Raw genomic sequence first — 57,196 nt, 5'->3', positions numbered from 1 at the left:
GAGCGCCTTTTGCATGAACGCGAGCGAGAACTGTTGGTACAGACCGTCGGCCAGCGCCCCGCCCCAGGTGTCGAACACCATGATGGCTTGCGCGCCCGCTTCGATCTGGGCGTTCAGGTAGGCCGCGACGGCGCGCGCGTTGGTCTCGAGGATGTGCGTCATCAGGTCGGGACGCTCATACATCATCGTCTTGACGGTACGGAAGTCCGCCGACCCAGCCCCTTCGACCATGTAGCACGCGAGCGTCCACGGGCTGCCGGAGAAGCCGATGAGCGGCACACGCCCGTTCAGCGCGCGGCGGATCTCGGCAACGGCGTCGAAGACGTAACGCAGGCTGTCGAGGTCCGGCGCCTGCAGGCGGTGCACGTCGTCTTCGGTGCGCAGCGGGTGGGCGAAACGTGGCCCTTCACCCGCCTCGAACGACAGGCCGAGGCCCATGGCGTCGGGAATGGTGAGGATGTCCGAGAACAGGATGGCGGCATCGAGCGGGAAGCGCTCGAGCGGCTGCAGCGTGACCTCGGTGGCGTAGGCGGGGTTCTTGGCGAGCGCCAGGAAGCTGCCGGCCTTCGCGCGCGTGGCATTGTATTCGGGCAGGTACCGGCCCGCCTGGCGCATCAGCCAGATCGGCGTGTACTCGGTCGGCTGGCGCAGCAGGGCGCGCAGGAAAGTATCGTTTTGCAGAGCTTGGGACACGTCGCGGCGGTGGGTTGGAGGGTTGGGGCAAGCGGCCATTTTACTCGCGTATCCTCGGCCTGGACGCACGGCGGGCTGTTATGCCGCACATCAGTCACTGGCGGCGAGTCGGCGTGGCGCGCACGGCACACTGCCGTCATACCGATTGGCGTTGGCCCGGAGTGTCTTTACTATTAAGCCCCACGCGCTGCATCAGACAGTACGGGAGCGCAGTGCGCCACTACGTCAAACCTCAGGAGACAAGCATGAAAGTCATGTTGACGGCCGCCCGCGCGGCCCTCATGGCGGGGGCGGCGCTTGCCGTTTCCGCAGCCTACGCGCAATCGGCCGCCGTCGTGAGTCCTTCCGCGCCCCCCGCCATTCACTCCCGACTGGACGACATCATCAAATCGGGCGCGCTGCGCGCCTGCGCGACGGGCGACTACAAGCCTTACTCGTTTCGGCGTCCCGACGGTCAGTTCGAGGGCATTGACGTGGATCTGGTCGCGTCGCTGGCGAAGTCGCTGGGCGTGAAGCCCGTGATCGTCCCGACCACCTGGAAAGGGCTGATGGACGATTTCACCGCCGGCAAGTGCGATATCGCGGTCGGTGGCGTGTCCGTCACGCTCGATCGCGCGGCGCGCGCCTACTACAGCAGTGTGGTCATGGTCGACGGCAAGTCGCCGATCGTGCGCTGTGCCGACGTGGCGAAGTACCAGACGCTTGCCGATCTGAACCGGCCCAGCACGCGTGCCATCGCCAACCCGGGCGGCACGAACGAACGGTTTGCCCGCCAGTACCTGCCGAACGCCACACTCACGATCTACCCGGACAACGTCACGATCTTCAAGCAAATCGTCGACGGCAAAGCCGACGTGATGGTCACCGACGCCTCAGAAACTCTGCTGCAGCACAAGCTGAATCCGACACTGTGCCCGGTCAACCCCGACAAGCCGCTGCAGTTCGGCGAGAAGGCCTACCTGCTGCCGCGTGGCGACGACATCTTCAAGCAATACGTCGACCAGTGGCTGAACCTCGCGCAGAAGACCGGGGAATATCAGAAGGTCGTCGACAAGTGGCTGAAGTGACGGCCTGGGTCCCGGTGTTATCCAAGCCAGTCGCGCAGGCGCTGTGCCGCGTCGTGCATGACCAGCCGCGCCTGCGGGACGAACGGTTGTAGCCTCGCGAAACTGTGTGTCAGGCCGGGCGCCTCGATGATCTCCGCCCGGCCCCCCCAACTCGCCACGAACTGTGCGTACGATACCGCTTCGTCGTGCAACGGATCGTATTCGGCCGCGATGACCAATGCGTGCGGCAAGGCATGGCGCGGCGCCTGCGCGGTCAGATTGACTCGCACGTCGTCGGACGACGGTTCCACGTCGCCCAGGAATGTCTGCCAGTACCAGCGCATCTCGTCGCGCGTCAGGCCGACACCGTCCGCCAGGCGCTCGTAACTGGGGGTGTCGAAGCGGTACTGCACGACCGGATAGATCAACAATTGCGCACCAACGATCCCGGGATGCCGATCGTTGAACCACGCCGCCGCCTGCGCCGCCAGGTGGCCCCCGGCACTGTCGCCCGCCACGGCCAGGCGGTCGACCCGCACGCCCAGTTGCGCGCGCTGCTCCGCCGCCCATGCCAAGGCGTCACGCGCGTCGTCGACGGGTGCCGGGAACGGATGCTCGGGCGCCAACCGGTAATCGACGCTCAACACCGCCACGTCGCCGTCCTGCGCCAGGAAGGCGGCCATCGTTCCATGCGTGTCGACGTCTCCCACGACCCAGCCGCCCCCATGGAAGAACACGACGAGCGGCACTTCGCGGCCCATCGGGCGATATAGCCGCGCTCGCAGGGTGCGGCCGGGCAGCGGAATGTCGATAGTCTCGCTGCGCACGCCGGCCGGCAACGGGCGCAGGGCCTCGCCGGCGATGGTGGCGAACCGGGTGCGCACGTCCTGCGCGCTCGGCGTGCCGTCGTCGGCACTAACGGGGTACTTGCGCGCCATTTGGTCGTAGTAGGCGAGTAGATCGGCGTCGATGGTCATATCAGCAGGCGATTGGCAGAGTCGGAAGTCGGCGGTTCAGCGTTTCGGAAGGGGCGCTCTCAGCGGCGGTGCGTCGACGCTGGCGCGGGGATGGCCCCCTTGCATCTGCCAGCGCTGGTGCTCGATCTTGACGCAACGGTCCATCACGACGTCCAGCCCTGCCGCCAGCGCGACGGCCGCGGCGTCGTCGTTTTCAATGCCCAACTGCATCCACAGGCTGTTGGCCCCAATGGCGACGGCCTCGTCCGCAATGGGCGGAATATCGCCGCTGCGACGGAAGCAGTCCACCATCTGGATCCGCAGGCCCTCGGTGCGCAAGGCGTCGGCCGCCTCGGTCAGGCTCGCGTAGACGGGCTCGCCCAGGATCGTCGCGCCGGCGTCGGCCGCCTCCGGGTTGATCGGCACGATCCGGTACCCGTGCTGCTGCATGTAACGCGATGTGGTGTGGCTCGGCCGGTCCGGCCGCGGCGACAGGCCCACCACCCCGATCACGCGGTCGCGTGCCAGTATCTGCCCCAAACGTTCCATGGTGTCCATGCGAATGCGGCCCGACAGGGCCGGTGCTGTCGTTGACGGAATCATTGTGCTCGTGGTGCTGCCGATCCGCGGCGATGGTGCGCCCGCGGATCGCGCACGCCCACTTTGCTGCCACGCACAAGGAATGAACTTAGCACATTGACGCACCGAACGTGAAACGCGTTCGCGGCACACTGACGCGATGGGTTGGCGCGCGAGCGTCGCCGTCATGGATGCTTTGGCGGACAAGTTACTCAGGATCACGAACCAAATTGTGCTTCGGCCGACGCGCCTGAAAGGCACGCCAGGAAAGGCGCGAAGGTCATCCGGGAAAGCGCGTCGACGGCGCAGGTGTTACAACCTGAAACACTTTGTTACCCCTCCCCCCAGACGTTTCCACCAAAATGCTTCTCAACGCTGACGTGCTTATCCCCCGGTAACACGGCAGCGCGACTGTATCGGTGGAATGCGTCCCCCGGCGCGATCTGCAAGGTAGTTCGATGCAGTGCTCTGAATCTGGTCTCCTCGCGCTAACCCCGTAGCGTGTGGTTTTGGCGGGTCCGCGTGTCCCGCCATTTTTTTCCCCTCCACAGACCTACATCTTTCCTACGCCTTTGGTCGTCATCCCGAAGACTGGTTCGCCCTCCGATTCACTTTTCGGAAATCGATTCACCCGTGCGTAAATGAATATCCGCATTGCCGGTGTCGCGATTCGGCGCCTTATCGGGTGGCCCTGAGCCACGGTTTGAGCCAGCCGAGCCCCTCGCGCGTTGCGCCCTGCGGACGATACTCACACCCCACCCATCCGGCATAACCCAGTTCGTCGAGCAGACGGAACAGGAACGGATAGTTGACTTCGCCGGTGTCGGGTTCGTGACGCGCGGGGACGCCAGCGACCTGCACATGCCCGATATTGGCAATGTGCTGACGCAATTTGACGGCCAGGTCGCCCTCGACGATCTGGCAGTGATAGATGTCGAACTGCACCTTGAGATGGCTGGCGCCAACCTCGTGGCGAATGGCCTGGGCCTGATCCTGGCGCGTGAGGAAATAGCGGGGGAAGTCGCGCGGATTGATCGGTTCGATCAGGATCGTGATGCCATGCGCGGCAGCCTGTGCGGCCGCATAGGCGAGATTGTCGAGATAGACGGCCCGGCAGCGCTCGAGCGATGCCGAGGCGTCGGGGCATCCCGCCATCACATGAAGTTGGCGACAGCCCAGCGTATCGGCATAGTCGAGCGCGCGTTCGAGGCCGTCCCGAAACTGCGCCTCGCGTCCCGGTAGCGCAGCCAGCCCGCGCTCGCCGCTGGCCCAGTCGCCGGCGGGTGTATTGAACAGCACCTGCGTGAGCCCCGCGTCGTCCAGACGCGCCCGCACCGCTTGCGCCGGATGATCATACGGGAACAGGCACTCCACGCCTCGGAAACCATCGCTCGCGGCTTCGCGGAAACGGTCCAGGAACGGCACTTCCTGATAAAGCAGGGTCAGGTTCGCAGCAAATCGCGGCATGCGCATCTCCGTCGCCCGACACGCGCCGGGCAGGGTGGATCGATGCCCGTCACGATATCACTGCCCGTCGATCTGAGGTGCCGCCACGCTGCGCAACTGGAAGCGCCCATCGTCGTTGAAGAGCCAGGTTTCGACGGCGCGCACGCGTCCGCTGCTGTCGACCAGCGCCCGGCTCGGCATCGGTAACGGACTGGCCCGTCGCAAGCTAGTGACGGCGATGCGTTCCGCCTCATGGTCGCCATTGCTGCGATAGAGCGCCACTCTCGTGACGTTACCGCCGCGGTCGACCCAATATTCGAGCGATACCACTGAGCGCAACATCGGCTGGGGATTGCCAGGGGTGATCTCGCGGGCGTTGACTGCGGTCACGCGTTGCGCCGCTGCGATCTTGTACTGATCGAGCGCTGTGAGTGGCACCTGGGCCGGCGTCAGGTTGAGAACGAGTGGCTTCTTGGGCTCGAAATCCGGATTGGCGCAGCCCCATACGGCCAGGGCGCATGCGATGACGGAGACGCTTGTGGCGGCCTTCGCCGCCCGCCGCCACTGATAAGGTTGCGTATCCATACGTCGTTTCCCCCAACATCCGCGACACTTCTCTTCCTTTTCACCTACCGGAGGGAGCGGTTTCACGGATCGCGAACGGGTACGTCCGAAGCGATTCCCGTTGCGATGCGGTGTGGCAGTGCGGCCCGCTGGTGCGACGCGCAACCCTCCTTGCCTATGTTAGGTGGCGCATGCGCGATGCGCAGCGCGGTAAACACGTAGAGGGCTTCGCGGCGGCCTACCCATTGCCGGATGCGCGGCGTCAGGCCGGTAAATCGGGGGAATCGGCGGGGGGAGCGCCGCGGGAGATGACGGGGAGGAGGTGCGTCAGTGGCGGCATGCGGCGATACGATGCATACTCGCGGCGCGCGTGCGAAGCGTGAACGACGACGTCGCGCCGGACGCATTTTCAACGTATTGGAGCGACCATGATTACCGTGTATCACAACCCGCGCTGCTCGAAGTCGCGCGAAGCGCTGGCCCTGGTGGAGGGGGCGCCGGCAGTGGGCGGCAGCGATCTGCAGATCATCGAATACCTGAAGACGCCGCCGACGCTGGCCGACCTCAAGCGCTTGCACAAGCTGCTGGGCGTGCCCGTGCGCGAGATGATCCGGAGCAACGAAAGCGAGTACGCCGAGCTGGGATTGGCCGACACGGCGATGACCGACGACGCCCTGCTCGCTGCGGTGGCGGCGCATCCGAAGCTGTTGCAGCGCCCCATCGTGGTCAACGGCGACAGGGCCGTGATTGCGCGTCCGCCGGCGTTGGCGAACGACGTGCTGTAGTCGGCAGGGGGGGGCGCCGCACTTCGCATCGGACCGTTCCCGCCAGGCTGTAATGGCGTCGCGCTGCCCCTGGCCTTCGCTCAGCCGTGGGCCGCGCTGTCCTTGCCGGGGCCGGTATCTGGCGATTCGGCCGCCGCTGCTGCGGCAGCCGCTTGCGCCGCGGCCGATCCGAACACCGGGGCGTCGGCGTTCGCCGTGAGTCCGGCGCCGCGCCAGCCGGGAAGTTCAGTCAGCGTCTTCTGCTGCTCGCGCAGCTCGGCGAGCATGTTGCAGAAGAGCGCGCCTTGTTCGAGCGCGTCGTCTAGCGCCACGTGCGTATGGGGCAGCGGGTCGAGCCAGACTTGCGGCAGACGCGGCTTGATGCACTTGCGATAGGGCATGCCGGTCATGGCGTACGCGAGCGTCTTGATGTCGAGGGCCGACCATGAGAACGGACAACGGCCGACGAAACGCATCATGTACCAGAACATGAACGTGAAATCGAACCCCGCCGGATAGGCAACGAACACCGGCTTGCCCGGCAACTTCTCCACCCACTTCACATACGCCTTGAGTGCCTTCGCCGGATCTTCCGGGTCGACGCGGCAGGCGGCCCATGCGTCCGGCTCGGTTTTCCACCACTTCATCGTCAGTGGGTGCCCCTTCGCGTCGGGCAGGCATTCGAGGTTGGCGCTGAACGTGCCGATCAGCTCCTTGTCGGCCGTGTAGGCCGCCGAGGCGAAACTCAGCATCGAATGCGGGCCGGGAATCGGGCCGTCGGCCTCGACATCGGTACTGACGAAAATTTCCTCGTCGGCGGGAATGATGCGCGAGGGGATACGCGAGACGGCCTCACTCATACGGCGCTCCGGGCGAGCACGGCGTCGGCCACGTACGGGTTGGTCTGACGTTCCTGACCGAATGTTGAGACAGGGCCGTGCCCGGGAATGAAGGTCACGTCGTTGCCGAGCGGCCAGAGTTTGTCGCGGATCGACGCGATCAGGTCGGCATGGTTGCCGCGCGGAAAATCGGTGCGGCCGATCGAGCCGGCGAAGAGAACGTCGCCCACGCTGGCCAGACGCTCGTCCGCCGAGAAGAACACGACATGCCCCGGCGTATGCCCCGGGCAATGCAGCACATCGAGGGCGACTTCGCCGAACGTGACCGTGTCGCCGTCGCCGAGCCAGCGGTCCGGCGTGAAGGCTTGCGGCTCGGGAAAACCGAAGCGCGCGCTCTGCGTCTGGAGCTGGTCGATCCAGAAGGCGTCGTCCGGATGCGGGCCTTCGATCGGCACGCCGTACTTCTCGGCCAGCGCGCCTGCGCCGCCGCAGTGGTCCAGATGACCGTGCGTCAGGAAGATTTTCTCGAGCGTCACGCCCTGGCGTTCGATCTCGCCCGCGATCCGGTCGATGTCGCCGCCGGGGTCGACCACGGCGGCGCGCTTCGTCGCATCGCAAACGAGCAGGGTGCAGTTTTGCTGGAAAGGCGTGACAGGAATCAGAGTGACGTTCATGGGATATCGGGGACACAGTTTCCGCTATTGTAATTCGGGCTGGCCGACGCTCGCCGGGCGCGTCGCAGCCGACGGCCCGCTCGACCACCGCACGCCAGGCAGGCCCGGACGCTCGAACGGGATCGATTCGAGGTCACCGATCAATTCAGCACAATGACGATTCAGCCGGTCTCGGCGCGTAAGTGAACGCTCGCTGATGGGTTGCATTTGGCGTCGTGTTAAACTTGCGCGCTATGCGAACACGCGAGATCCTCACACGGTTCGCGGTCGGCTGCGCCATCGCCCTGACGTTGACAGCCTGCACAACGCCGCTCGAACCCCTCAGCCACACGGCTGCCGCCGCTTCGGCGACAGACGCGCGCGCCCGCGCGCGCGAAGCCAACGCGCCGGTCGGGTCGAGCTTCGATCTGCAGTGGCCCGGCAAGGCGTATCGCACCGAAGGCCTCAGTCCCAGCGAACCCGATGCGCAGGAACGTGACGGCGAAGCGCACTTGCGCGCTGACGCCGGCACGTTTTACCAGACCGGCATGGCGTCCTGGTACGGCAAGCGGTTTCACGGGCGTCGCACGGCCACCGGTGAATCGTTCGACATGAACGAGCCGACCGCTGCGCATCCGACGTTGCCGTTAGGCAGCTTCGCGCTCGTGCGCAACGTCGCCAATAACAAGACCGTCGTCGTCAAAATCAACGATCGCGGTCCCTACGCACGCAATCGCATCATTGATCTCTCCTACGCCGCGGCCAAGCAGCTCAACTTCATTCGCGCCGGGCATGCCAAGGTGGAAATCCGCCGCCTCTCCCGCACCGAAGTCGCCGCCCTCGGCTTGGACGACAGCAAGAACGCCCCCTGACCCGATCCGACGCGTGGTGCGTTGCGGTGCGTGGTTCCCCCAAAAGCCAATTCTGAAATCACGTGGACGCCTTCCTGCATGGCAGGAATCGGTTTGCGCGGTTGTTGTGCAAAAGAGCACATGCCTTCAGAAATTTGGCGCATTATTCCGATTTTCGATGAATTGAACTGGCTGAAGACGGCGCATTAATATGCGCACATTGGATTCCAAGCGAACAGATCGACTATTTTTTTTCCGATCGACGCATCAATCTGCCAGTTTTTCCGCGCACTTCGATATTCCACGGGCCTTCCGGGCGGTTGCGTTGGCAACCGTTGTTCGCTGCGGGGGATGTGGGTAGACTGTGCCCCACGCGCCGGTGCACGATTTGTGTGCATCCGAGTGAGGCCCGGCGAGACACGGGCTCAGCGCACCTATCAAAGAAAGAGCATTCCTGGAGGAGTTTTAATGTCGACGATGGGCAAATTCGCCAAGCGCACCGTGTTGTGCGCAGTGGCCGCAACGTTGTTGGGCGCGACCGGCGCGGCATTCGCGCAGGGGACGAAATCGGTGGCAGTGTTGGCAATCGTGGAGCACCCGGCGCTGGACGCCATCCGCGATGGCGCACGCGACGAACTCAAGGCGGAAGGCTACGAGGTCGGCAAGAACCTCAAGTGGGAATATCAGAGCGCACAGGGCAATGTCGGTACGGCCGCGCAGATCGCGCGCAAGTTCGTGGGCGACCAGCCGGACGTGATCATCGGCATTGCCACGCCGACCGCGCAGGCCGTGGCGGCTGCGACCAAGTCCGTGCCGCTGGTCTACTCGGCCGTGACCGATCCGGTTGCGGCGCAACTGGTCAAGAACTGGGCGCCCTCGGGCACCAACGTGACCGGCGTGTCCGACAAGCTGCCGCTGGACAAGCAGATCGCGCTGATCAAGCGTGTCGTACCGCACGCCAAGCGCGTCGGCATGGTGTACAACCCGGGTGAAGCGAACTCGGTCGTGGTCGTCAACGAATTGAAGAAGTTGCTGCCGGCGGCCGGACTGACGCTGGTCGAAGCCGCTGCGCCGCGCACCGTCGACATCAGCTCGGCGGCCAGCAGCCTGGTCGGCAAGGTCGATGTGATCTACACGAACACGGACAACAACGTCGTGTCGGCTTACGAATCGCTGGTGAAGGTGGCCAACGACCGCAAGATCCCGCTGGTGGCGTCGGATACCGATAGCGTGAAGCGCGGCGCCATCGCGGCACTGGGTGTGAATTACTACGACCTGGGCCGTCAGACCGGCAAGGTGGTCGGTCGCATCCTGAAGGGCGAGAAGCCGGGGGCGATTGCCTCGCAGACCAGCTCGAACCTGGAACTGTTCGTCAACACGGCGGCGGCGGCCAAGCAAGGCGTGACCCTGTCGGACGATCTGGTGAAGGAAGCCAAGACGGTCATCAAGCAGTAAAGCGTGCGCAAGCGCGATGAGACGGGGTGATACCCGCCGCATCGCGGCGCGACAGGGCGGCGCCCGGACACGATCTGTCCCCGCCGCTCTTTTCCTATCGAATGGGCGGGACGGCTCCCCCCGACGGCGGTCGCGCAACGACCGGCGATGCCGCGAACCGGCCGACATCGGCCGTGTGAGCGCTGATGCCGAGACCCGGCATGGGCCGTCTTGCGCAGTGGAATGACGATAATGTCTCTTTTTTCTATGATGGGCGCCCTGGAGATCGGTCTGATCTTCAGCCTCGTGGCGCTCGGGGTGCTGATTTCCTTCCGCATCCTCAATTTCCCCGATCTGACCGTCGACGGCAGCTTCGCTCTGGGTGGCGCGGTGGCCGCGACGCTGATCGCCGGCGGCACCAATCCGTTCGCCGCGACTTTGGCGGCGATGGCGGCGGGTGCGCTGGCGGGCTTCATCACCGGCTGGCTCAATGTGCGTCTGAAGATCATGGATCTGCTCGCCAGTATCCTGATGATGATCGCGCTCTACTCCGTGAACCTTCGTGTGATGGGAGCACCGAACGTGCCGCTGATCACGTCGCCGACCGTCTTCACAATGCTCCTGCCGGAAAACGTGTCCTGGTTGCCGGACTACGTGACGCGCCCGTTGCTGCTGTTGGCCGTGGTCGCCGTGGTGAAGCTCGGGCTGGACTACTTCTTCCTGTCGCAGCAGGGTCTCGCGATGCGCTCGACGGGCGCGAATTCGCGCATGGCACGGGCGCAGGGCGTGAACACGGGCCACGAGATCCTGGCGGGCATGGCGCTCTCGAATGCGCTGGTGGCGCTTGCGGGCGCGTTGTTCGCGCAGTCGCAGGGCGGCGCGGACATCTCGATGGGGATCGGTACCATCGTGATCGGCCTGGCGGCGGTCATCATTGGCGAGACGATCCTGCCGGCACGACGTCTTGTTCTCACGACGCTGGCGGTGGTTGTCGGTGCGGTGCTTTACCGCTTCTTCATCGCACTGGCGCTCAACAGCGATTTCATCGGTCTGAAGGCGCAGGATCTGAACTTGGTGACGGCCGTGCTCGTGGCGGTGGCGTTGGTACTGCCGGCAACGCGCCGCAAGCTGTTCCCCCGCAAGAACGGAGGTGCCTGATCATGTTGAGCGCAAAAGATCTCAAGATCACTTTCAACCCGGGCACGCCGATCGAGAATCGCGCGCTGCGCGGCATGTCGCTGGACATCCCGACGGGCCAGTTCGTCACGGTGATCGGTTCGAACGGTGCGGGCAAATCCACGTTTCTGAATGCCATCAGCGGTGACCTGCCGGTCGATTCGGGGACGATTTCCATCGACGGCAACAACGTCACGAAGAAGACGGCATGGCAGCGCGCGAGTCAGGTGGCGCGGGTGTTCCAGGATCCGATGGCCGGCACATGCGAGGCGTTGACGATCGAGGAAAACATGGCGTTGGCGGTCAAGCGCGGCGAGCGGCGGGGCTTCCGGTTTGCGCTGAATCGTGGGCTGCGCGAGCGGTTCCGCGAGAAGCTGAGCCTGCTCAACCTTGGGCTGGAAAACCGGCTCGCGGACCGTATCGGGCTGCTCTCCGGGGGTCAGCGTCAGGCGGTGAGTCTGTTGATGGCGTCGTTGCAGCCGTCGCGGATCTTGCTGCTCGACGAGCATACGGCGGCGCTCGATCCGAAGACGGCGGCGTTTGTGCTGGAGCTGACGGCCCGTATCGTGCAAGAGAGCAAGCTGACGGCGATGATGGTCACGCACAGCATGCGTCAGGCACTGGACTACGGCGATCGCACGGTGATGCTGCACCAGGGCAAGGTCGTGCTGGACGTGTCGGGCGACGAACGCAAGGGCCTGGACGTTCCTGATCTGCTGCAGATGTTCGAGCGCACCCGCGGCGAACAGCTCGACGATGATGCGCTGCTGTTGAGCTGACCGGTTGGGATGCAAGAAAACAAGCCCGCTTCGGCGGGCTTGTTTTTTGATCTGCGCTTGGGCGAAAGGAACCACCGTTGTCAGACACGTCCGATTTCCGACACGCCCCAATCACGCTTGCCGCACGAGGCGATCAAGCGTTCTTGAGGGCCAGCGCCCGCTCGTAAAGTGCATTCTTGGGCGCGCCGGTAATCGCCGCGGCGAGCTTCGCGGCACTTTTCGTGGGCAGTTCGGCCACCAGCAATGCGAGGATGCGCTGTGCTTCGGCGTCGACGCCGTCGTCGCTTGTGCTCGCTTCTGCGCCCGACACCGCCAGCACGAATTCGCCGCGCTGACGGTTCGCGTCCGCCTTCAGCCAGGCAACGCCCTCGCTCAGCGCACATTCGTGGATGTCCTCGAAGCGCTTGGTCAACTCGCGTCCGATCAACAGTCGGCGTGCGCCGCCCAACCCTTCGGCCAGCGCCGCGACCGTCTCCACGATCCGATGTGGCGCCTCGTAGAACACCTGCGCCGACGTCGAGCCCGCGAGCGCGGCAATCGCCTGGGCGCGTTGCTGCGCCTTCGACGGCAGGAAACCCACGAACGTGAACGCCTCCACCCAGGCCCCAGCCACCGAGAGCAGCGTAATCACTGCGCTCGCTCCTGGGATCGGCACCACGCCGAGTCCCGCCGCTCGCACCGCATCGACCAGCCGCGCGCCAGGATCCGAGATGCCCGGGGTGCCCGCGTCCGAAATATAGGCAATGCGCTCGCCGCCCCGCAGACGCTCGACCAGGCGCGTCGCCGCTTCGTTTTCGTTGTGCTGGTGGGCCGCAATCAACGGCTTGTCGATGCCATACCGCTGCAGCAACTGCGCGCTGTTGCGCGTATCTTCACAGGCGATGGCGTCGACCATGCCAAGGATATGAAGCGCCCGCACCGTGATATCGGCGGTGTTGCCCAACGGCGTGGCAACAATGTAAAGCGTGCCCGCCGGGTAATGCTGGCCCTCGGCCAGCGACATCAGGCGCTCATCCATGGCAACGGACTCCCGCAAATGACATCGTCGCCTTGCAGGTCGCACAGGCGTTGGCAACACCGGCAGCGCCGGCAACGGTAAACATCGGAACAACCATGTCGAATCAGTTAGGAGAATCGTTCGAGGGCCACGCCCAGACGCTGCTGGAGCGGCGCGGCTGGCGGCTCGTCGCGCGCAATTATCGGTGCCGCGGCGGCGAAATCGACCTCATTATGCGGGATTGCGTCGGCGTGCTGGTATTCGTCGAGGTGCGCGCCCGCGCACGCAGCGACTTCGGCGGGGCCGCCGAAAGCATTACGCGCGCCAAGCGACGCCGCCTGGCCCTGGCCGCGCGACACTATCTGCTGCGGCGTCCGGCGGGGCGCTGTCGCTTCGACGTGGTGACGTTCGACGGGCGTCCGCCCGTGGCACGCTGGCTGCCCGATGCCTTCCGTGCCGATGATCTCTGACGGAACCCGCGCCCGCCGGCCCTGTTACACTTGCGAACGCGCCGTTTTCAAGACTGACGGCCTTTGAACGCCGGCCAATGCAGGTGAGTGCCCTCGTGGCGCCGATGCAAGGCCGGCCGCTTTTGCGACACCCTGGCAAACGACCATGTCGATCGAACGAATTCAGCAACACTTCACGGATAGCGTCGAGACCAAGCTGGCCGCGCGCGACACCCTGCCCGAATATATCGCCGCCGCCGCGGACGTCATGTTCGAAGCGCTGTCCAACGGCAACAAGATCCTCGCTTGCGGCAACGGTGGCTCGGCCGCCGACTGCCAGCACTTCGCCGCCGAGCTCGTCGGCCGCTTCGAGCGCGAGCGCCCTGAATTGCCGGCTATCGCGCTGACCACGGACTCGTCGATCCTGACGGCCGTCGGCAACGACTACAACTTCGACGCCATCTTCTCGAAACAGGTGCGTGCGCTCGGGCACGAGGGCGATGTCCTGCTCGCCATTACCACGTCCGGCAATTCCAGCAACGTGCTCACCGCCATCGAAGCGGCGCACGAGCGCGGCATGCACGTGATCGCGCTCACCGGCAAGGGAGGCGGCAAGGTCAATGCGGCGCTGGGTGAGCTGGACGTGCATATCTGCGTGCCGGCCGATCGCACCGCGCGCATTCAGGAAGTTCACCTGCTCACGATTCACTGCCTGTGCGACCTGGTCGACGCGATGCTGTTCGGCGAAGCGTGAACCTATTGGCGTCATCAGGCGTCAAGAGCATGACGGGCACTGTGTCGCGGGGGCGGGCGGTGCCGGCTGGGCGCGGCGGGGGCCGTCCCGTTCGATCATCCAACAAGGAGAATGCCCGATGAATTTCCAACGCGTGGTCAAGCCGCTCGCCGCGGCAGCGTTGATCGTTGCAACCCTGGCCGGTTGCGCCCCCATCATTCTCGGCGGCGCCGCGACCGGCGCACTTGTCGCCACCGACCGCCGTTCCGTCGGCGCGCAGACGGAAGACCGTGAAATCCAGGTCAAGTCCGAAGCCAACATCGCGAATAACCTGCCGGACGCCGCGCACGTCAACGTGACGGTCTTCAACCGTCGCGTGTTGCTCACCGGGGAAGTCCCCAACGACGCCAGCAAGCAGCGCGCCGTCGAGATCGTCAAGCAGATCAGCAACGTGCGCGGCATTGTCGACGAACTCGCCATCGGACCGGCCAGCTCCTTCGGCTCGCGCTCGAACGACGCGTGGATTACCAGCAAGGTCAAGGCCAACCTGATCAACACGAAGGAAATCTCGGCCAACGTCTTCAAGGTCGTCACCGAGCGTGGCGACGTGTATCTGCTAGGCCTCGTCTCCGAAGAGGAAGGGCGCATCGCGGCCAACGTGACCAGCCGTATCGACGGCGTGCAGAAGGTCATCAAGCTATACGAATACATCAAGCCAGACGAGGCACAGCGCCTGTCGACGGAAGCTGCGAAGAACCCGGCCCCGGTGACAGACGAGTCGAGCGCCGCGACCGTCACGACCACGCCGATCGACGCGGACACGGTCACGGCCAAGCCGCTGTCCTCGCCCGCGCCGATCAGCGACGCACCGATCAAGCCCGGTCCGTCGAATCGCACGGGTAACTAATGGCGAGACGATCCCATCGAGCGCTACGGCTGGCAATGAGCAACGGATAACGGACTGGGTTTTCCCAGGCTTTTGCGTATTTCGCCGCGCAAGCGGCAGTGTGATCAACGCGAAGGGCGTTCGACGCTCTGTTGCTCGTTGCCCGTCATTTGGACTCATGCGGGGGCAAAGGCGGCTATCATAGAGTCTTTCAACATTGTGGTTTCGCAAACGAAGTGAAAGGGTCTCACATGGTTTCGGCCATTCGTTGCGGCGATCAATGCGTAAATCCGAACAATTAGAAAATGATAGTCAGCTTTCTGGTGATCGGCGCAAGCGGGGGGGTGATCGACTGGCGTTCGTGCGTTTTGTCAAAGTAGACGGCGAACGCACACGCTATGTTGGGAATCGGTTCGCCACAGTCCACGATGGCGTGCGGGCGATGGTCGCTGCCTGATGCAATTCACAAGGTTGAGATAACGCGACGGCCGATGGCCCGACTATCGACCACGCAATTATTATTTGAGAACTTCGCTCCTTATCGTCCCCCGAACGTAATCAAGGATAAGCAGAAGTCCTAGAACTCTATGAAACGCGCATTCGATTTTTTCGTGGCACTGCTCGCTGGACTGGTCCTTCTGGTGCCTATCGCCATCGTCGCCGTAATGGTGCGCGCAACTTCACGCGGGCCAGCGCTCTACTGGTCAGATCGTGTTGGGCGAGACAATCGGATCTTCCGCATGCCAAAATTCAGATCGATGCGAGTCGATACGCCAGCCGTGGCGACCCATTTGTTGGCGGACCCGGCGTCGTGTCTTACTCCCATTGGCGGCATGCTACGCCGAACCAGCCTCGACGAACTGCCGCAGATCTGGAGCATTGTATGCGGTGACATGAGCTTGGTTGGGCCGCGCCCGGCCCTTTTCAATCAAGACGATCTAATTGAATTGCGCACGCGGTATGGTGTGCATGAACTTCGCCCGGGGCTAACGGGATGGGCACAGATCAACGGGAGAGATGAGCTTCCAATACCAGTGAAGGTCGAGTTCGACGTGCAATATCTGAAGCGCCGCAGCTTTCTGTTTGATATCAAAATTCTGGTCGCGACGTTCGTCAAAGTTCTGTGCCGGGATGGCGTGTCCCATTAATTCGCGGTGGAGGTGCCAGGAAGTGCTGAAATTTGTCACTAATTTGCCGCGGACTGCCAAAAGTTTGGTCCTGGTGTGCATGGATGCATTGCTGCTCCCGTTCGCCCTTTGGGCTGCAATCGGATTACGCCTGGATGTCTGGCGTTTCCCGCAGATCTACTCTTGGTGGGTTTATCCGATTGTTTCGATCGTTGCTATTCCGATCTTCGTCCGCCTTGGTCTCTATCGGGCAGTGATTCGATATATTGAAGCGCGGGCGATGACGATGGTGGTGGTCGCTGTCACGGTCGCAGTCTGCCTGTTCGCCGCAGTCCTCGTGTTTCTCACGCTGCCCCCGGTGCCGCGTGGCGCGATGTTGATCTATTGGATGATGGCGACGTTATTCATCGGCGGTAGCCGCTTCCTTGCGCGTGCCGTGTTGCAAAAGACGGCGTCGTCGAACCTGAAGCACGATCGCCAGTCCGTCGTCATTTACGGCGCCGGAAGTTCAGGGCGCCAATTGGCCGTCGCGTTGCGCGCAGGTCGCGATTTTCAGCCCGTCGCTTTCGTCGATGACTCGACGGCCCTCCAAGGGATGCAAATCGTGGGCTTGAAAACATATGCGCCAGACGATTTGCCGCGCCTGGTGGAGCGTTTTGCAATCCGACAAGTTCTGCTCGCGATTCCATCTGCCGGCCGTTCACGCCGTTTGCAGATTATCAATCAACTCGAACCGTTAAAGGTCGAGGTGCGCGTCATACCGGGAATGTCGGATCTGGTCGACGGCGTTGTGAAGGCAGAAGACATCCGGGAAGTCGAAATTGATGACTTGCTCGGACGCGAAATCGTCCCGCCCCAGCAGGATTTGCTGAAAGCCAACATCTTAGGCAAACATGTCATGGTGACGGGGGCCGGTGGTTCCATCGGTTCCGAGTTGTGCCGTCAAATCGTGTTGGGACGTCCCGCCACGCTGGTTCTCTATGAGCAATCCGAGTTCGCGCTGTATTCGATCGAGCAGGAACTGGAGGCGATCATTACCAATAAGCGCCTCGGTGTGCGCCTTATGTCCGTGCTGGGATCGGTTCGCGACGAGGCGCGCCTGTGCGACGTAATGATGTCTTGTGGGATTCAGACGGTGTATCACGCAGCAGCCTACAAACACGTGCCCATCGTCGAGTTCAACATGACCGAAGGCATTCTGAACAATGTCTTCGGCACGCTGGCCACGGCGCGTGCGGCTATCGCGTCGGAAGTCGAAATCATGGTGCTTATCTCGACGGACAAGGCGGTCCGGCCCACGAATATCATGGGGGCAAGCAAACGTTTCGCGGAGTTGGTACTGCAAGCCTATGCCAATGACCCCGCGGTGCAGACGCGTTTTTGCATGGTGCGTTTCGGGAACGTGCTGGGATCGTCGGGTTCGGTTGTGCCGCTGTTTCGCAAGCAGATTCTTGGTGGCGGACCAGTAACAGTGACTCATCCCGATATCACTCGATATTTCATGACGATCCCCGAAGCTTCCCAACTCGTTATCCAGGCGGGCGCGATGAGTCAAGGCGGGGAGGTGTTCGTGCTAAACATGGGTGAGCCCGTAAAGATTTCTGATCTCGCCCGGCGCATGATTCACCTGAGCGGTTTTTCAGTGAAAGACGATGTGTCGCCTGATGGCGATATCGAAATCCGATTCTCGGGTCTCCGTCCTGGAGAAAAACTTTACGAAGAACTGCTGATTGGGGACGATGTTGCCGGAACGCGTCATCCGAAGATCATGATGGCGACGGAGCACTTTTTTGCGCGCGACAAGCTCTCGCTGATCATTACGCGACTGTTCGAGGCTTGCGAGAAGAACAACCATGACGAGATTGTGCTGATCCTTCACGAGTGCGTTTCTGGATTTCGAATGGTCAACGAAATTCGGGATCACCTCTACGGCTTGAATGCCTCGCAACTTCGGAGCGCAGGCGGGGCCGCAACCATCCACTAATTTGCATTGCGTGGCGCCGATGTCTCGATGACATCGCGCCCACCTTTGCCTTCGCAGGGGATGTCCACACGATGATGCGCCGTCGCGATGTTTTGCTCGGTGCCTTGGCCGCGACTTCGTGCCTTGGCGCGGGCGGGGCGATTGCCGGAACTAACGCCTTACGCAAAGCGCACGTGGTTGTCGTTGGCGGAGGATTCGGCGGGGCGACAGCGGCGAAGTATCTACGCATGTTGTCGAGCAATAGACTGCGAGTTACGCTCGTTGAACCGCGTCAGTCGTTCGTTAGCCTGCCGCTTTCGAATTTGGTGGTGGGGGGCAATCGCCGAGTCGCCGATCTGACAGTTGCTTATGAAGCGCTGACACGCCGGCATGGCGTGGAATGGCGTCGCAGTCGCGTGCAATCGTTCGATGCCGCGCGCCGCTCTGTTCACTTGGACGACGGCACGGCGCTGACCTATGACCGGCTGGTAATGTCGCCGGGCATCTCGCTCGACCGCGGGGCGATCGCCGGACTGGGTACGAAGGATTTGCGCGACAGCTTGCCGGTCGGATGGACTGACGCGACGGAGGCCGCAAAGATTCACGCCGCGCTGGCCGCGATGCCGGACGGCGGCGTATTCGCCATGACGATTCCAGAGGCGCCACTTCGATGTCCGCCAGCACCATACGAACGGGCCACGCAGGCGGCCCATTGGCTCCGCGTTCACAATCCTCGCGCCAAAGTGCTCGTCTTTGACGCAAACGCTGACATTCTTTCTGAGGCGAATCAATTCAGAAGCCTTTGGGCGTCGCGCTTCGGCGATTCGCTTGAGTACCACCCGCAATTCAATTGCACGGAAGTCGTTCGCAACGCAGGGAAGTATGAGGCCCGCTTCGAGCTGGGTGAGACGGTGACAGCCGATGTACTCAACGTCATTCCCCCGATGTCCGCGGCTGATATTGTGGTGCGGGGAGGGCTCGCCACGGCGAATGGCCGGTGGTGCGATGTCGATTTCCTGACGTTCGCCTCGAAAGTCGTACCACGCGTTCACGTGTTGGGCGACGCCATTCAGATCGCGCCGCAGATGCCGAAGTCGGGGCAAATGGCCAATCAGCACGCCAAAGTTTGCGCAGCGGCGATAGTGGCGGACCTGGCCGGCCGCCCGGTCAATCCAGAGCCGGTGTGCTTCAATCTGTGCTTCAGTTTCGTCTCGAATGACGAGGCAATGCATATCGCGGGTGAACATCGCTACGACCCGGTGCAACGAACCATGCTGCCAGTGTTGGCGAAGTCGGATGTCTCGATTCGGCCGACTCGAGACGATTTCGCACGCGGAATGGCATGGGCGCAAGGTATCTGGGCCGACATGCTGGCGTGACGCGGATTTCGGCGGCATTCGCGCGCGTCGAAGCGCGTTTGGAGGAGAGTCTCTAAGCGGCGCAACGACCGTGCCGCCGTCGCGCGTGATCGCGTTGTTGTGTGGCCGCCGCATCTCTGCAGATTCCCCCGTTGACGGGGCCTCACGCCTCTCGGTTACACTGGCCGCACGAAAAAATAAGCATTCAAGGGGCATAGGGATGGCGCATCGCCAGGGAGGAGCCCGTCTTGCGCCACGCATCGCGCGTGGGAATTCCGTCAAGTCGACTCAAAGCCGCAGGGCCGTACAAGTCATCACTTTATCGTTTTGCACCATCGGTCTGCTAAGCATGCAGGACGCCTGGGCCGACGGCAGCCCGGTGCGGGGCGATCCGTTGCAAAGCATTCCGAAGATCGAGGTGCCCAAGGCGCCGGCCGCCACCTTTCGCATTCAACCACCGACGCAGGAAGACGCGCTCAAGTCGCTGCTCGCGCGCAAGATCACCCCGAAGCGTTTCGGTATCGAAGGCGTCAAGTCGCTGCCGTTCGCCGACGTGGCCGGGGTCTTCGCACCGTTGGCCGGCAAGGAAGTGACCATTGGCGATCTGGTCGAGAAGGCCAATCAGGTCACGAAGATGTACCAGGATGCGGGCTACCTCCTGTCCTTCGCCTTTGTTCCGGCGCAGGATTTCAACGACGGCTTCGTGCGCGTGACGGTCGTCGAAGGCTATATCTCGAGCACGAAAATCACTGGCAAGCCCGGTCCGTCGGAACAGCGGTTGCGCGACATCGCCGCGCACATCGAGGCAGAGCGCCCGCTCAAGCGCGCCACCTTCGAGCGTTACCTGAACCTGCTCACGCTCGCGCCCGGCATGAAGATCAAGGCCGACGTGCAGCCGCCCACGCAGACCGACGGCGCGACCGAACTCTCGCTCGACGTCACGCGTCAGCCCGTGGCGCTGGGCACGTCGCTCACCTATAACAATCCGGGTATTCGCGGCGTGTTCACGGTGACGAGCAACGCGCTCACCCCGCTCGGCGAACAAATCCAGCTCACGGCCATCGCCCCGAAGGGCCATAACGACGAAGAGTTCTATGCGGCGTCGTACATCCAGCCGCTGGGCTCGAAGGGTCTGCAGGCGCGCGTGGATGCGTCCCACTATCGCGGGCAGCCGGACGATCAGGCCCTCGCCGGCCTGACGCGACACCTCGATACCAAGCGTGTCGCCGTGAGCGTGTCATACCCGATCCTGCTGAACAACCAGCGCAACCTGACAGTCAGCGGCGGCATGTACGGCGTGAATTCGCGCGACCGCTACGAAGTGCCGAATTCGCCGAACCACATCAATTCGCAGACGAATGTGCGCGCCGCGCAGGTGCAGCTCTCGTACAACGAGGTCACCGATAAGCAGACCCGCAGTGCCACGCTGGGGGTGTTCAAGGGCTTTTCCGGCATGGGCGCGAGCCAGTCGTACACGACGCAGCCGGCGGGCGTCGCGCAAGTGCTGGGTCCCTACGACCTCGGCTTCTGGCGCTTCACGTTCGATGGCAAGCAGGGGCTCGTGCTGCCATGGGAATTCGGTGTCGTGGTCTCCGCGGGCGCGCAGTACAGCGGCAACACGCTGCCGACGTCCGAACAGGCGACATTCGGCGGCCAGCGCTTCGGTCTCGGTTATCCGGCAGGCGAAATCGCCGGGGACAAAGGCTGGGGGGCGTCGATCGAGCTGAATCGGATGTTCCGCACCGACTTCCGTTTCCTCAAGACCATCCAGCCGTACCTGATGCTCGATACGGCGCGCGTCTATCTGAGCTCGGGGCAGTTGTTCCACAATCAGCTCGCCTCCGTGGGCCTGGGCGTACGGATATCCGACAGCAAGTACTACTCGCTCGACCTCTCGGTCGCCAAGCCGATGGCCGACGCCCCGACCAACTCGCCAAGCCGTCCGCTGCGGTTCAACGCGAACTGGTCGTATCAATTCGAGTGAGACGGGATGGCGATTCGTCGCCGCCCGCTCACCGCCAAGGGACGCAATCCGCAAAATGTGGTTCTCTCGCGTGACGTCCCCGGCCACTTTCTTATCGGGTTTTTCCCTGATGCGGCAACCCACCGGGTCGTCACGCGTGCCGCCGCGCCTGACGGCGAGCACGGCGTGGCGCGTCGCGCAATCGCATATGGAGTGGTGCGCTATATTCGCGTGTATACACGGCAACGGATCTGATCGTCGCGAAATGCGCGCCCTCCGCGACGATGCATCGGCCTCCGGCGTGTTGCAGTGCAGCTTGCTTCCGCCGCCCATTGTTTTGATTATCTGTATATGCGTCATTGGGCATATACGAATCTCCCTGTGCCAGCGCACGAACTCAAAGACTGACCGTCATGGAAGAACTCGATCGCGTATTCGAAAAGGTGTCGCATTACTTCAGCCTGCTCTCCGAGCCGACCCGGTTGCGGATTCTGCATGCGCTGTGCGGCGGCGAACGTTCGGTGAGCGAGGTGGTGACGCAGGTGGGGTCGTCGCAGACAAACGTATCGCGGCATCTCGGGGCGATGTATCAGGCGGGCGTGTTGGCGCGCCGTCGCGACGGGAACCAGGTGTATTACGCGATCGCGGATTCCGGGGTGGTCGAGATTTGCCGCGCGGTGTGCGTGCAGGTCGCCGGCCGAATCGAGGAAGAGGCCCTGCCGGAGCGTGCCGTCGATGGCTTCATGCCACGCGTCAACTGACACACGCCGCAGGCCGTGGCAACACCGTAGCACCGCAGCAGGGCAATACCCGTAGGTCAGTGCGGCAACCAGACCGCACATATCGATTCGAACGCAAGCGGTAAGCCGTCCGTGTCCTCGTGACGCTGGCGGACGCCACAAAACGCGAGGAGACAGGGTGAGCAAGACCAGCGATAGCGCATCGCGAGCCGGCCGTTTGCGCCAGGCTCCGGAGAACTTCGTCGACAGCACGCTCGCCGACGACATTGCCCGTGATGGGTTGAGTCCCACCCGACGCAGCTTCCTGCAGCGCAGCTTCCTGGCCGCCGGCGCCGCGCTCGCGGGCGGTGCGGCTTTTGCCGCCGACGCGCCCAAGGCTGCCGGGGATCCGATGATTCTCGAGCCGCGTCCGTGGGCTACGTCGCTCGGCCAGCCGGTGGCGGCGCGTCCGTACGGCATGCCGTCGAAATTCGAAGCGAACCTGCAACGGCGCCAGTCGCCGGGACTGACGCAGACGGCACAGGCATCCGTCGCCTTCACCCCGTTGCAGGGCCTGTTCGGCATCATCACGCCCAGCGGCCTGCACTTCGAGCGCCATCACCAGGGCTGGCAGGAGATCGATCCGACGCAGCACCGCCTGATGGTGCACGGTCTCGTGCACGAAGCGAAGGTGTACACGATGGACGACATCATGCGCCTGCCGTCCGTGTCGCGCATGCATTTCATCGAATGCGGGGCGAACACCGGCATGGAATGGGGCAATGCGGCCGTGCCGACCGTCCAGTACACGCATGGCATGCTGTCGTGCTGCGAGTTCACGGGGGTGCCGCTGTCAGTGTTGCTCGACGACGTGGGTGCCGACACCAAGCGCGGCCAGTACGTGCTCGCCGAGGGCGGCGACGGCTCCGGCATGACCCGCACGATCTCGATGGAGGCGGCGCTCTCCGATGTGCTGGTCGCCTGGGGCATGAACGGCGAAATGCTGCGTCCCGAGAATGGTTATCCGCTGCGACTGGTCGTGCCCGGCGTACAGGGCGTGTCGTGGGTGAAATGGCTGCGCCGCATCAAGGTCGGCGACGCGCCATGGAACACGAAGGACGAAACGAGCCATTACGTCGACTTGATGCCGGACGGCCAGCATCGCCAGTACACGTCGATCCAGGAGTGCAAGTCGGTCATCACGTCGCCCTCTGGCGGACAGGCGTTGCTCGATCGCGGTTATTTCAACGTGACCGGCCTTGCGTGGTCGGGCCGGGGCCGTATCAAACGGGTCGACGTGTCGGCCGATGGCGGTAAAACGTGGCGCGCGGCGCGACTCGAATCGCCCGTGCTGCCGAAGTGCCTCACGCGCTTCAACTTCGACTGGCAATGGGACGGCTCGCCGGCACTGCTGCAAAGCCGGGCCGTGGACGAGACGGGTTTCGTGCAGCCGCGTTATCGGCAGTTGCGCGCAGTGCGCGGCACGAAGTCGATCTATCACAACAACGCGATCCAGACGTGGCAAGTGGCGACGAACGGGGAGGTGACCAATGTCCACGTCGATTGAACGCAAGTTGCAGTCCCCCATGCGCCGACGTGTCCAATCGGCGGTGATTGCCGGACTCTGGGCGGCGGCACTGGCGCTCGCGGGCCTGACCGTCGCGGCTTGGCTCTCGGCCCCGGCGCAGGCAGCACCGGCCAATGCGTCCGGCAGCGCAAAGGCGGCGTCGCCAGCACGGATCCAGACACCCATCAAGGCGCCGCCCGGCATCGGACGCGACGCCACGCCGGCCGAACTGAGCGCGTGGGACATCGATGTGCGTCCGGACTTCAAGGGGTTGCCCAAGGGGCAGGGGTCCGTCGCCGACGGCCAGAAGGTGTACGACGCACGCTGCGCGTCGTGTCACGGCACGTTCGGCGAGAGCAACGAGGTGTTCAATCCGCTGGTGGGCGGCACCACGGCAGACGACATCAAGACGGGGCACGTGGCATCGCTGCGCGCAAACAATCAGCCGGTGCGCGCCACACTCATGAAGGTCGACACGATCTCGACGATCTGGGATTACATCCGTCGCGCGATGCCGTGGAACGCGCCCCGTTCGCTGAAGCCCGACGAGGTATACGCGGTCACCGCCTATATCCTGAATCTCGGGGAGATCGTGCCGTCGGACTTCGTCCTGTCCGACAAGAACATCGGCGACGTGCAGAAACTGATGCCCAATCGCAACGGGATGACGCGTGCGCATGGCATGTGGCGCGTGGGCGACACACCGGATACTCATAACAAGGCGTGTATGCAGGATTGTCCTGAGGCTGGTATCGTGACGTCCGCACTCCCTGCGTACGCCCGCGACGCACATGGAGATCTGGCCGCGCAGAACCGGATCATCGGTCCGGTGCGCGGTGTCGATACGAAGCTGCCGCCGCTGTCGGGCACTGCTGCGCAAAACGCGTCGGTGCGCAAGACGGCGGCCCTCGCCACGCTCGGCATGGCGAGTCTGGACGCGCCGGCCCAACCCGCCGCCGCGACGTCATCGGCAGCAACGCTTGCGGACAAGAACGGTTGTCTGGCCTGTCACGGTGTGACCGACAAAAAGATCGGGCCCGCCTTCTCGGAGGTCGCCGCCAAGTATCATGGGCAGCCGGATGCGGCTGAAAAACTGGTGGCGAAGATACGTGCCGGAGGCGCCGGCAACTGGGGCAGCATGCCGATGCCGCCGCAGTCGCAGGTCGCCGAGACCGATGTCCGTACGATGGTCGACTGGATTCTCCGTGGTGCACATTGAGCGGGCAGGGTGTCCGACGGACGCGCCGAGGGTCTCGAGCCGCCGCAGGATCCCCGTCCCCTACACAAATCGAAGGAGATACGATGAAGAAGATGCTGATCGCCGCGGCCATGCTGGCCGGCACCTCGCTGGCGCATGCCGGTGTCGATGTCGCAGCGGCGACCAAGCTCGCGGGTGCCAATGCCTGTATGGGTTGCCACGCCGTCGACAAGAAGCTGGTGGGCCCGGCTTATCAGGAAGTGGCTGCCAAGTACAAGGGTGACAAGGACGCGGTCGCCAAGCTGGTCAAGAAAGTGAAGGGTGGCGGTTCGGGCGTCTGGGGTCCGATCCCGATGCCGGCGCACCCGAACCTGTCGGATGCCGACGCCAAGATCCTCGTTGAGTGGGTTCTGGCCGGCGCCCCGGCGAAGTAACACCCGGGGCAGGGGGCTCGCCGGCAGGGCGCCGTCAGTAAAGGTGGCCGGTCAGGCGAGCGAACGGCGGCCGGTGCGTGGGGTGCATTCGCACACTTCGTACCGGCGGCCCTCAGAGAAGGAAACACATAGAGATGAACCAACAGCGACGCGACATGCTGCGGTTTTCCGCGGTAATGGGACTGGCGGTAGCCGCCGGGCTGATCAAGCCCGAAGAGGCGCGCGCGGCAGAGGCGCATTGGAACAAGGCGGCGTTCTCGACCCGAAGCGTGGCCGACACGGTCAAGGCCCTGGGCGGCACGGGCACCAGTCCGAGCGATCTGGTCGTGCTGACCGCGCCTGACATCGCCGAGAACGGCGCGGTCGTGCCGGTGGCGGTGGCGAGCAAGGCGCCGAATACGCAGATGATCGCGATTCTGATCGAGAAGAATCCGAACACGCTTGCGGCGTCGTTCCAGATTCCCGACGGTACCGAACCGGCGGTGACCACGCGCGTGAAGATGGGCCAGACCTCGAAGGTCTACGCGCTCGTCAAGGCGGACAACAAGTACCTCGTGGCCGAGAAGGAAATCAAGGTCACGCTGGGCGGCTGCGGCGGTTAAGCGACGCATCGTAGAACAGAGGAGCCACAACATGGGTAATCCGATGCGCATTCGCGCAACCGAGGCCGGCGGTGTCGTCGAGGTCAAGGTGCTGATGAGTCACATCATGGAAACCGGCCAGCGCAAGGACGCTTCCGGTAATATCGTCCCGGCACACTTCATCCAGAACGTCACGGTGACTTGCAACGGGAAGACGGTCCTGTCGGCCGAGTGGGGCCCGGCGGTCTCGAAGGATCCGTTCATGTCATTCAAGTTCAAGGGCGCCAAGAAGGGCGACAAGGTCACGGTGATGTGGGTCGACAACAAGGGCGATTCACGGACCGACGAGGCGACCATCGCCTGACGGGCGAATGCCGGCAGACGTGGGGCGGCGGGTCATCGACGCTGCCGCGCGAATCCGGCCGGGTGGGACGGCGTGATGTTGCATCCGCGCCGCGCAGTGTGCCAACACGAGCGCTCCCGGGGAATTCCCCGTTGCGCGGACCAACCCCACGAAGAGGAGATCGAGATGAACGAGGCGCAACATAGCGCACGGGCAAGCCAACGAATGAGCACGGCAGGACACGCGGCGTGGCTGCGGCGGACCGTGCTCGGCGGCATGCTCGTCATCGCGGGCGTCAGTGCCCCCGCATTCGCTGCGGAAAGCTCGACGGCGGACGCCATCGCGCAATACCGCCAGATGCTCGCCGACGGCAATCCGGCAGAATTGGTCGAGATGCGCGGCGAGGAACTCTGGAAGACGCCGCGCGGCCCGAACCACGTGTCGCTCGCGCAATGCGACCTGGGGCTCGGCGCGGGCGTCGTCAAGGATGCCTACGCGCAACTGCCGCGTTATTTCCCCGACACAAAGCGCGTGCTCGATGCCGAGTCGCGCATCGTCGAGTGCATGGTGCATCTGCAGGGCTTCAAGCGCGCGGACGTCATCAAGCAACCGTTCTCCAAGCAAGGGCAGGATCCAACCGATCTCGAATCGCTCACCGCCTATGTCGCGGGTCAGTCGCGTGGCGCCGTCATTCACGTGTCGCAGGCGCGCAAGGAAGAGAAGGATGCCTACGCGCGTGGTCAGAAGATCTTCTATTACCGCGCCGGTCCGTACGATTTTTCATGTGCGTCGTGCCACGGGGCGGACGACAAGCGAATCCGTCTGCAGGATCTGCCGAACCTGACCAAGCCTGCTGCGGCGCGGCAGGCCTTTGCGACGTGGCCGGGCTATCGCGTGTCGCAAGGTGCGCTGCGCACGATGCAGTGGCGGATGAACGACTGCTTCCGCCAACAGCGCATGCCTGTGCTGAATTACGGCTCGCAGGCGTCCATTGACCTGATTACCTTCCTCGGCGTGATGGCCAACGGCGGCAAGATGGACGCCCCTGGCCTGAAGCGCTGACCGATTACGAGGCACACCCATGAAATCATTCGCATTGCGCGCGACGGGCGTCGCGCTGGCAGCGGCCGGGGCACTCGTCGTCGGCATGGCCTTTGCGCAGGACGAGAGCCCAAAGATGGTGACTGGCACGACCGATGCCGCCGTCGTGCAGGAGTTGCGCGATTCGTTCCGCGCGTCGGGCATCGCGCAGCTCGACCGCATCGACCAGAGCGAGCTGCAGAAGCTGTGCACGCAGTACGCGACCAAGCCGATGCCGGAGAGGGTGGCCGAGCGTCTGCAAAAAGCCGAGATGGCGAAGGTCAAGGCGCCGGCTGACGGCCAATACCTGGGCGACTGGAAGGAGGGCGAGAAGGTTGCCCAGAACGGCCGTGGCCTGCAGTTCACCGACAAGGCCGATACCGTCAACGGTGGCAACTGCTACGCGTGCCACCAGTTGACCAAGAGCGAGATCTCGTTCGGCAACATCGGTCCGTCGCTGTATCACTACGGCAAGCTGCGGGGTGATTCAGCCGAGGTGGTCAAGTACACGTGGGCGAAGGTCTACGACTCGCACAGCTATGCGGCTTGCTCGAACATGCCGCGTTTCGGTGCGGCGGGCATCCTGACGGAAAAGCAGTTGAAGGACGTCATGGCGCTGCTGCTCGACCCGGCTTCGCCTGTGAATCAGTAACGCCATCGCCGTTCCGGCAGGTGACCGGAGATCTCTCCGATCGATGGTCGCCGCTGGCTTCCGGAGTGCCGCAAGCATGAAACCCCTGAGCTTTTCGATCCATCACGTCGGCGCGTGTACGCGCCGACGCGTATTGGCTGCTGTGCTGGGCGCGGGGGTTATGGCCGCGGCGTGGCCCGCACAGGCGTTGGAGGTGGGCGATACCGTCATGCTGCCGTCGCTCACGCTGCTCGATGGCAAGACGCTGCCTGCGAGCGCGTTCAAGGACCGTACGGTCATCGTCGAGTACTGGGCATCGTGGTGTCCGTTCTGCGCGCAGCAGAATCCACATGTACAGAAGCTTTACGAGGCGACACGCGGCAAGCCGATCCAGATTGTCACGCTGTCCATCGACAAGCAGCCGCAGGAAGCCATCGACTACCTCAAGACGCATGGCTACACGTTTCCGGCAGGGATGGAGAGCGATGCGTGGCGGACGGCGTTGGGCAAGCGTCGTGGGTTGCCGGAGTTGTATGTGATCGGCCGCAACGGAAAAGTGTTGCGAAAAGAAGTTGGCGAGATGTTTGGCGAGGACGTGGCGGCGCTCGCGGACTACGCGGGAAAGTGACAAAGCGATCTCGCAATTGCGAGACAGGAATCATGCCGTGCGCTGGTCACGGCGGACGCAAGACCCGTGTCGCGCGACGGTATCGCTGTGCCATGGATAACGATAAAGGCGGTGCGTCGCAAGATGCGTGTGCCACGGAGACGAAATGAATCGACGCGAATTCATGCAGGTGTTGGCGGTGGCGGCGGCCGGCGGAATGGCGCTGTCGCATCACGAGACGGCTGCGGCCACGTCGGCGTCGTTGTTCTACGATCTGCCGAGGTTCGGCAATGTGCATTTGCTGCACTTCACCGACTGCCATGCGCAGTTGCTGCCGATGTATTTCCGCGAGCCGAGTGTCAATCTGGGGATTGGCGGCCAGGCCGACAAACCGCCCCATCTGGTGGGCGAGGCATTTTTGAAGGCATACGGTCTGCGTCCCGGCACGCCTGACGCGTACGCGTTCACATATCTCGACTTTGCCGCGGCGGCGCGCACCTACGGCAAGGTGGGCGGGTTTGCGCATCTTGCGACGCTAGTCAAGCGCATGAAGGCATCGCGTCCGGGCGCGTTGCTGCTGGACGGCGGCGACACGTGGCAGGGGTCCGGCACGTCGATGTGGACGAAGGGCCAGGACATGGTCGATGCCACGCTGGCGCTTGGTGTTGACGTGATGACGGCGCACTGGGAATTCACGTACGGGGCGGATCGCGTGAAGTCCGTCGTCGAGGAGCAGCTCAAGGGCAAGATCGACTTCGTCGCGCAGAACGTGCAGACGAACGACTTCGGCGACCCGGTCTTCGCGCCGTACACGATGAAGACGATGAACGGGGTGCCGGTGGCGATCATTGGGCAGGCGTTTCCGTATACGCCGATCGCGAATCCGCGGTACTTCGTGCCGGACTGGACGTTTGGCATACAGGAAGCGCGTTTGCAGGCAATGGTCGACGAGGTGCGCGGCCAGGGGGCGCAGGTCGTGGTCGTGTTGTCGCACAACGGGATGGACGTGGACTTGAAGTTGGCATCGCGGGTGCGGGGCATCGACGCGATTCTGGGCGGTCATACGCACGACGGGGTGCCGAAGCCTGTCATTGTGGAAAACGCTGGCGGCAAGACGCTTGTGACGAACGCCGGGTCGAACGGCAAGTTCCTGGCGGTGCTGGACTTCGACGTGAAGGGCGGCAAGCCGGTGGACTTCCGTTACAAGTTGCTGCCGGTGTTCTCCAATTTGCTCCCGGCCGACGCGCCGATGCAGGCACTCATCGAGCGCGTGCGTGCACCGTTTGCGGCGAAGCTGGCGGAACCGCTGGCGGTGACGGAGGGCGTGTTGTATCGGCGGGGCAACTTCAACGGAACGTTCGATCAGTTACTGCTCGATGCGGTGATGGCGGAAAAGGATGCGGAAATCGGGTTCTCGCCGGGTTTCCGCTGGGGGACGTCGTTACTGCCGGGCGCGACGATCACGATGGAGCAGCTGCTCGATCAGACGGCCGTCACCTACCCGTACACGACGCTTACACCGATGACGGGCGAGACGATCAAGACGGTGCTCGAGGATGTGGCCGACAACCTGTTCAATCCCGATCCGTACTACCAGCAGGGTGGGGACATGGTGCGCGTGGGGGGGATGGATTACACGATCGACCCGACGGCGCCAATGGGGCAGCGGATTACGGAAATGCGGCTGAACGGCAAGCTGATCGACGCGGGCAAGACGTACAAGGTAGCCGGTTGGGCGCCGGTGGCCGAAGGGGCGCAGGGCGAGCCGGTATGGGACGTGGTGGCGCGATATCTCCGAGCCCAGAAAACGGTAGTCGCGAAAGCGCCGAAAGTCCCGTCCATCAGGGGGATGAAGGGGAATCTGGGGGCGGCTTGAGGACGGAAATGCCTGACAGACGCCGAAAATCCAACAAATCCCGAGCGTTTTTGTCGGCTGTTCGCCGGTATCCCAAAAACCGCTATAATTGGCACCTCGTGTGGGGCGGTAGCTCAGCTGGGAGAGCGTCGCGTTCGCAATGCGAAGGTCGGGAGTTCGATCCTCCTCCGCTCCACCAACATCTAGTAGATGAGCCACGATGAGAGGCACCATGCCTCAGATTCGCTGCGCTCGGAGCCGTTGTGTTCGGCTCAATAAATCCCATACGTTACTGACATTGGCCGATGTCCGATGTTTCGCTCGCTGTGTCCTGACCAAGATTGACGCGGCTCTCTGACGCGTCTGTCGGTGTGCATGTCATCACGAGCCTGAGTTGACCCGCCAGAATAGCTTCTGGCAGGTCCCGTGCGACTCACGCTCGGCCCTGTAAGCCGGGACACGGTGCCAAACCAAGACGGGTTTATCCACCGGCATAGGCGCGGTGCTCGACCGCCAAAGGTGCCGCACAAATCATCGACAACAATGACGCCTGAACGGCCCCTTTCTGTTGGGCCGGCTGCGTAACGCCCGGAGGGCGTTAGCTTGGCAGCACCGCGCGCTGGCTGGTACGTCGATCACGCCACCGTGCCACGCATCCCGCATTGCTCACGAGCGCTTGCACGGTCGCGAGGAACGCCAGTGCCGCAAAGTTCATGGCAAGCGGAATCAGGTTTTGGCGCGGCGTCAACCCGAACTGGGCGGCCAGACTGGCTGTGTAGACCCCGATGAATGCCATGATGAATGAATTCTCTGTCATCCATCCCGCAAGGCGTTCAGTGGCGAGCACGGCCAGGCCCAGCAGGAAACACCCAGCGAACACAATCCATAAGGCGCCACTCAGATAGAAGAATCCAATTGGCCCCGGGAGCGTAGCGAACTGGAATTGCTTGGGATCCATATCCTTGTAGTGGGCTGCGGAAATCGACTGATATTCACTGATCGTGTTGAGCTGTCGCTGTTCCATCATCAGCCGGCCAAATGTTTTCAGGCTTCTGTCGTCGTAAGCGACGGCAGTCATGACGCCTTCTGCGCCAACCCAGCGATCAACGGCCAATTGTGAAAATGTTACCGCCGCCCTTAGCAGGAAACCACGCGACTTCATCTCTGCAATGATGGCCCTTGCAGCCGGATTGCCGCCCGATTCTCCCCCCTCATCCCGAGCAATCTCGGGCCGGCTCGTGTACGCGAATTCGCGTTGGAGGTTGACGGCGGTCGCCGTCACAAACGTCCCCACTGCCGCAACGGCGACGAACGCAAGGGCGGCGCGGTGACCGAACAGACGGCGCCCCGAGAAGTGCATATAAGCCAGCACGAGGCATACAGGCAACAGATGAAAGACGTAACTGGCACGACTGAGAATTGAGACGCCGACAATGAAGCCTTCCAATATCACAATGACGACGCCAAGCTTCACATTGCTGCGGCTCAATACGCTGAGATACATCAGTGTCGCGACGCCGAGGGCGAAGCCGGTTGACATGAGCCAACTCACCAGCGCATTACCCGGATACGGCAGGACGGTATCGGGCGGCAGGCCCACGCGTAAGATATTCAGGTCGGCATTTATCACTCCCAAGCCGAGAATGGCGAGCAACGACAATAGCCATGCCCACTTGAGCGCCGAGGGCAACCAAGGCTTCGCACGCGGCCGCACTGTGCTCTCCGGCACAGCCACGTATAAGTGCGACGCTACGAGGAAGGCGAGGGCGAAGCCCATCATCCCAATGGAGGAGATGTGCAGAAGCGCCGAAAATTGAGGTGGAAGGAATTTGAATTTCCCAAGCGGCTCGACATACGGATAGCCGACGATAAAGTGACAGGAAATTTTCAGCCAAATGCCCAGCCACACGAACAAGGCCAAGACACCCGTGCCGTAGGACCGAGATTTGAATATCCCGATGTCGAGCATCAAGGCCGCACTGAGCGTAAAGAAAAAGAAATCGACAGCGTTGCCACCATAAATGCCAACAGCCACTAATCCCACCACCGCGTGCAGTCCCCAAAGCACTGCACGGCCTCCACCTACCATACGCTTCATGATCACAATTTTCCCGTTTGGATCGACGATGACGTCAGACTTCCCGTGAACCGTTGTCCGGTAAGCGCCGAACCCAAAAATAACATTCGCTTACCGCATACCGTGTTGTGTACTGCGTGCCTTATTATTAAATGCCTTCACCGATTCTCCGCAGAGCACAGCCTGCAGCGAACGCATTGCAACCCGGAAATCAATGGAAACAAAGGCCGTGCCGGACATCGCACGTGACCCATTAATTCAGCTGTCGCCGGACGCCAAGTGCCGCGCTATCGCCGCGAGGAGACATTTCTCAATGTGGTCGGTCCATGCCGTTACAGCTGACCACAAGTGTGGAGTAGCGAATTGAAATAGCGTGCGCGTCCGCTCGTGCGCAGGAATTGTCGGCCCGCTTCACGCATTTCCTGCCATCGCCCGTCGGACATGCTCAACACTGCATCGCAAACTTCGTCGTATCCGGCGTAATCACGCATATCCACAAATGCCTCGGCAGGTACCAGCGAATCGACATCTGGTGCCCCCCAGTAAACCGGAACCGTACCCGCGTATAAGCAATCGAAGATTTTCTCCGTGAGGTATCCCGTCATTGGCATGTTTTCGAAGCATAACGAAAACCGATAATTCGCCAACACATCAAATTTCGATTCGCAACTGCCGCGATACACCTGCATGAGCGCGCGATAATGACGCCAATACGGCAACCATGCCGACTGTCGCGACCAACGCCGGTCCCAGCCGCGCCCATACAAGTCAATCGCGCCCCGCTTGCCAAGCTGTGCAACCGCTTCAATGCGCTTGCTATAAAATTCCGGGCGGCGAAAACGTGGATTATGATTGCCTGCGATGACAACCAGCTTATTCTGACGGCTCGTTCTGCTCCAGGCGCTCGGGACTTCAGATTCATAAGGCTGAGGCCAGTCAAGCTTTTCCAGCTTGTCAGTGTCCACACCCCTTAGCGAGTATCCGTCTCCGATCGTATTATGAAGAAGGACTGACTCAAATTGTTGCGATAATTCCGGCAACGCGGCGTACATCTTGGGGGCAACCAGTGGCGGCTCAAATAGAAAGAACCCCCTGAGCCGAACATCATCGCGCCCTTGCAGCGGCTGGTAGCCATTCAGCAGCCCCATGGACCAGTAGTGGTTCTGCTTGGCGACGACGCGCCCTTCGCGCAGTGCGTCGGCCGTATGCACGGGAATCCCTCGCGCCATCAATTGCTCCCTCAACCGGACGAAGGGTTCGAGCGTGCCGTCGCGATTCAAGAACGCATTGCTGGCGTCAAATAACCGATCGCCCAGGAAATGTTCGCTTGAAGGGTCGATAAATACCGCGTGCTCGGGAAAAAACTGCGCCATTTAAAACCACTCCCTATACGCTTTTGAAATTCTGGGGCTGTCCCATCTCAGAAAATACTCGTGCAAAACGCTTTGCATAAGTATGCTCGGACATGGTGCGCTCGTAAGCCGCGCCTGCCATGCGGTTGCGCAACGCATCGTCGTCCAGGTAGTAGCGGACTTTCTCAACCAGGTCGTCAGGATCGAGATAGATCGCCATTTCTTCGCCGAGACGATAACACCGCTCCAGGCCGTCAACGTAATACGAGAGTTGGAATGCCCTGCAGGCATTGATCTCGAAATGGCGGGCCTTCAGTTGCTCCACGCTCTTCTTCGATCGCAAGCGATTCAGCAGCGCTCGTGGCGACGACGCGAGAAATCGAACATCCCAGGAAGTAGAATTCGAGAGATTCAAATTGATTCTGCTTTCGTTGAATATTTTCACCATCTCTTCGTGAGCGACGATGCCGTTAGGCCATCGATACCCCGCCACGTACACAGAAATACCGGCCTTTTCGAGCCGTTTGATCAACCACTCGCGATAGGGGTGCCAGGCACCGACGAACGATACGTCGTACTTTTTCTCGAGGTCGAGAGGCTTGTAGCGAACCTCGTTGACGCCGAACGGCATGTGAAGTGAGTGATGCATGCCGAGGCGCTCGTACTTGCGCTTGCTTTCGAAATCGGGCGACGTGAAATAATGAAAATGCGGCGCCCAAAAACGCGAAAAATCGACCCGCCACGTGTCGTCGTGAAAAAAACACAAGGTTTGCGTATGATCGCGGACCTTATCCACGGCCTCGGGCGTCAGCTGGTCGGTATACAAGGAGAAAATGGCGACGTCGGGCTTCATCGCGGTGACGCGATCGAGCAACGCGTCGTTCATCGCGGCCTTTCCCAGTCGCCGAAGTTCTTCCATGTAATCGAACAGCTCGACGTCGTAGCCCGTCGACTTGAGACTTTCGAAGAAGTTGTAATACTCGTACGAGCGGCCGCGTGAACGGTCCCCGTAGTCATACTCCATGCACACGAGCAGGATTTTCATAGTTCTTTAAGGATTTTGGAGCGTCTGAGCATCAACATGGCAACGGGAGACCAGAGACATGCGATCAACCCCGTGCCGACCAGCGGCGTGACTCGCCCGCCTAGACCGGCGATCCAAGGTCGAAGCAGTATTGATATCGCAACACCCATTGCGGCAAGGACGGTCACTGTCAGCAACGGCCGTAGACTGGGGCGCATCACAAAACCCGTACCGCGCGAATGCCAATAGAGCTGAAGTACGATCAGGGCTCCTCCAATCGCGATCGAGGGTGCTACACAGTCGAGCCCAACGTGCGGCAGCCCGAAAAACACCAGGCCAAATGTCGCCGTAGCGCCAACCAGGTTGGGCACGACAAGCGATCGCGTCTGCATGCGCAAATGAGCGCCCAGGCCGAATAGTCCGATCAGTATGCGAATCCACTCCGCAATCGCACCAAACGCTACGAAACGTGCGGCGCCTTGATACTGCGGACCCAACATCAACGCCGTCAGATAGGGGGCGCCCGCCAGTAGCGCGGAGACGCCCAGAATCGAGAACGGCAGTAGTTTGTCGGCATAGCGAACCCACGCCGTAGCTTGGACGTGTCGGTCCGGATCGTTTGCCTGCCGGTAGAAAGCAGGTTGAAACCAGGTTGTCAGGATCGTTTCGGTGGCGGCCAGTAACGCGGCGGCAATGCCGTATCCTGCGACAAACAAGCCGAGATCCGCGAGTCCCAACTCCTTGGCCAGAACGAATCGGTATCCCTGCATCTGCAGCCAGTTCAAGCCAGCCGCCAAGGCCACGGGCCAGCAAAATTGAAACAGGGCGACGCATCGCTCCCTTGTCAGTACGCTACGTACCCCTGTGGATTGCTGCGTTACCGCCGGGGAAAAGAAGACGGCGTAGCCAAGCACGGAGAACACGATCTGCCCGATCATGACGCCGGTCAGCCAGCTTTCCGCGCTAGCCGACCACAGGTGTACGAGCACGACGGAGAACGCCAGGCCGGAGATCAAGGTTGCCAGGGTCAGTACGACGAACGCGCGTGCCCGGCCGATCATGTTCAGCGACGGCACGAGTGTCTGATTGACGGTGGCAAACAGAATGGAGCCGGCAACCAGCGATGCTGGCCACCATGTCCCCGTTCCGGGGGGCACGAGCCGGGTGTGAAACAGTGCCCAGACAACGATCGCGGCAATCATCGAGACACCGCTCAGATAGAGACAGTAGGCGTGGAAATAGCCACGCATCGTCCTGTTGTCCTGCCATGCGTGCAGGCGCCGGTTGATGAACATCCCGACGGGGTTGATTAGCAGCATGGCGAAGAAAGCGACGCTGCTGTTGATCAGCGTCGCTTTGCCCAACTCGTGCGGCGGCAATAAGGTCGTCATGACCTTGACCGTAAGGAACATCACCGCAAACTGCAGTAGGCGGCCGACGAGTACAAAAATCACGGTGGTTTTGTCCAAAATGGGAGCAAACGGATGCTCCCGTGGGAGTGCGCTCAGCGGGAGCGCGTCAGCAATTTTCGACTGAGCGAAGGGTGCTTGAGGCCAAGTCGACACCCCATGAAGAGCAGGTATTGGCTGACGGTGCGATAGCACCACGCGCGTTCGCAGGCAGGGCGTTGTCGCTCCGCCCGCCACCAGTTCAGCCAGTAGACGAAACGGTACTCGGCAACCGCTGACGAGCGGGGCGTAATGTTCGACTGCCGGTACACATGGCGCAGCAGCCGTAGTCGCTGCCCGATCGACTCCACCCGGCTGTCGTTGCTCGCGTGAACGCGATACAGCATGTTCGGCTTGGGCAACCAGAGCATCGGTGCACGTCGTAACACGCTTATCAGGAATGCCAGGTCGGCGTGCTTGCCGCCTTCCTCCGGTTTCAGGGACAGGCCATCGAGGCACTTGCGGCGGTACATATACCCCGGGAACGGTGCGGGCCTCGGGCCCGTCAAGGTCAGGTAGGGCGTCACCAACGCTTCGACCGACGCAATCTCGTGCGGCTCGGTGCAATCGCCCATCACGCGCCGCGACGTTACCTTGTCTCCCATCACGAGGTTGGCATTGCAAGCCACCGCACTCAACTCCGGACGGGCAACGAGCGCATCGCGCAAGGTCGCGACGAAGCCCGGAAGCATCAAGTCGTCGTCGTGGAAATAGACGACGAACTCAGCAGAGCTTTCCGCGATAACGACGTGGAAATGGTCCAGGGCAGGTAGCGCCGGCCGACGTCTGAGATAGGTGACGAGAGGAAATTCCTCCGCGACCATGCGCTCGACCTCGTCGCCCTCGGAGTTATCCGACACGATGACCTGAACGTCGTCATTCATCTCGCCAATGGCCGAACGCAGGGTCTCCTGCAGATATGCCGGGCGATCGCGAGAAAGGATGTACAACTGCACCTTCGCAGTCGTCATGCCGCGACTCCACCTGAGCTCGACAGGATGCCTTCGATGCGCTTGCGAATCGTGGGAGTATCCAGTCGATGCTCACTGAGCAGGTATTCGTACGTACCGCAATACGCGGAAAACCGGTCTTCCACACCGATTCGATGGACGCGCGGAGTGCCCGTCCCCAGATCGGTGAGGCTTTCGGCCACGCAACTACCCAGTCCACCGACAACGACGTGTTCTTCCAGCACGAAGATGTCCTGTGCGCCCGCACCGATGTCGCGCAACGCCGACGTGTCGAGGGGTTTGATTGACGGGACGCTCCAAACGTCCGCCTGCATGCCCGCGTCGACGAGATTGACGGCCGCATGCACCATCGAGCCGGTCGCGATCAAAACAATCTTGCGATTGCGTTCGCGCACCTTAAGGGCCTTGCCGGGTGCCAGGGTGAGCGAGGCGCCATGCACATCGCCGCGATCCGATTTGCCCATGCGCAGGTACACCGGACCGCGCGTGTCGAAAGCAAGCCGCATCGTCGCCGCCATCTCGTAACGATCTGCCGGAGACAAGATGGTAAGTCCCGGCAACGGGCGGGTCACGGCGACATCTTCCATCGACTGATGGCTTGCGCCCAAGTGACTGTAGACAAATCCGGCGCCGTCGCCAATCAGCATGACCGGCAGGTCCTCGTAGCAGATATCGATCTTGATTTGCTCAAGCACACGTACGGGAACGAATGCCGCAAGGCCATACACGACAGGTCGAAAACCCGCGCGCGCCAACCCGGCGGCCACACCGACCATATTTTGTTCGGCCACGCCACAGTTGATATATTGATTCGGGCAAGCGCGACGAAATGCGTCAAACAGCGCATAGCCATGATCGCCGGTCAACAGCAGAATTTTTGGATTGGCTTGCGCGGCGCTTACCAGGGCATCTGAGAATGCGGCTCTCATTTGGCAGATCCCAATTCATTCATTGCATTACGATAGGTGTCGCTGTTCAGGCGAGTGTAGTGCCAGATATTGGCGTTCTCCATGAACGACACGCCCTTACCCTTGATCGTGTTGGCAACGATCGCCTTGGGACGGCCATCGCGCTGCCGCCGTGCGGCCGCATAGGCGGCGCCGATCGCATTCTCGTCGTGCCCGTCGATGGTGACGGCATCGAAGCCGAAGGCCGCGAATTTGGCTTCGATATTGCCGAGTCTCATGACCTCGTCCGTCGATCCCATTGCCTGAAAACCATTTTTGTCGACGATGACCACGAGATTATCCAGCTTGAAGTGGGTCGCGAACAACGCCGCTTCCCAGATCGTGCCCTCGTTAATTTCGCCATCACCCACCACGGCGTAGCACATCTGGTCGGTGTGATTAAGCTTGGCTGCGAGCGCCAGGCCAGTGGCCACCGACAACCCGTGGCCAAGCGAGCCTGTGGTGGCTTCCACGCCGGGAACGTGCACATCCGCGAGTCCCTTCAGGCGTGTACCGTCCTTGAAATAGTTTGCCAGATCCTCCTGCGACAACCAGCCGAGTTCGGCCAGACAGACGTACTGGGCCATGACGCCATGACCCTTGCTCAGGACGAGATAATCGCGTTCCGGCGCATCGGGCTGGTCGACCCTGACCCTCAGATGATCGCGATACAGAACGGCAATCAATTCAACGATGGAGAAGGCACAGCCGATGTGCACGGTGCTACCGGCATACGCCATGTCGATGATCGCTCTACGAATCGCTTGTGGGTTAAATTTGCTCATAGTCTGGTCGTCATCCGAGCCCAGGAAATGGTCTTGTGAATGGCATCGTTCAGTCCGACGTGTTCCTCCAGGCCCAGTTCGCCTCGCGCCTTGGATGTATCGGGGACGTAGCGTTGCGGCAGGGCGGCCGTCGGTGTGCCGGCAATGGTCAGCGCGGCATTCGAACCGCTGGCGTCGCGAATACGCTCGGCCAAGGTGCGGATAGAGACAACATGCTCCGACCCCACGTTGTAGGCGGCGCCGGTGGTGCCGCGCATCAGCATTTCCAGCAGCCAGACGCAGGCGTCAGCTACGTACAGATATGTCCTGCATGGGCTGCCGTCCCCCTGTATCTGGATCGGATTGCCGGCGACCGCATCACGAATGAAATTACCCGCAGCAAAGGTTCCGTCCAGAGGTAACCCCGGGCCGATCAACGCGTAAATGCGCGCAATGCAGGCGGCCATGGCGGTGTGTTCCGATATCGCGCACGTTAACCATTCCGCCGCCCGCTTGCCCTGTCCGTAAGCACTGGCGACATCCAGTGGCGATGGGGCCTGCATAAAGGTTTCGGAAACCGCCGCCAGTTCCGGCGGTTGCGGCCCGTACACGGCACCGCTCGAAGTCAGCAAGAATCGCTGGGCACCGTTCTCCAATGCGGCCTCGAGCACTCGGCGGGTTCCCATCAACGCCGTATCGAAGGTCTGCAAACGATTGGCCGCCTTGCGAGGATCGGATACGTCGGTCGCCGCGTGAATGCACAAGTCAACCGCGCCGATACTGCGATCGAACGACACGGCGTCGCCGCGCACGAATCGTACGTGAGACGCGCCAAATACCTGCATCGCGCGCGCACATGCGGCGTCGGGATCACGGCTGAGCGCCACGACCTGGATGTCGCTACCGAGCATGGCGTTCGCGTGCCGCACGATTTCCACCAGCCAGGTGCCGATGAAACCCGTTGCACCCGTGAGGAACAGACGCGCGCCGCGATAGCGGTGCCAAAACTCGGCAGTCCGTTCGACAACCTGCTCGATATCCTGCGAAGGCAAGGCGATAAACATGGCCGTCGCTTAGAAGTTGACGCCCAGGTATGTTTCGATCTTCTCTGCGACGAAGTCGAGCATCTCGGTCGACAGGCCCGGATAAATGCCGACCCAGAACGTCTGGTTCATGATGATGTCGGTGTTGGTCAGCTCGCCGACAACGCGATACTTCTGATTGATCATGTACGGCTGACGCGTCAGGTTGCCGGCAAACAGCAGGCGCGTGCCGATCTTGTTCTGGTCGAGATAGGCAAGAAGATCAACGCGGTTGAAACCTACATCGGACTTCAGCGTGATCGGGAAGCCGAACCATGACGGATCGGATTTCGGCGTGGCTTCCGGAAGAATCAGGAATTCAGCGCACGTCTGCAGGCGATCTTTCAGGTAGGCGAAATTACGCTTGCGAGCCTCGATAAATTCCGGCGCACGATCGAGCTGTGCAAGACCGCAGGCAGCCTGCATGTCGGTGATCTTAAGGTTGTAGCCAAGATGCGAATACGTGTACTTGTGATCGTAGCCAGCGGGCAGGTTGCCGAGTTTCCAGCAGAAGCGCTTGCCGCATGTGTTGTCCTTGCCCGGCGGGCAATAACAGTCACGGCCCCAGTCGCGGAACGATTCGGCAATACGTTTAAGGTCGGGGTCGTTGGTAAACACCGCGCCACCCTCGCCCATCGTGATGTGGTGCGCTGGGTAGAAACTGAGCGTGCCGATATCGCCAAATGTCCCGACAAGCTTGCCGTCGTATGTCGAGCCCAGGGCATCGCAGCAGTCCTCGATCAGCCAGAGGTTATGCTGCTTGCACAGCTTGGTGATGACCTCGAGATTGTACGGATTGCCTAGCGTATGCGCGAGCATGATCGCTTTGGTCTTGGGCGTGATAGCCGATTCGATCTTGCTTGCGTCGATGTTGTAGGTGCCGAGTTCGACATCGACGAATACGGGTACCGCGCCGAATTGAATGATCGGGTTGACCGTGGTCGGGAACCCGGCGGCCACGCCGATGACTTCGTCACCTTGCTTGATCGCGCGATCGCCCAGTTGAGGCGACGTCAACGTCGAGAACGCCACCAGGTTCGCCGACGATCCGGAGTTGACCGTGATCAGATACCGAACGCCAAGGAAGGCGGCCAGGCGCTGCTCGAAAGCATCGTTGAAGCGACCCGTGGTCAGCCAGCCATCGAGTGAGGCATCGACCATGTACTCCAGTTCTTTCGAACCGATGACTTTGCCCGACGGCGGAACAACGGTGATGCCCGGTTCGAAGTCGGGACGCTGCGTCGACAGTTCGCCATACTGGCGAACCAATTGGCGAATCTCTTCGCGAAGTTGATCTTTATTCATAAATTCCGTTGCTGCTGTTTTGATACTCGGCGATCTGAGACAGCGTCATCGCACGCATATCAATTTTGTGAAGGTGTGCCTTGTGCCAGGCGACAATCTTCTCCAGTGCCTGCACAAGCGTCCAGCGCGGCTGCCACGACAATTGCGAGTGCGCCTTGGTGCAATCGAGTTTCAGAATATTGGCCTCGTGCGGCTGCGGATTCGCGTCAAGGCGCCAGGTGCGTCCGTCGCCCCATAGCTCAACGAATCGTTCGACGATCCACTGCACGGGGCGTGCGTCGCCACCGGCAGGTCCGAAATTCCACCCCTCCGCGAAGGCCGCGCCCCCTTCGTATAACTTCTCGGCCAGCAGCAGGTAACCGCTGAGGGGCTCCAGCACATGCTGCCAAGGTCGGATGGCATGCGGACTACGCACCAGAATGTCATTGCCTTGCGTCATGGCCCGAACAATATCGGGTACCAATCGGTCCAACGCCCAATCGCCACCGCCAATTACGTTACCCGCACGCGCGCTGGCCAAGCCCACGCCGTGTTCCCCGTGGCGTTGCGGATTGAAATATGAGTTTCGATACGCGGCCGTGACGAGTTCGGCACACCCTTTACTGCTACTGTAGGGATCGTAGCCGCCCATCGCCTCGTTTTCGCGATATGGCCACAGCCACTCGCGATTCTCGTAGCATTTGTCGCTGGTTACGTTGACCACCGATTTAATTCCCGGTGTCGCCCGAACGGCTTCCAGCAGATGGACAAGCCCCATTACGTTTGTCGAGTATGTCTCGACCGGTTCCGCATACGAATAGCGGACTAACGGCTGCGCTGCCATATGAATGACAATCTGGGGCTGTGCTTCGCTCACGGCTCGACGCAGCGAGGCACCGTCACGCACATCACCCATCACCGAGCGCATGTTCTCCGCTACCCGGGCAACCTCGAACAGACTGGGCTCCGTCACTGCAGGCAGTGCGTAACCGGTGACTTCGGCGCCGAGCTGCTGCAGCCACAGTGCCAGCCAGCCCCCCTTGAAGCCGGTATGGCCTGTCAGGAAAACGCGCTTACCGCGCCAGAATGCTGGATTCATCACCATGTCTTCCACGGCGCCTTGCCGCTGGCCCACAGATCCTCCAGCAACACTTTGTCACGCAACGTATCCATCGGCTGCCAGAAACCCTCGTGGGAGTAAGCCGCCAATTGACGGCTGCTCGCCAGGCATTCGAGCGGCGCGCGCTCCCAGATCGTGCTGTCGTCGCGGATCAGGTCAATGACCTTCGGCGAGAGAACGAAGAAGCCACCGTTGATCTTGGCGCCGTCGCCCTTGGGCTTTTCCTCGAACGACAACACGCTATTACCTTGTATGTCGAGCGCACCAAATCGGCCCGGCGGCGTGACCGCAGTCAAGGTCGCCTGGACACCTGCACTGCGATGGAAGGAGATTAGTTTCGTGATATCCACGTCACTGACGCCATCGCCGTAAGTGAAGCAGAATGCCTCCTCATTCTCCACGTAGCGCGCCACCCGCCTCAGCCGGCCGCCAGTCATGGTTTCCTCGCCAGTATCCACCAACGTCACACGCCACGGTTCGGCGTGCCGCTGATGTACTTCCATCTCGTTTCGCTGCATGTCAAAGGTCACGTCTGACGTATGCAGGAAGTAATTGGCGAAGTATTCCTTGATAACGTAGCCCTTATACCCGCAGCAAATTACGAAATCGTTGACGCCATGCGTCGAATACATCTTCAGGATGTGCCAGAGAATCGGCTTGCCACCGATCTCGATCATCGGCTTGGGCTTGAGATGGGTTTCTTCGGAAATTCGGGTTCCAAGTCCACCGGCAAGAATCACTGCTTTCATGACTCAGATTTTCCTCAACGCGGCAATGGCGCTTTCAATCGGATAGTGATGGTTACCAACGAACAGGCCGGAATGATCGATGTGTTCCGCGTTTCGCAATTCCCCTGCAATCGAATGATCGAAATACTTCACAACATCGTTCTTGGCAAAGTTTCCTGCCACGATCGGGCGGCACTCGAAGCCGGCTTCGTTGAGTCGCTTGACCAGCGCATCACGCGTCAGCGACGAACCCCGGCGAATCACCAGGCTGAATCCGAACCAGCTGCTTTCACCGATTTCGCGTTGGATCATCAACTCCGGATGATTTGCCATCACTTCCTGAAGCAGTGCGCCGTTGGCGCGCCGCGCGCGAATCAGCTCCGGTAACCGCTTGACCTGCTCAATGCCGATCGCGCCCGACATCTCTAGTGGACGGACGTTATAGCCGGGCAGCATAAAGCGGAACGATTCCTTGAACGGATCATCGCTCTTTTCGCCGCACACATGATTGAACTTCGGCAGGTTGCGAGTCCAGCCATGCGCGCGCAACGACAGGAGGATGTGGTAAAGCTCCTCGTCGTCGGTGACGATCATGCCGCCTTCCATTGTCGAAATATGGTGCGAGAAAAAGGCGCTGTAGCTGCCCATGATCCCGAATGTACCGGTCTGGCGATTCTCGAACGTCGCTCCCATCGACTCGCAGTTGTCTTCGATCATGACGATTTCGCGCTTGCCGATAATCTGCTTGAGGCGGGCGAAGTCGTTGGGGTTACCCAGCAGGTTCACGACCATGATCGCGCGGGTTTTGTCGGTAATCGCCGCTTCAAGTGCATCCAGATCGTAGTTGAGCGTCTCGAGATCGATATCGACAAAACGCAGCTTCAGTCCGTATTGGTACAGAGGATAGTACGTGGTGCTCCACGACACCGCGGGCACGATCACCTCATCGCCTCGCTCCAGCTTGAATGCCGGATTCTTCGTGTAGAACTGTGCGGCCACCATCAACAGATTGGCCGAGGATCCGGAATTCACCATCACGCAATACTTGCTGCCGACATACTCGGCAAAGCAACGCTCGAATTCCGCTACTTTCGGCCCCATGGAAAACATGCCGGACGCGACAACGCGCTGAATGGCGTCATACTCCTCGGCCCCCCAGGAAGACGTTGCGAGTGGATATTGAAAGCTCATCCGAGATAGTCCTTCAAGTAATAGTCGTAGGTTTTGGCAATGCCGTCCTCGAGACTTGATTTCGCTTGCCAGCCCCAGGTGGTTTGTCTTTCGATCGATACGAGTTTCTGCTTCATACCGACCGGTTTGCTCAGATCGTGCTCGAACTTGCCCTGCCAGCCGATGACTCTGGCGGCGATTTCATAATATTCATTGATGCTGAAATCATGGCCCAGCCCGATATTTGTCATCTCGGGCAGTCCCTCGAAGTCGTCGAGCGCATGGAGGACTGCATCGGCAAAATCGCCGGAGTACATGAACTCGCGCCGCGCCGTGCCATCTCCCCAGATCTCGACCGAGTCCTGCTCGGAAACCTTGGCGGTGTGGACCTTGTGGATGATGGCCGGAATCAGATGCGAATTCTGTGGCGCGAACTTGTCGAAGCGGCCGTAGAGGTTGCAGGGAATGAGCGTTTTGTAGTCGAGCCGGCTGTCTTCGCGACGCACGTATTGGCAAAGCCGTGCGGTCACGATCTTGGCGATTGCATAGCCCTCGTTCGTCGGCTCAAGCTCGCCTTGCAGTACCATTTCCTCCAATAGAGGATTCGCGGCATTGCGCGGATACATGCAAGAACTTCCGAGGTTCAGTAAGCGCGGCACGCCGACGGCCTTGGCGGCCATGACCACGTTGCGTCCCATGTCGAGATTCTTGACGAGAAAATCGACCGGTGCCGCAATATTTGCCTGTATGCCACCAACGAGCCCGGCAGCGTGGATCACGACATCGGGACGGTGTTCGGCCATGTAGGCTTCGACCTTCGCGTAGTCGCACAGATCAAGCTCGCGGGAGGTTGGGGTCAGGAATATCCCTCGGCCCGCACCCGCGCGCTCGACGATATTCCGTCCGACCATGCCGCCGCCGCCCGTCAACAAGATACGCTGCATGGTCAGCCTTGATAGCGCAGGGCCTTGTGGCCCGAGGCCTTGACCTGTAACTCGAACGCCGCTTCGCGGAGATCGGACTCGGCCATCTCGCGTACCAACTCGGCAAAGCTCGTCTGTGGCTTCCAGCCCAGCTTGTCGTGTGCCTTGCTCGCGTCGCCCAGGAGCGTCTCGACTTCGGTCGGGCGGAAATAGCGTGGATCGACGGCAACGACCGCCTTGCCAATCAGCTTCTGCGCACCCTCGCCTTCGGCAGCGGTCAGAATGCCCACTTCATCGGCCCCCTCGCCGCGCCACTCAAACTGAAGGCCAAGGGCATCGCCGGCGCGATTGACGAAATCGCGCACACTATGCTGCTCGCCGGTCGCGATCACGAAATCGTCCGGCGTGTCCTGCTGCAACATCAACCACTGCATCTCGACGTAATCGCGAGCGTGGCCCCAGTCGCGCAGTGCGTTCAGGTTGCCAAGGAACAGGTTCTCCTGCAGGCCGAGCTTGATGCGCGCCAGTGCGCGGGTGATCTTGCGCGTGACAAACGTTTCGCCACGAATCGGGCTTTCGTGATTGAACAGAATACCGTTGCAGGCGTACATGCCGTAGGCTTCGCGGTAGTTCACCGTGATCCAGTACGCGTAGAGTTTGGCGACTGCATAGGGACTACGCGGGTAGAAAGGCGTGGTTTCCTTCTGCGGAATCTCCTGCACCAAACCGTACAGTTCGGAAGTCGATGCCTGGTAGAAGCGGGTCTTCTTTTCCAGGCCGAGAATCCGCATCGCTTCGAGAATTCGCAATGCGCCCAAGCCGTCGGAATTGGCCGTGTACTCGGGTTCTTCGAACGACACCGCCACATGGCTCTGCGCGGCGAGGTTATAGATCTCGTCCGGCTTCGTTTGCTGAATGATGCGCACGAGGCTTGACGAGTCGGTCAGATCGCCATGATGCAGTATGAAGCGTGGGTCCGGGACGTGCGGGTCTTGGAACAGATGGTCGATCCGGTCCGTATTGAACAGCGAAGTGCGGCGCTTGATGCCATGCACTTCATAGCCCTTGCCAAGCAGGAACTCGGCCAAATACGCGCCATCCTGGCCGGTAACGCCCGTAATCAGGGCAACTTTTCGTTCGCTTTCAACCATTTGTTCGTCCATAAGTATCTTCAAATCGTACAATGTCGTCCTCGCCCAGATAGCTGCCCGACTGGACCTCGATGATTTCGAGATCAAATTTGCCTGGGTTTTCAAGCCGATGGACGGTCCCCAGCGGGATATAGGTGGACTGGTTTTCCGACAGCAGGATGGTTTCGTCGCCGCGTGTTACTTTGGCCGTGCCGTGCACGACGACCCAGTGCTCCGCGCGATGATGGTGCATCTGCAGACTCAGCGACGCGCCTGGTTTCACAACAATGCGCTTGACCTGGAACCGCTGCCCGGCGTCAATGCTGTCGTACCATCCCCAGGGGCGATGCACCTTGCGGTGAGCGTTTGCCTGGCTAAATTGCTCCACCTTGAGGCGCGCCACGATATGCTTGACATCCTGGGTGGCATCCTTGTGGGCCACCAAAATGGCATCGGGTGTCTCAACCACGACCAGGTCGTCCACTCCAACGCACGCCACCACGCGATCCTCGGCAAATACAAGATTCTCGCGTGCATTGTGCATAAGCACATCACCTCGTGTGACGTTGCCGGCATCGTCCTTTTCAGAAACCTGCCACAGCGAGTCCCACGAGCCGACGTCTGACCAGCCCGCCGACAATGGGATCACGTGGCAGGGCATCTCGGCGGACTGGGCGGCCGACAGCGGTTCCATCACCGCGTAATCGATTGAGTCCGACGGGCACGCGTCGAAGGCGGCAGCATCGACCCGGCGAAAATCAACGTCCGTGCAACCCCCGTCGACGGCGGCGCGACAGGCTTCAAGTATCGTGGGTTGGAAGTGCGCCAAGGCTCGTATCCAGGCGCTCGCGCGTAACACGAACAGCCCGCTGTTCCAGAGATATTCGCCGCTTTCCAGATATCGCTGTGCGGTGGCGTGGTCAGGTTTTTCGACAAATTGCGTCAGCGCCAGTGCAACACCGTCAGCTCGACGCTGACCCGTGCGAATATAGCCGTAACCCGTTTCGGGTCGGTCAGGCACAATACCGAAGGTCACGATCCCGCCATCGGCGGCGAGCGGGAGTGCCGACGCCACGGCTGCCTCGAACGCCGCCACGTTGCTGATCACATGATCAGCCGGCATTGCGAGCAGTATTGGGTCTGCGTCCGATTGCATTGCGACCAAGGCTGCCAAGGTGAGTGCCGGAGCAGTATTTCGGCCAAACGGTTCGAGCACGATCTGGCTCGAAGGCTTGCCCGCCGCCAACATCTGCTCTGCCGTAATGAAGCGGTACGCCTCATTGCAGACGATGATCGGCGCTCGTAGGGCCGCGGTCTTCGCCAGCCCATCCACGCGTCGGGCCGTTTCCTGCAACATCGAGCGTTCGCATGTCAACGGCAGTAACTGCTTCGGATACTGCTCACGCGACAGCGGCCATAAGCGCGTGCCAGATCCACCCGAAAGAATCACCGGCTGAAGCACTACTTCGCCAAGTTCCATACTGTTCCAGTACAAATCGCAGGTTGAATGGTTTGAGGAGACGCATCGTCATCCGTTGGCTGCTCGCGTACGCCGAACGTTGATCGCTGAATTGAACTTGCTCCCGGGGGCATTTGCCCGGGCGCTGAGCGTCGCCGACTAAACCGGCGCTTTGGCGCCGAGCTTGCCAGATGCGTCGATTTCCTCTTGCAACGCATCGATTTCGCGCCGCATCGCCTCGTATTCTTCTTGTTTCCGCCGCAAATAGGACAATGTCAACTTGGCCTTGGCCTCAATGCCAGCCGGCGTTAGCAAGTAAGCGTAAGCGCGCTTGTTTTCACTGTTGCGGAAGTTCTGCACTTTGACCCAACTCTTCCCCAGCAGGCCGCGCAGGCAGTAATTGGCTTTGCCCAAGCTGACGCCGAGAACCCTGGCGAGTTCTCTCTGAGAGATCGTAGGGTTCTCCGCCAACAATCGCAGTATTCGGTAGTGAATCTCGTCCATATCCGAAGCGGAACATAGCGGCAGGCCCCAGTGACGGCCGCTCGCGATGTTGGCTCCTACGTTGGGTTATTCGAACCGCAGTCAACGTTCAACCGTTGAACTGCTGCCCGGATTCGACCATGACTTGCCAGACGTGTCAACTGTCCGGCAAAGCGGACACAGCAACGTAGCCGTTCGTCGGCCAAAACAGGCGGTTCCTGGATATCGGGGGTTGCACATATGCAACGTCCAGCGACCGGAGGTGTTTTACAATCCTGCTTCATTCGCTCGAATGATATCGCCTAAGTCCTTCACCGACCGATCCGAGAAGATGTAGTCGATCGCCACGATGGCGGCGCTGCTCTAAGCCGGTCCCATTAATCACACCACCCGCTGAAGCCCTTGTGCGCCACCCCCTCGATTTCGCCTTGCCGTCCGACAGGCAATCCGACGCCATTGGCCTGGTTCGACACCGTTAACTATGTCCAGCAAGTTGATCATCCACGCCACGAACGTCCATCAGGGCGGCGGCCGAACATTGCTCGACGCGTTGCTCGGGCAAGCCCCTGGCGGCCCGGTCACAGCGTTGCTGGACAGCCGTATGGCGCTGGCACAAGGCGTGGCGCAAGGCATCGATATCGTGCGCGTCAAGCCTACCCCGATGGCACGCCTGAGCGCCGAGCGGTGGTTGGCGGCCAATACGGGCAGCGACGATGTTGTACTCTGCTTTGGCAATTTGCCGCCGCTGTTCAAGCTGCGGGGCTGGGTGCGCGTCTTTCTGCAAAATCGCTATCTGATCGACAAGACCCCCTTAGCCAACTTCTCGCTCAAAAGCCGCGTGCGTATTTCCATTGAGCGCAGATGGCTTTCGGGATGTGTGGGTCACGTCGATGAATTCATCGTGCAGACGCCTACCATGAAGCGGTTGCTTGACGAGAAAACGCACGGACAGCCGCCGGCGCATGTTCTGCCGTTTGTTACCGACAAGCAGCATTACTCGCGTGGCATTGGCGCAGGCGCAACCGCCCGAACAGCTTGCCAGGGGCGTTTCGTCTACGTGTCATCAGGCGAGCCGCACAAGAACCATCGGACCTTGATGAAGGCGTGGTGCCTGTTGGCCGACGAGGGACTGTTTCCGAGCCTGCAGGTCACGCTGGACGCCACGCGATTCGCCGACTTGTGCGGCGAAATCGATGTTATGCGCGCCCGCCATGGACTTCATGTCAGGAATCTCGGCCACGTGCCTCACAGCGAAATCCGCGCGTTGTACGCGGACGCTGACGCACTGATCTTCCCGTCTACGCTGGAATCGTTTGGCTTACCATTGATCGAGGCCAGACAAGCCGGGTTGCCCGTGCTGGCTTCTGAGCTCGACTACGTTCGCGATGTGCTCGATCCCGAGGCCGCGTTCGATCCCTATTCGCCGTATTCGATAGCGCGCGCGGTCAAGCGCTTCTGCGGCAATCAAGAACCTTCATTGCCATTGCTCGATGCCTCTGAATTTATGAACTACATCGTTAAAAAGGGCAGACTATCGTGCGAGTCCTGATTGTCAGCCAGAACTTTTGGCCCGAGGGCTTTCGTATCAACGAGGTTGCGAAATCACTTAGCGAGAAAGGCGTCGAAGTCGAGATTCTGACGGGTAAGCCCAATTATCCGGCCGGCAAGGTCTTCGACGGCTATCAGGCCGACGGATGCCTGCAAGAGACTTTTCATGGTATTCCCGTCCATCGCGTGCCGTTGCGCCCTCGCGGACGCGGTGCCGTTGGCCTGGCGCGCAACTATCTCTCGTTTGTCCTGAACGGTCTGGTGTTCGCCCCTCGGCTGCTACGCGGTAAGCGGTTCGACGCGATCTTCGTCTACGCGACGTCGCCGGTGCTACAGGCGCTGCCAGCCATCTACCTCGGCTGGCGCAAGAAAACGCCAGTGGCGCTGTGGGTGCAAGACTTGTGGCCGGAGAGCCTTTCCGCGACTGGCTACGTGAAGAATCGCTACATCCTGAAAGCCGTCGAATGGGTCGTGCGCTATATCTACAAGCGCATGTCGCTGTTGCTCGTTCAATCGGAGGCATTTTTCGGCCCGGTGGGTAAACTGGCGCCCGCCACCGAGATCCGCTACTACCCGAACTCCGTTGACGACAGCTTTGCGCGTCCGGTGGAGGGGGACACGCCTGGCTTGCCAGGACTGGACGCGGGGTTCTCGGTCATGTTCGCCGGCAATATTGGTAGCGCCCAGGCCGTCGAAGTCATCGTTGAGGCCGCTACGCTTCTGGCGGCAGACGCGGACATTCAGTTTGTCGTGGTCGGCGACGGTAGCCGGCGCGACTGGATGCTCCAGGAGATCAAGGCTCGCGGGTTGAGCAACGTCCATCTGCCGGGCCGATTTCCGTCCGAGCGTATGCCGGGCTTCATGCAACAGGCGTCCGCCCTGTTGGTGACCCTGGCCGACGAGGAGATCTTCGCCGCCACGGTGCCCAACAAGATTCAGGCTTACTTGGCCGCCGGCCGGCCGATCATCGCGAGCGTGAATGGCGAAGGGGCCCGCCTTGTACTCGCGGCCGGTGCCGGCGTCACGGCCGCGGCACAAGACGGGGCGGCCCTCGCCGAGGCGATACGCACGCTTCACGCGATGCCGCCCGCAGAACGCGAACAAATGGGCGCGAACGGACGGGCTTACTATCGCGCCAAGTTCGACCACGAAAGCTTGGTATCGGATTTGATTCGGCACCTGCAAACCATGCGTAGGAAGTCATAAATGAAGATTCTCGTTCTAGGTGCAAACGGCTTGATCGGCAGTACGATGATGCGGGTGCTCGCAACACAACCCGATTGGCAGGTCAGCGGCACCGTGCGTACGCGACACAACCTGTTGCCGCACGTGCCCGCAGACCGCCTCGTCGTCGGCGTCGACTTCACCAATCCGGATGCCTTGCCACGACTGCTGCTCGATGCGGTGCCCGATGTCGTCGTGAACTGCGCCGGATTGACCAAGCACTTGCCGGGGGGGAATGACCCTATTGCGGCCTTGGCCCTTAACGCACTTCTGCCGCACCGGCTGGCAGAGCTATGCCGTCTTGCCGGCGCGCGCCTGATTCATATCAGTTCCGACTGCGTTTTTTCGGGTAAGGCTGGCAATTACCTGGAAACCGATCTCCCTGACGCGACGGACATCTACGGCAAGTCGAAGCATCTGGGCGAAGTGACCGGTGAAGGTGCCATCACCCTCCGTACGTCGACCATCGGCCACGAACTTGGCACGCGCCATGGGTTACTCGAATGGTTCCTGGCGCAGACCGAATGCAAGGGCTTTCAGAAGGCGATTTTCTCCGGCTTGCCGACGGTTGTGCTCGCCGAGGTCGTGCGGGATCGGGTCATTCCCAATGCGCACCTGACCGGTCTGTATCACGTTGGCGCCAGTCCGATTGATAAATTCAGCCTGCTACAATTGATCGCCAAGACATACAAGCGGGACGTCATCATTCACGCCGACGACACCTTCGTGATTGACCGTAGCTTGAATAGTGAAAAATTCTTCGAGGCGACGGGCTATCGAGCTCCCGCATGGCCCGAACTGATTGACATCATGTACTCGAACCAATCCCAGAAAAGCTAACCGATATGTTCGACGATAGCGTTTTAATGATTACAGGCGGTACCGGATCGTTTGGCAACACCATCCTGAATCGCTTCCTCAATACCGGCGTCAAAGAGATCCGTATTTTCAGCCGGGATGAGAAGAAGCAGGAAGACATGCGAATTGCGCTGAACAATCCCAAGCTCAAGTTCCATATTGGGGACGTGCGCGACTATGAGAGCGTGCGGCAAGCGATGAAGGGGGTGGATTACGTCTTCCACGCGGCTGCACTCAAGCAGGTACCTTCGTGCGAGTTTTATCCGATGGAAGCGGTGCGCACGAATGTGCTCGGCACAGAGAACGTTATGAGCGCCGCGACGGCCGCTGGCGTGAAACGTTTGATCGTGCTGAGTACGGACAAGGCGGTTTATCCCATCAACGCGATGGGCATTTCCAAAGCGATGGCGGAAAAGCTGATGGTCGCCAAAGCGCGGTCGCAGCAGGAAGGCGAGACCATTTTTTGTGCCACGCGCTACGGTAATGTGATGGCATCGCGCGGTTCCGTCATTCCGCTATTTGTATCGCAATTGAAGAGCGGCAAGCCTCTCTCGTTGACAGACCCCAACATGACGCGCTTCCTGATGTCGCTGGATGACTCCGTCGATCTGGTGCTGCACGCGTTCGCGCACGGTCGGCAGGGCGACATCTTCGTGCAGCAAGCCCCGGCCTCGACGGTCGCCGATCTGGCGCAAGCGCTGAAGGAGTTGTTCAAGCGCGACAATCCGATACGTGTCATCGGTACGCGTCACGGCGAGAAGCTTTACGAATCACTAATTTCTCGCGAAGAAATGGCGCATGCCGAGAATATGGGAAATTACTTTCGTATTCCGGCGGATAATCGCGACCTGAACTACGCCAAGTATTTCAGCGAAGGTGAAGAGAACATTTCGCATATCGACGACTATACGTCGCACAACACTCGTCGATTGAACGTGGAGCAGGTCAAGGCGCTGCTTCTTAAACTGGATTTTATTCGGGAAGAATTACATGCTTAAAGTCATGACGATTGTCGGGACGCGTCCGGAGCTCATCAAGATGAGTCGCGTCATCGCCGAATTCGATCGGCATACTCATCACGTTCTCGTTCACACCGGCCAAAACTACGATTACGAACTAAATCAGTTGTTTTTCGAAGACCTGGGCATCCGTAAGCCGAATCATTTCCTGGAAGCGGTTGGCGAAAATGCCGCTCAGACCATTGCACGCGTCATCGAGAAAGCCGACGCAGTCATGGAGTTGGAAAAACCCGATGCAGTGATGCTCTACGGTGACACTAACTCCTGCCTTGCTGTGATTGCGGCCAAGCGCCGCAAAATTCCGGTGTTCCACATGGAAGCCGGCAATCGCTGTTTCGACCAGCGCGTGCCTGAAGAACTCAATCGCAAGGTGCTTGATCACTTGAGCGACATCAATCTCGTATTGACCGAACACGCCCGTCGATACCTGATTGCGGAAGGTATTCCGGCGGAATCCATCATCAAGACGGGTTCCCACATGCGCGAAGTATTGGATTTCTACATGGAGAAAATCCAAGCATCCGACATCCTGGCACGCATGAAGCTGGAAAGCGGGAAGTTCTTCATTGTGAGCGCCCACCGCGAAGAGAATGTCGACACGCCGCAGAACCTGCTCGACATGGTGCAAACGCTCAACGCACTGGCTGAGGCGTACGACGTTCCGGTCATCGTCTCCACGCATCCGCGCACTCAGAAGCGCCTCGACGCGCTGGAACTTGGCAAGCTCAACCCACATATTCAGTTCCTCAAGCCATTCGGTTTCTGCGACTACATCAAGCTGCAGCTTGAAGCGTTGTGCGTCGTTTCCGATAGCGGCACGATCACGGAAGAAGGGTCGTTGCTCAACCTGCCCGCTATCACTTTGCGCAATGCGCATGAACGGCCCGAAGGTATGGATGTCGGTACGCTCATCATGAGTGGCTTGAAGAAGGAGAGAGTGCTGGATGCGGTGCGTGTCATCATTGCCCAGCACGACAGGAGCGCTCGAGTCATGAAGCCGGTCGAAGATTACGAAGCGGGGCAGGTATCCAAGAAGATCCTTCGCATCGTCCTGAGTTACGTCGATTACGTCAATCGTACGGTCTGGTCAAAGCCAATCTGACTTTCCGGAAGGCGGCGAGGATGTGCCGCCTTGAAAGCAAAAAGCCGACTCGATGAGTCGGCTTTTTGCTTTCAGAGGTCCTCGTGACCGATATGTCCGCCGGCCCTCCTTGGTCCTCGCCGGGATGCGCGCGACTCTTGCTTGACAGACACGTTTCTGGCACTAGCCTTATTAAGCAGGTGCGCGAATTTCTCGTGAGTGGTGGGTCGGGTCGTATGTCCGGGCAGATCCTGCACCAGATCCACAACGTATAAGAGGCGGCGGCCGATGAAAAGAGAACGACTAACTTCCTGCGTACTGGCGCTGGTGTCGCTGCGAGCGTTGCCGCGGTCGATTGTCCCTATGCGGCAAAGGCGGGTTGCATGTCCCTCCCAATCCTCCTGACCGCCCTCGTCGCCGCCCTCGTTGCCTTCCACTTCTGGAGTCCGTGGTGGCAGACGCCGCTGGCGTCTAACTGGCGCCAGATGGACGACACCCTGACCATCACGCTGGTGATCACCGGCGTGGCCTTCGTCGCCGTCAATCTCTTCGTCGCCTGGGCGATTTATCGCTATCGCCATCGCGACGGACACCGCGCCGCCTACGAACCGCATAACCGTCGCCTCGAAGCCTGGCTTATTGGTATCACTACTATTGGCATAGTCGCCATGCTGGCACCGGGGCTTTTCGTCTATGCCAAGCTCATCAATCCCCCCGCCAATGCCCACGTTGTCGAAGTCGTCGGCCAGCAATGGCAATGGCGTTTCCGCCTGCCCGGCCCTGACGGACGGCTCGGCAGTTCCGACCCGAGCTATGTCACTGCCGACAACCCGCTCGGCCTGAACCCCAAGGATCCCGAGAATCAGGACAACCGTATCGTCGATGCCCCTGAACTCCACCTCCTCGTGGGCCAGCCAGTGAAATTGTTGCTGCGCGCAAAAGATGTCCTCCATGACTTCTACGTGCCGCCGTTCCGCACGCGCATGAACATGGTGCCGGGCATGGTCACGCAGATGTGGCTCACCCCCACGCGCACCGGGCGCTTCGACATCCTTTGCGCGCAACTTTGCGGCGTCGGCCACGCCAACATGCGCGGCGTCGTTGTCGTCGACGACAAGCCCGCCTACGACGCCTGGGTCGCAACACTCCCCACCTTTGCTGCACTGCAATCCCAACATGCCGGAGCAGCCGCCTCCGACCCGCTCGCCGCCAAAGGCAAATTGCTTGCGCAAGCGAAGGGATGCGCCGCGTGTCATACGGTAGACGGCTCGCCCGGCGTGGGGCCGACCTGGAAAGGCCTGTACGGCACGACGCAGACGTTTCAGGACGGCACCTCGGCACACGTCGACGATGCTTACCTGGCGACTTTCATCCGTAATCCGACCGCGCGCGTGCCCAAGGGCTTCGCACCGATCATGCCCAAGCTCGACCTCACGGAGGACGAACTGAAGGCGCTCATCGCGTACATCCGGACGCTAGGTACTGCGCAACCCCCAGAGGCCGCCCCTCCACAGCCGATAACGCCCGCGCCCGCGCCTGCCGCTGCCGTGCCCGGGCCCCGGCAGCCGGTCACCTTGACGCCAGCGGCCGAGTCGGCTCGCGGGCAGCCCGCCGTACAACTGGCCCAGAACTCACTGCTGACACCGCGTCCGCCCGCGCAGTACGCGCCGCTGACGCCATCCAGCCCGACAAGCCCAGGCTCGCAGCCACCGTCTCAGCCGGTACGCCGGCAGGGACAGGCGCCGGGCCTGCCGTTGCAGAACGATCCAAATACGACGGTGCCGCCGCTCGCCATCCCGCCAGCACAGCCCGTCAATCCGACGCCGGGATCGGCGCCGCCGCGCGTGCCGATGATTCGCCCCGCGCCTTAATTCGGCCCCGTACTGGTTAGACGCACCCCCGCAGACGCATCACCACAGCATCGTCGGAAAAGGCTCCGCAAAGTCAGCGCCACGAAGCAAGACGGCACAACACGAGACAACACGAGACAACACGGCACGAGACATCACAACGCAGATCAGCGCAGAACAACACAGGGAGACAAGTCATGACTGGCGACTCCGACAGTTCCGACAGCACTGCCCATGCCGGTGCGCACCCCGGCGGCTCCTACAGCTTCTGGACGACATACGTCTGGAGCCAGGACCACAAGGTCATCGCGGTGCAGTACGCGCTCACGGCCATCGCCGTGGGGCTTGTCGGACTTGTCCTCTCGAACCTCATGCGCATGCAACTGGGCTTCCCCGGCAAGTTCTCCTTCATCGACGCCAATCACTACTACCAGTACGTCACCATGCACGGCATGATCATGGTGATCTACCTGCTCACCGCCCTTTTCCTCGGCGGCTTCGGCAACTACCTCATCCCGCTGATGGTCGGGGCGCGCGACATGGTCTTCCCGTTCCTGAACATGCTCAGCTACTGGGTCTACCTGCTTGCCGTCATCGTGCTGATGGCAAGCTTCTTCGTCCCCGGTGGCCCAACCGGCGCGGGCTGGACACTCTACCCCCCGCAAGCGATTCTCCCCGGCACGCCGGGCACCGAGTGGGGCATCGTGCTGATGCTCGTCTCGCTGGCGATCTTCATCGTCGCCGCCACGATGGGCGGCCTGAACTACGTCACCACCGTGCTGCAAGCCCGTACCGAAGGCATGACCTTGCTGCGCATGCCGCTCACCGTCTGGGGCATCGTGATGGCCACGGTGCTCGCGCTGCTGGCCTTCCCGGCGTTGTTCGTCTCCGCCGTGATGATGCTGCTCGACAAGACCCTGCACACGAGCTTCTTTATGCCGACCATCGTGTCGATGGGGCAACCGCTCGCCTATCGCGGCGGCAGCCCGCTGTTGTTTCAGCATCTCTTCTGGTTCTTCGGCCACCCCGAGGTGTACATCGTCGCCTTGCCCGCATTCGGTATCGTTTCCGATCTCATCAGCGTGCACGCGCGCAAGAACATCTTCGGTTACCGCATGATGGTCTGGGCGATCCTCGCCATCGGCGGGCTCTCGGTCGTCGTCTGGGCGCACCACATGTTCATCAGCGGCATGAATCCGTACTTCGGATTTTTCTTCGCCACGACCACCCTCATCATCGCCATCCCCACCGCGATCAAGGTCTACAACTGGGTGCTCACGCTGTGGCGCGGCGACATCCATCTGACGGTGCCGATGCTGTTCGCGATCGGCTTCATCAGCACCTTCGTGATCGGCGGCCTCACCGGTCTCTTCCTCGGCAACG

At 61.3% G+C, this 57,196-nt stretch carries 53 protein-coding genes, 1 tRNA gene and 1 pseudogene (2 of these 55 running past the window's edge); 31 read left to right on the top strand and 24 right to left on the bottom strand.

The window, feature by feature from the left end:
• A protein-coding gene (hemE, locus tag PTE31013_RS14350) for a uroporphyrinogen decarboxylase (protein ID WP_281351813.1) crosses the window boundary here: on the bottom strand, positions 1-693 show its 5' portion. Its footprint begins 378 nt before the window's first position; only the first 693 of its 1,071 coding nucleotides appear in the window; its start codon is at positions 691-693; its stop codon lies off the left edge, out of view.
• A 254-nt stretch (positions 694-947) separates the two neighbouring features.
• Between hemE and PTE31013_RS14345 the strand changes: the two genes are divergently transcribed.
• Complete coding sequence (locus PTE31013_RS14345) at positions 948-1,760, top strand: transporter substrate-binding domain-containing protein (protein WP_150613577.1); 813 nt, start codon at positions 948-950, stop codon at positions 1,758-1,760.
• 17 nt (positions 1,761-1,777) lie between these two features.
• Here the strand turns inward: PTE31013_RS14345 and PTE31013_RS14340 are convergent, their stop codons facing one another.
• The 4 genes from PTE31013_RS14340 to PTE31013_RS14325 form a co-directional block, all read right to left on the bottom strand.
• Complete coding sequence (locus PTE31013_RS14340; protein WP_150613470.1) at positions 1,778-2,716, bottom strand: alpha/beta hydrolase; 939 nt, start codon at positions 2,714-2,716, stop codon at positions 1,778-1,780.
• A 36-nt stretch (positions 2,717-2,752) separates the two neighbouring features.
• Positions 2,753-3,253 carry a CoA-binding protein gene (locus PTE31013_RS14335; protein WP_150613469.1) on the bottom strand — a complete coding sequence of 167 codons (501 nt, stop codon included), beginning with the start codon at positions 3,251-3,253 and terminating at the stop codon, positions 2,753-2,755.
• Positions 3,254-3,952: 699 nt separating this feature from the next.
• Entirely contained in the window at positions 3,953-4,741 is a 789-nt protein-coding gene (gene otnI, locus PTE31013_RS14330; protein WP_150613468.1) for a 2-oxo-tetronate isomerase, read from the bottom strand.
• A gap of 57 nt (positions 4,742-4,798) precedes the next feature.
• On the bottom strand, positions 4,799-5,305 hold the full coding sequence (locus PTE31013_RS14325) for an energy transducer TonB family protein (RefSeq protein WP_150613467.1): 507 nt from the start codon (positions 5,303-5,305) through the stop codon (positions 4,799-4,801).
• Positions 5,306-5,712: 407 nt separating this feature from the next.
• Here PTE31013_RS14325 and arsC point away from each other — a divergent pair, with 407 nt between their 5' ends.
• Positions 5,713-6,069, top strand: a complete 357-nt coding sequence (gene arsC, locus PTE31013_RS14320; RefSeq protein WP_150613466.1) for an arsenate reductase (glutaredoxin) — start codon at positions 5,713-5,715, stop codon at positions 6,067-6,069.
• 80 nt (positions 6,070-6,149) lie between these two features.
• On the opposite strand, the gene PTE31013_RS14315 is transcribed toward arsC, so the two are convergent.
• Positions 6,150-6,908 carry a 3'-5' exonuclease family protein gene (locus PTE31013_RS14315; protein ID WP_150613465.1) on the bottom strand — a complete coding sequence of 253 codons (759 nt, stop codon included), beginning with the start codon at positions 6,906-6,908 and terminating at the stop codon, positions 6,150-6,152.
• A complete protein-coding gene (locus PTE31013_RS14310; RefSeq protein WP_150613464.1) occupies positions 6,905-7,561 on the bottom strand; it encodes an MBL fold metallo-hydrolase in 657 nt (218 codons plus the stop codon). Before PTE31013_RS14310 ends, PTE31013_RS14315 begins: the two co-directional genes overlap by 4 nt.
• A 233-nt stretch (positions 7,562-7,794) precedes the next feature.
• Between PTE31013_RS14310 and PTE31013_RS14305 the strand changes: the two genes are divergently transcribed.
• The 4 genes from PTE31013_RS14305 to PTE31013_RS14290 all read left to right on the top strand — a co-directional run bounded on the left by PTE31013_RS14305 (position 7,795) and on the right by PTE31013_RS14290 (position 11,780).
• Positions 7,795-8,412 carry a septal ring lytic transglycosylase RlpA family protein gene (locus PTE31013_RS14305; RefSeq protein ID WP_150613463.1) on the top strand — a complete coding sequence of 206 codons (618 nt, stop codon included), beginning with the start codon at positions 7,795-7,797 and terminating at the stop codon, positions 8,410-8,412.
• A gap of 447 nt (positions 8,413-8,859) precedes the next feature.
• A complete protein-coding gene (locus PTE31013_RS14300; RefSeq protein ID WP_150613462.1) occupies positions 8,860-9,846 on the top strand; it encodes an ABC transporter substrate-binding protein in 987 nt (328 codons plus the stop codon).
• Between the two features lie 231 nt (positions 9,847-10,077).
• Positions 10,078-10,983, top strand: a complete 906-nt coding sequence (locus PTE31013_RS14295) for an ABC transporter permease (protein ID WP_150613461.1) — start codon at positions 10,078-10,080, stop codon at positions 10,981-10,983.
• A 2-nt stretch (positions 10,984-10,985) separates the two neighbouring features.
• The gene (locus PTE31013_RS14290; protein ID WP_150613460.1) at positions 10,986-11,780 is read left to right on the top strand and encodes an ABC transporter ATP-binding protein; all 795 of its coding nucleotides are present in this window, start codon (positions 10,986-10,988) and stop codon (positions 11,778-11,780) included.
• Between the two features lie 133 nt (positions 11,781-11,913).
• Here PTE31013_RS14290 and rsmI read toward each other — a convergent pair whose 3' ends face one another.
• Entirely contained in the window at positions 11,914-12,798 is an 885-nt protein-coding gene (gene rsmI, locus PTE31013_RS14285) for a 16S rRNA (cytidine(1402)-2'-O)-methyltransferase (RefSeq protein ID WP_150613459.1), read from the bottom strand.
• A 32-nt stretch (positions 12,799-12,830) separates the two neighbouring features.
• Between rsmI and PTE31013_RS14280 the strand changes: the two genes are divergently transcribed.
• From PTE31013_RS14280 to PTE31013_RS14195, 18 genes are all read left to right on the top strand, one after another.
• Positions 12,831-13,247 carry a YraN family protein gene (locus tag PTE31013_RS14280; protein ID WP_246174565.1) on the top strand — a complete coding sequence of 139 codons (417 nt, stop codon included), beginning with the start codon at positions 12,831-12,833 and terminating at the stop codon, positions 13,245-13,247.
• 145 nt (positions 13,248-13,392) lie between these two features.
• Positions 13,393-13,980: a phosphoheptose isomerase gene (locus PTE31013_RS14275; RefSeq protein ID WP_150613458.1), complete on the top strand. Its 588-nt coding sequence runs from the start codon at positions 13,393-13,395 to the stop codon at positions 13,978-13,980.
• Between the two features lie 118 nt (positions 13,981-14,098).
• Positions 14,099-14,866 (top strand): BON domain-containing protein, encoded by a 768-nt coding sequence (locus PTE31013_RS14270; protein ID WP_150613457.1) that lies wholly within the window; start codon positions 14,099-14,101, stop codon positions 14,864-14,866.
• A gap of 566 nt (positions 14,867-15,432) precedes the next feature.
• A complete protein-coding gene (locus PTE31013_RS14265) occupies positions 15,433-15,993 on the top strand; it encodes a sugar transferase (protein WP_150613456.1) in 561 nt (186 codons plus the stop codon).
• A 79-nt stretch (positions 15,994-16,072) separates the two neighbouring features.
• The gene (locus PTE31013_RS14260) at positions 16,073-17,956 is read left to right on the top strand and encodes a polysaccharide biosynthesis protein (RefSeq protein WP_246174562.1); all 1,884 of its coding nucleotides are present in this window, start codon (positions 16,073-16,075) and stop codon (positions 17,954-17,956) included.
• A gap of 74 nt (positions 17,957-18,030) precedes the next feature.
• Complete coding sequence (locus tag PTE31013_RS14255; RefSeq protein WP_150613575.1) at positions 18,031-19,314, top strand: FCSD flavin-binding domain-containing protein; 1,284 nt, start codon at positions 18,031-18,033, stop codon at positions 19,312-19,314.
• A 328-nt stretch (positions 19,315-19,642) separates the two neighbouring features.
• Positions 19,643-21,277 carry a ShlB/FhaC/HecB family hemolysin secretion/activation protein gene (locus PTE31013_RS14250; RefSeq protein WP_246174558.1) on the top strand — a complete coding sequence of 545 codons (1,635 nt, stop codon included), beginning with the start codon at positions 19,643-19,645 and terminating at the stop codon, positions 21,275-21,277.
• A 392-nt stretch (positions 21,278-21,669) separates the two neighbouring features.
• Positions 21,670-22,017 carry an ArsR/SmtB family transcription factor gene (locus PTE31013_RS14245; protein ID WP_150613453.1) on the top strand — a complete coding sequence of 116 codons (348 nt, stop codon included), beginning with the start codon at positions 21,670-21,672 and terminating at the stop codon, positions 22,015-22,017.
• Between the two features lie 157 nt (positions 22,018-22,174).
• Entirely contained in the window at positions 22,175-23,542 is a 1,368-nt protein-coding gene (gene soxC / locus PTE31013_RS14240; protein WP_150613452.1) for a sulfite dehydrogenase, read from the top strand.
• Entirely contained in the window at positions 23,526-24,761 is a 1,236-nt protein-coding gene (locus tag PTE31013_RS14235; protein WP_246174557.1) for a c-type cytochrome, read from the top strand. The genes soxC and PTE31013_RS14235 overlap by 17 nt, the downstream gene beginning before the upstream one ends.
• A gap of 83 nt (positions 24,762-24,844) precedes the next feature.
• Entirely contained in the window at positions 24,845-25,174 is a 330-nt protein-coding gene (locus PTE31013_RS14230; RefSeq protein ID WP_017233577.1) for a c-type cytochrome, read from the top strand.
• 134 nt (positions 25,175-25,308) lie between these two features.
• Positions 25,309-25,776, top strand: a complete 468-nt coding sequence (gene soxY, locus PTE31013_RS14225; protein WP_150590227.1) for a thiosulfate oxidation carrier protein SoxY — start codon at positions 25,309-25,311, stop codon at positions 25,774-25,776.
• Between the two features lie 31 nt (positions 25,777-25,807).
• Entirely contained in the window at positions 25,808-26,119 is a 312-nt protein-coding gene (gene soxZ, locus PTE31013_RS14220) for a thiosulfate oxidation carrier complex protein SoxZ (protein ID WP_150590228.1), read from the top strand.
• A 255-nt stretch (positions 26,120-26,374) separates the two neighbouring features.
• Complete coding sequence (gene soxA / locus PTE31013_RS14215; RefSeq protein ID WP_246174584.1) at positions 26,375-27,160, top strand: sulfur oxidation c-type cytochrome SoxA; 786 nt, start codon at positions 26,375-26,377, stop codon at positions 27,158-27,160.
• 19 nt (positions 27,161-27,179) lie between these two features.
• Positions 27,180-27,830 carry a sulfur oxidation c-type cytochrome SoxX gene (soxX, locus tag PTE31013_RS14210; RefSeq protein WP_150613450.1) on the top strand — a complete coding sequence of 217 codons (651 nt, stop codon included), beginning with the start codon at positions 27,180-27,182 and terminating at the stop codon, positions 27,828-27,830.
• A gap of 76 nt (positions 27,831-27,906) precedes the next feature.
• The gene (locus PTE31013_RS14205; protein WP_425495567.1) at positions 27,907-28,437 is read left to right on the top strand and encodes a TlpA family protein disulfide reductase; all 531 of its coding nucleotides are present in this window, start codon (positions 27,907-27,909) and stop codon (positions 28,435-28,437) included.
• 145 nt (positions 28,438-28,582) lie between these two features.
• Positions 28,583-30,292: a thiosulfohydrolase SoxB gene (gene soxB / locus PTE31013_RS14200; protein WP_150613449.1), complete on the top strand. Its 1,710-nt coding sequence runs from the start codon at positions 28,583-28,585 to the stop codon at positions 30,290-30,292.
• Positions 30,293-30,394: 102 nt separating this feature from the next.
• A tRNA-Ala gene (locus PTE31013_RS14195) sits at positions 30,395-30,470 on the top strand.
• Between the two features lie 399 nt (positions 30,471-30,869).
• Here the strand turns inward: PTE31013_RS14195 and PTE31013_RS14190 are convergent.
• The 16 genes from PTE31013_RS14190 to PTE31013_RS14115 all read right to left on the bottom strand — a co-directional run bounded on the left by PTE31013_RS14190 (position 30,870) and on the right by PTE31013_RS14115 (position 48,254).
• On the bottom strand, positions 30,870-32,369 hold the full coding sequence (locus PTE31013_RS14190) for a hypothetical protein (protein WP_150613448.1): 1,500 nt from the start codon (positions 32,367-32,369) through the stop codon (positions 30,870-30,872).
• A 311-nt stretch (positions 32,370-32,680) separates the two neighbouring features.
• Positions 32,681-33,721: a glycosyltransferase family 10 domain-containing protein gene (locus PTE31013_RS14185; protein ID WP_150613447.1), complete on the bottom strand. Its 1,041-nt coding sequence runs from the start codon at positions 33,719-33,721 to the stop codon at positions 32,681-32,683.
• A 13-nt stretch (positions 33,722-33,734) separates the two neighbouring features.
• Positions 33,735-34,745, bottom strand: coding sequence for a CgeB family protein (locus tag PTE31013_RS14180; RefSeq protein WP_150613446.1), 1,011 nt, complete (start codon positions 34,743-34,745; stop codon positions 33,735-33,737).
• Positions 34,742-36,178 carry a lipopolysaccharide biosynthesis protein gene (locus tag PTE31013_RS14175; protein ID WP_150613445.1) on the bottom strand — a complete coding sequence of 479 codons (1,437 nt, stop codon included), beginning with the start codon at positions 36,176-36,178 and terminating at the stop codon, positions 34,742-34,744. The genes PTE31013_RS14180 and PTE31013_RS14175 overlap by 4 nt, the downstream gene beginning before the upstream one ends.
• A 50-nt stretch (positions 36,179-36,228) precedes the next feature.
• The gene (locus PTE31013_RS14170) at positions 36,229-37,143 is read right to left on the bottom strand and encodes a glycosyltransferase family A protein (RefSeq protein WP_150613444.1); all 915 of its coding nucleotides are present in this window, start codon (positions 37,141-37,143) and stop codon (positions 36,229-36,231) included.
• Complete coding sequence (locus PTE31013_RS14165; RefSeq protein WP_150613443.1) at positions 37,140-38,072, bottom strand: transketolase family protein; 933 nt, start codon at positions 38,070-38,072, stop codon at positions 37,140-37,142. The genes PTE31013_RS14170 and PTE31013_RS14165 overlap by 4 nt, the downstream gene beginning before the upstream one ends.
• Entirely contained in the window at positions 38,069-38,875 is an 807-nt protein-coding gene (locus tag PTE31013_RS14160) for a transketolase (RefSeq protein WP_150613442.1), read from the bottom strand. Before PTE31013_RS14160 ends, PTE31013_RS14165 begins: the two co-directional genes overlap by 4 nt.
• Positions 38,872-39,918: an NAD-dependent epimerase/dehydratase family protein gene (locus PTE31013_RS14155; protein ID WP_150613441.1), complete on the bottom strand. Its 1,047-nt coding sequence runs from the start codon at positions 39,916-39,918 to the stop codon at positions 38,872-38,874. The genes PTE31013_RS14160 and PTE31013_RS14155 overlap by 4 nt, the downstream gene beginning before the upstream one ends.
• 9 nt (positions 39,919-39,927) lie before the next feature.
• Positions 39,928-41,241 carry a lipopolysaccharide biosynthesis protein RfbH gene (gene rfbH, locus PTE31013_RS14150; RefSeq protein ID WP_150613440.1) on the bottom strand — a complete coding sequence of 438 codons (1,314 nt, stop codon included), beginning with the start codon at positions 41,239-41,241 and terminating at the stop codon, positions 39,928-39,930.
• Complete coding sequence (gene rfbG / locus PTE31013_RS14145) at positions 41,234-42,325, bottom strand: CDP-glucose 4,6-dehydratase (RefSeq protein ID WP_150613572.1); 1,092 nt, start codon at positions 42,323-42,325, stop codon at positions 41,234-41,236. Before rfbG ends, rfbH begins: the two co-directional genes overlap by 8 nt.
• Complete coding sequence (gene rfbF / locus PTE31013_RS14140; RefSeq protein ID WP_150613439.1) at positions 42,319-43,089, bottom strand: glucose-1-phosphate cytidylyltransferase; 771 nt, start codon at positions 43,087-43,089, stop codon at positions 42,319-42,321. Before rfbF ends, rfbG begins: the two co-directional genes overlap by 7 nt.
• A 3-nt stretch (positions 43,090-43,092) precedes the next feature.
• On the bottom strand, positions 43,093-44,259 hold the full coding sequence (locus PTE31013_RS14135) for a DegT/DnrJ/EryC1/StrS family aminotransferase (RefSeq protein ID WP_150613438.1): 1,167 nt from the start codon (positions 44,257-44,259) through the stop codon (positions 43,093-43,095).
• Positions 44,256-45,182, bottom strand: a complete 927-nt coding sequence (locus tag PTE31013_RS14130) for a GDP-L-fucose synthase family protein (RefSeq protein ID WP_150613437.1) — start codon at positions 45,180-45,182, stop codon at positions 44,256-44,258. The genes PTE31013_RS14135 and PTE31013_RS14130 overlap by 4 nt, the downstream gene beginning before the upstream one ends.
• A 2-nt stretch (positions 45,183-45,184) precedes the next feature.
• Positions 45,185-46,312, bottom strand: coding sequence for a GDP-mannose 4,6-dehydratase (gene gmd / locus PTE31013_RS14125; protein ID WP_150613436.1), 1,128 nt, complete (start codon positions 46,310-46,312; stop codon positions 45,185-45,187).
• Positions 46,305-47,771, bottom strand: coding sequence for a mannose-1-phosphate guanylyltransferase/mannose-6-phosphate isomerase (locus PTE31013_RS14120; protein ID WP_150613435.1), 1,467 nt, complete (start codon positions 47,769-47,771; stop codon positions 46,305-46,307). Before PTE31013_RS14120 ends, gmd begins: the two co-directional genes overlap by 8 nt.
• A 138-nt stretch (positions 47,772-47,909) precedes the next feature.
• Positions 47,910-48,254 carry a MarR family EPS-associated transcriptional regulator gene (locus tag PTE31013_RS14115; RefSeq protein ID WP_150613434.1) on the bottom strand — a complete coding sequence of 115 codons (345 nt, stop codon included), beginning with the start codon at positions 48,252-48,254 and terminating at the stop codon, positions 47,910-47,912.
• Between the two features lie 472 nt (positions 48,255-48,726).
• Here PTE31013_RS14115 and PTE31013_RS14110 point away from each other — a divergent pair, with 472 nt between their 5' ends.
• The 7 genes and pseudogenes from PTE31013_RS14110 to ctaD form a co-directional block, all read left to right on the top strand.
• A complete protein-coding gene (locus PTE31013_RS14110; protein WP_246174556.1) occupies positions 48,727-49,782 on the top strand; it encodes a glycosyltransferase in 1,056 nt (351 codons plus the stop codon).
• Complete coding sequence (locus tag PTE31013_RS14105) at positions 49,770-50,987, top strand: glycosyltransferase family 4 protein (protein WP_150613432.1); 1,218 nt, start codon at positions 49,770-49,772, stop codon at positions 50,985-50,987. Before PTE31013_RS14110 ends, PTE31013_RS14105 begins: the two co-directional genes overlap by 13 nt.
• Positions 50,988-51,845: a dTDP-4-dehydrorhamnose reductase family protein gene (locus PTE31013_RS14100; RefSeq protein WP_150613431.1), complete on the top strand. Its 858-nt coding sequence runs from the start codon at positions 50,988-50,990 to the stop codon at positions 51,843-51,845.
• Between the two features lie 5 nt (positions 51,846-51,850).
• Entirely contained in the window at positions 51,851-52,861 is a 1,011-nt protein-coding gene (locus PTE31013_RS14095) for a polysaccharide biosynthesis protein (protein WP_150613430.1), read from the top strand.
• Positions 52,854-53,984, top strand: a complete 1,131-nt coding sequence (wecB, locus tag PTE31013_RS14090; RefSeq protein WP_150613429.1) for a non-hydrolyzing UDP-N-acetylglucosamine 2-epimerase — start codon at positions 52,854-52,856, stop codon at positions 53,982-53,984. Before PTE31013_RS14095 ends, wecB begins: the two co-directional genes overlap by 8 nt.
• A gap of 362 nt (positions 53,985-54,346) precedes the next feature.
• Positions 54,347-55,474: pseudogene (locus PTE31013_RS14085) on the top strand (cytochrome c oxidase subunit II); the annotation flags it as partial.
• A gap of 536 nt (positions 55,475-56,010) precedes the next feature.
• On the top strand, positions 56,011-57,196 hold the 5' portion of the coding sequence (gene ctaD / locus PTE31013_RS14080; RefSeq protein ID WP_150613427.1) for a cytochrome c oxidase subunit I. The gene runs 662 nt beyond the window's last position; the window shows 1,186 of its 1,848 coding nt (coding positions 1-1,186); the start codon lies at positions 56,011-56,013; its stop codon lies beyond the right edge, outside the window.

The organism is Pandoraea terrigena (assembly GCF_902459705.1).
GTDB classification, from domain to species: Bacteria; Pseudomonadota; Gammaproteobacteria; order Burkholderiales; family Burkholderiaceae; genus Pandoraea; species Pandoraea terrigena.
Note: the sequence above shows the minus strand (reverse complement) of the source record. Positions and strands in the feature narration are given on the sequence as shown.

What these genes read in the sequence shown, in the direction of transcription:
- PTE31013_RS14345 (WP_150613577.1), top strand. Translation starts at nt 948, where the DNA reads ATGTTGACGGCCGCCCGCGCGGCCCTCATGGCGGGGGCGGCGCTTGCC.
- PTE31013_RS14340 (WP_150613470.1), bottom strand. Translation starts at nt 2,716, where the DNA reads ATGACCATCGACGCCGATCTACTCGCCTACTACGACCAAATGGCGCGC.
- PTE31013_RS14335 (WP_150613469.1), bottom strand. Translation starts at nt 3,253, where the DNA reads ATGGACACCATGGAACGTTTGGGGCAGATACTGGCACGCGACCGCGTG.
- otnI (WP_150613468.1), bottom strand. Translation starts at nt 4,741, where the DNA reads ATGCCGCGATTTGCTGCGAACCTGACCCTGCTTTATCAGGAAGTGCCG.
- PTE31013_RS14325 (WP_150613467.1), bottom strand. Translation starts at nt 5,305, where the DNA reads ATGGATACGCAACCTTATCAGTGGCGGCGGGCGGCGAAGGCCGCCACA.
- arsC (WP_150613466.1), top strand. Translation starts at nt 5,713, where the DNA reads ATGATTACCGTGTATCACAACCCGCGCTGCTCGAAGTCGCGCGAAGCG.
- PTE31013_RS14315 (WP_150613465.1), bottom strand. Translation starts at nt 6,908, where the DNA reads ATGAGTGAGGCCGTCTCGCGTATCCCCTCGCGCATCATTCCCGCCGAC.
- PTE31013_RS14310 (WP_150613464.1), bottom strand. Translation starts at nt 7,561, where the DNA reads ATGAACGTCACTCTGATTCCTGTCACGCCTTTCCAGCAAAACTGCACC.
- PTE31013_RS14305 (WP_150613463.1), top strand. Translation starts at nt 7,795, where the DNA reads ATGCGAACACGCGAGATCCTCACACGGTTCGCGGTCGGCTGCGCCATC.
- PTE31013_RS14300 (WP_150613462.1), top strand. Translation starts at nt 8,860, where the DNA reads ATGTCGACGATGGGCAAATTCGCCAAGCGCACCGTGTTGTGCGCAGTG.
- PTE31013_RS14295 (WP_150613461.1), top strand. Translation starts at nt 10,078, where the DNA reads ATGTCTCTTTTTTCTATGATGGGCGCCCTGGAGATCGGTCTGATCTTC.
- PTE31013_RS14290 (WP_150613460.1), top strand. Translation starts at nt 10,986, where the DNA reads ATGTTGAGCGCAAAAGATCTCAAGATCACTTTCAACCCGGGCACGCCG.
- rsmI (WP_150613459.1), bottom strand. Translation starts at nt 12,798, where the DNA reads ATGGATGAGCGCCTGATGTCGCTGGCCGAGGGCCAGCATTACCCGGCG.
- PTE31013_RS14275 (WP_150613458.1), top strand. Translation starts at nt 13,393, where the DNA reads ATGTCGATCGAACGAATTCAGCAACACTTCACGGATAGCGTCGAGACC.
- PTE31013_RS14270 (WP_150613457.1), top strand. Translation starts at nt 14,099, where the DNA reads ATGAATTTCCAACGCGTGGTCAAGCCGCTCGCCGCGGCAGCGTTGATC.
- PTE31013_RS14265 (WP_150613456.1), top strand. Translation starts at nt 15,433, where the DNA reads ATGAAACGCGCATTCGATTTTTTCGTGGCACTGCTCGCTGGACTGGTC.
- PTE31013_RS14260 (WP_246174562.1), top strand. Translation starts at nt 16,073, where the DNA reads ATGGATGCATTGCTGCTCCCGTTCGCCCTTTGGGCTGCAATCGGATTA.
- PTE31013_RS14255 (WP_150613575.1), top strand. Translation starts at nt 18,031, where the DNA reads ATGCGCCGTCGCGATGTTTTGCTCGGTGCCTTGGCCGCGACTTCGTGC.
- PTE31013_RS14250 (WP_246174558.1), top strand. Translation starts at nt 19,643, where the DNA reads ATGCAGGACGCCTGGGCCGACGGCAGCCCGGTGCGGGGCGATCCGTTG.
- PTE31013_RS14245 (WP_150613453.1), top strand. Translation starts at nt 21,670, where the DNA reads ATGGAAGAACTCGATCGCGTATTCGAAAAGGTGTCGCATTACTTCAGC.
- PTE31013_RS14235 (WP_246174557.1), top strand. Translation starts at nt 23,526, where the DNA reads ATGTCCACGTCGATTGAACGCAAGTTGCAGTCCCCCATGCGCCGACGT.
- PTE31013_RS14230 (WP_017233577.1), top strand. Translation starts at nt 24,845, where the DNA reads ATGAAGAAGATGCTGATCGCCGCGGCCATGCTGGCCGGCACCTCGCTG.
- soxY (WP_150590227.1), top strand. Translation starts at nt 25,309, where the DNA reads ATGAACCAACAGCGACGCGACATGCTGCGGTTTTCCGCGGTAATGGGA.
- soxZ (WP_150590228.1), top strand. Translation starts at nt 25,808, where the DNA reads ATGGGTAATCCGATGCGCATTCGCGCAACCGAGGCCGGCGGTGTCGTC.
- soxA (WP_246174584.1), top strand. Translation starts at nt 26,375, where the DNA reads ATGCTCGTCATCGCGGGCGTCAGTGCCCCCGCATTCGCTGCGGAAAGC.
- soxX (WP_150613450.1), top strand. Translation starts at nt 27,180, where the DNA reads ATGAAATCATTCGCATTGCGCGCGACGGGCGTCGCGCTGGCAGCGGCC.
- PTE31013_RS14205 (WP_425495567.1), top strand. Translation starts at nt 27,907, where the DNA reads ATGAAACCCCTGAGCTTTTCGATCCATCACGTCGGCGCGTGTACGCGC.
- soxB (WP_150613449.1), top strand. Translation starts at nt 28,583, where the DNA reads ATGAATCGACGCGAATTCATGCAGGTGTTGGCGGTGGCGGCGGCCGGC.
- PTE31013_RS14190 (WP_150613448.1), bottom strand. Translation starts at nt 32,369, where the DNA reads ATGAAGCGTATGGTAGGTGGAGGCCGTGCAGTGCTTTGGGGACTGCAC.
- PTE31013_RS14185 (WP_150613447.1), bottom strand. Translation starts at nt 33,721, where the DNA reads ATGGCGCAGTTTTTTCCCGAGCACGCGGTATTTATCGACCCTTCAAGC.
- PTE31013_RS14180 (WP_150613446.1), bottom strand. Translation starts at nt 34,745, where the DNA reads ATGAAAATCCTGCTCGTGTGCATGGAGTATGACTACGGGGACCGTTCA.
- PTE31013_RS14170 (WP_150613444.1), bottom strand. Translation starts at nt 37,143, where the DNA reads ATGACGACTGCGAAGGTGCAGTTGTACATCCTTTCTCGCGATCGCCCG.
- PTE31013_RS14165 (WP_150613443.1), bottom strand. Translation starts at nt 38,072, where the DNA reads ATGAGAGCCGCATTCTCAGATGCCCTGGTAAGCGCCGCGCAAGCCAAT.
- PTE31013_RS14160 (WP_150613442.1), bottom strand. Translation starts at nt 38,875, where the DNA reads ATGAGCAAATTTAACCCACAAGCGATTCGTAGAGCGATCATCGACATG.
- PTE31013_RS14155 (WP_150613441.1), bottom strand. Translation starts at nt 39,918, where the DNA reads ATGTTTATCGCCTTGCCTTCGCAGGATATCGAGCAGGTTGTCGAACGG.
- rfbH (WP_150613440.1), bottom strand. Translation starts at nt 41,241, where the DNA reads ATGAATAAAGATCAACTTCGCGAAGAGATTCGCCAATTGGTTCGCCAG.
- rfbG (WP_150613572.1), bottom strand. Translation starts at nt 42,325, where the DNA reads ATGGTGATGAATCCAGCATTCTGGCGCGGTAAGCGCGTTTTCCTGACA.
- rfbF (WP_150613439.1), bottom strand. Translation starts at nt 43,089, where the DNA reads ATGAAAGCAGTGATTCTTGCCGGTGGACTTGGAACCCGAATTTCCGAA.
- PTE31013_RS14135 (WP_150613438.1), bottom strand. Translation starts at nt 44,259, where the DNA reads ATGAGCTTTCAATATCCACTCGCAACGTCTTCCTGGGGGGCCGAGGAG.
- PTE31013_RS14130 (WP_150613437.1), bottom strand. Translation starts at nt 45,182, where the DNA reads ATGCAGCGTATCTTGTTGACGGGCGGCGGCGGCATGGTCGGACGGAAT.
- gmd (WP_150613436.1), bottom strand. Translation starts at nt 46,312, where the DNA reads ATGGTTGAAAGCGAACGAAAAGTTGCCCTGATTACGGGCGTTACCGGC.
- PTE31013_RS14120 (WP_150613435.1), bottom strand. Translation starts at nt 47,771, where the DNA reads ATGGAACTTGGCGAAGTAGTGCTTCAGCCGGTGATTCTTTCGGGTGGA.
- PTE31013_RS14115 (WP_150613434.1), bottom strand. Translation starts at nt 48,254, where the DNA reads ATGGACGAGATTCACTACCGAATACTGCGATTGTTGGCGGAGAACCCT.
- PTE31013_RS14100 (WP_150613431.1), top strand. Translation starts at nt 50,988, where the DNA reads ATGAAGATTCTCGTTCTAGGTGCAAACGGCTTGATCGGCAGTACGATG.
- PTE31013_RS14095 (WP_150613430.1), top strand. Translation starts at nt 51,851, where the DNA reads ATGTTCGACGATAGCGTTTTAATGATTACAGGCGGTACCGGATCGTTT.
- wecB (WP_150613429.1), top strand. Translation starts at nt 52,854, where the DNA reads ATGCTTAAAGTCATGACGATTGTCGGGACGCGTCCGGAGCTCATCAAG.